Raw genomic sequence first — 57,671 nt, forward strand, 5'->3', positions numbered from 1 at the left:
TACTATCAATTGGACTACTATCGTGAAAAGAGTGATTCATTGGGTTCAATCCAAAGTATGTCCCGCAAGGGAAATTGTTTAGATAATGCCCCTATGGAGAGTTTTTTCCACCTTCTCAAAATCGAATCGCTACCTGAAATCAAGAGCTGTAAGGACATAGCCGAGTTCACATGGCTCTTCAGAAAGTACATCAATTGGTATAATAACGACCAAATTTCGAACAAAACAAAAATATGAGCCCAGTTGATTACCGGATTCATGTCTTAGCTACTTAAAATATATTTTGTTTTTGTCTAACTTTTTTGTTGCACTTCACTATCCCTCCATGGGGTTTAACCCATGGAGGGATAGCCCCGTGGTCATTGAATTTACAAAGCTTAAAAGAACAAAAGGTCCACTGCCAAAAAGAGCGGTGGACCTTATTTAAAATTAAATTTTTTGAGTAGATTTTCTGAGAATTAATTTTGGTTCGTATTTTTTAGAACTAAACTCTCCGTTGTTAATTAAAGCTAGAATACCTTTACCTGCTGCTTGTCCAATATTACGTGTTGGATAAGCAATAGTAGTTAATGGTGGTGTTAAATATTGTGCCATAGCGTAATTGTCAAAGCCAACAATGGAAATATCATCTGGTATATGATAACCATTTTTTTTGAGATAGTCCGTGAGCCAAATTGCTAGTTGATCATTGTAACAAACGATAGCTGTTGGCGGAATGGGACTCTTAAGATAGATTTCGACTTTTTGGGCAATAATATTAAAATCATCGTGAGGACTGTACATTATCACATCACAATTAGAATTATCAATCTTTTTTTCTTGAAAAGCCTTCATAAAACCACGCATACGGTTGACGCCTTGTAAATCATTGGTTTGAAAAACTCCTAATATTTGTTGGTGACCCAACTCTAAAAGGTGTGACGTTAAGTGGTTTTCTCCTTGCAAGTCATTAATTGAAACACAAGGAAAATCAAGGGATTCATAGACAGCATTTAAGAAGACAATGGGTATTTCTTTCTTCTTAATAATGTTAAAAATATCCATATTAGGGCTGGTCAAAGAAGATTGGCTTGGCTCGATAATAATGCCAGCAACTTGTGAATCTAGCATATTAATTAAGCTTTGGCGTTCTCGAGTAGGATCATTATGAGTATTACTAAGTAGTAAAGAGTAGCCGTGTGCCGTCAAAATATTGTCAATCTCGTCAATAATTTGCGGAAATATGTAGGAAGCAATATGGGTGCAAATAATTCCAATGGTCTTATTACTAGTATTTTTAGTCCATTTCTTAGTAAGTGATTGGACAAACATACCGGATCCTTGGACACGATAGATTAAGTGTTCACGCTCAAGTTCTCCTAAAGCACGACGAATTGAATAGCGTGAAATTTTAAATTGTTCAATTAATTCATTTTCAGTGGGAAGCTTTTCTTCTGCCTGGTATTTTCCAAAGAGAATTTTATTTTTAATACTTTCCTTAACTTTTAGATAATCATTTTTCATAAAATATTCCCTCCGTGTAAATATTTCATTAATTAAATTCAACTATATTTTTGGCTGAAAGTCTAGTAGAAAATGATTTTTATTCGAATAACTTAAAGCTACAAATTGTTGATAAAAAAATAAATAAAATTTTCACAAATTATAATCATTGATTTGTAGATGTTTATATACAATTTTTTATTCGAATGAATTTTTTGTTATGTTGAATTATACGAACAAATATTATATGATGTGAATGTAAAAAGAAATCGTTTTCGTAAAGAAGGTGTTTTACTTGGATATTAAGAAAGCTTCTCAAATCATTCAAAATGGCAAAACTGCTTTAGGAATTGAACTAGGTTCAACCCAAGTTAAGGCGGTTTTGATTGGACCAGATTTTGAAGTTTTAGCTTCAGGGTCTAATGTTTGGGAAAATAAATATGAAAATCACATTTGGACATATAGCGAAGAAGATATTTGGAACGGTGTTCAAAAGAGTTACGCACAATTAGCTGCGCAAGTTTTTTCAAGTTACCATGTAAGTTTAGAAAAAGTTGGTTCTATCGGAATTAGTGCTATGATGCACGGCTATCTGGCTTTTGATAAAAATCAAAAACTTTTAACGCCATTTAGAACTTGGCGCAATAATATTACTAGACAGGCAGCTGAAGAATTAACGGAATTATTCAATTTCAACATACCTCAACGCTGGTCAATTGCTCATCTTTACCAAGCTATATTAAATGGTGAAGAACACGTAGCACAGATTGACTATTTAACCACTTTAGCAGGATATGTTCACTGGAAGTTAAGTGGTGAACGTGTCTTAGGTGTGGGGGATGCCTCCGGGATGTTCCCAATTGATAAACATAGAAATTATCGTCAAGATTTGTTAACTAAGTTTTCTAATCAGAAAAATGTAAAGGCTTACTCTTGGAAGATAGAAGATATTCTGCCAGAAGTTAAGGTTGCCGGTCAAATGGCTGGTAGCTTGACATCTGAAGGGGCTAAGTTACTTGATCCAACTGGTAACTTGCTAGCCGGTAGCCTAATGGCGCCACCGGAAGGTGATGCTGGTACTGGGATGATTTCTACTAATAGCGTGCGTAAGAAGACCGGTAACATTTCCGTGGGGACTTCCGCTTTTGCTATGGTGGTTTTAGAAAAAGAACTTCAAAGTGTGCACCGTGATATTGATGTGGTTACAACTCCAGATGGAGAAGCAGTTGCTATGGTTCACGCCAATAATTGTTCTTCTGATATCAATGCCTGGGCGGGTCTATTTAAAGAATTTGCGGGTCGCTTAGGAATCAATGTTTCAGGAGACACACTTTATGAAACGCTCTTCTTAGATGCGCTTAAGTCACAACCGGATGCGGGGGGGTTGGTCAACTACAGCTACCTTTCTGGGGAGAATATTACTGATGTTCAAGCTGGACGACCATTGTTCGTAAGAACACCAAATAGTCACTTTACCTTGGCTAACTTCATGGTTTCTCAATTATATGCAGCATTTGCACCACTACAAATTGGGATGGAAACTTTGATCAAAGAAGAAGGTATCCAAACTGAAGTGATGATTGCTCAAGGTGGCCTGTTCAAAACACCAGTTGTAGGTCAACAAGTCTTAGCGAACGCCTTAAATGTACCAATTACAATCATGAATAATGCCAGTGTTGGTGGACCATGGGGAATGGCGGTCTTAGCGCTTTACCTCACTGATAAGAATGAGTTAAGCTTACCAGATTACTTAGATACCAGGGTCTTTACTCAAAGCGAAAGTATGACCTTGGCCCCTGAAGAAGCTGGGGTGGCAGGTTACCGTATCTTTATTGAAAATTACCAGGCTGGGTTAGAAGTTGAACGTTTGGCCGAAAAAATTAATTACGAAGGGTGAGAAGATGTTAGAAAATTTAAAAAAAGAAGTCTACGAGGCCAATATGATGTTGCCTAAGTTAGACTTAGTTACCTTTACTTGGGGAAACGTTTCCGGGATTGACCGTGAAAAAGGTCTCTTCGTTATTAAGCCATCTGGGGTTGATTACGAAGACTTAAAACCAGAAGATCTCGTAGTGGTAAATCTAAAGGGAGAAGTTGTTGAAGGAGATTATAATCCTTCTTCTGATACACCAACGCATACTTACCTTTACAATCATTTTCCTAGGATTGGGGGGATTGTGCACACCCACTCACCATGGGCGGTTTCCTTTGCTGCAGCCAAAATGGATATTCCAGCGATGAATACTACCCATGCTGATACCTTCTATACCGACATTCCGGCAGCTGATGCCTTAACTAAGGAAGAAATCGAAGAAGATTATGAAGGTAATACAGGTAAAACTATTGTGAGAACCTTTGAAAAGCGGGGCTTGGATTATGAAGCAACGCCAGGGACTTTGGTTTCCCAACATGGTCCCTTTACTTGGGGAGCTACCCCAGCCAAGGCGGTCTACAATGCGAAAGTATTGGAAGTTGTTGCAGAGGAAGATTTTCACACGATGCAAATGACCATGGCAGATTCAACTTTACCACAGTTTTTATTAGACAAGCACTACTTCCGTAAGCACGGAGCTAATGCATACTATGGACAAAATAACGCTAAATCACAAAGTCATGCCAAGCATGAAGAAAATTAGGAGGAATTTAAGATGTTAAAGATTCAAGATTACGAATTTTGGTTTGTTGCAGGAAGTCAATTTTTATACGGGGAAGAACAACTCCGTAATGTAGCTAATGATACTGAAAAAATTGTAGCATCCTTAAATGAAAGCGGTAAATTACCATATAAGGTTGTTTTCAAAGGTGTTATGAAGACTGCTGAAGAAATTACTGCTTTCATGAAAGAAGCTAACTATCGCGATGAAGTTGCTGGGGTAATGACTTGGATGCACACTTTCTCACCCGCTAAAAATTGGATTCGTGGGACTAAATTACTCCAAAAGCCATTACTTCACTTGGCAACCCAATTTTTAAACAACATTCCTTACGATACCATTGATTTTGATTACATGAACTTGAATCAATCAGCTCACGGTGACCGTGAATATGGTTACATCAATGCGCGTTTGAAGAAGAATAATAAGGTTGTTTACGGTCACTGGGCAGATGAAGAAGTACAAGCAGAAATTGCTAGCTGGGAAAATGTTGCCGTAGCCTACAATGAATCATTTAAGGTAAAGGTAGCTCGTTTTGGTGACAACATGCGTAATGTAGCCGTGACTGAAGGCGACAAGGTTGAAGCACAAATCAAGTTAGGTTGGACAGTTGATTACTACGGAATTGGTGACTTAGTTGAAGAAATTAATAAAGTAACTGATGAAGAAGTACAAGCTGAGTACGATGATTTAGCAAGTCGTTACGAATTAGTTCAAGGTAACAACAGTGAAGAACACTACCAACACTCAGTACGGGAACAATTGAAGCAATACATTGCTTTGAAACGTTTCTTAGACCGTGGTAACTACACTGCCTTTACTTCAAACTTCGAAGATCTTTGGGGCATGGATCAATTACCAGGTTTAGCTGCTCAATTGTTAATGCGTGATGGTTATGGATTTGCTGGTGAAGGTGACTGGAAGACAGCTGCCCTTGACCGTGTGCTTAAAATCATGACCCACAACAAACAAACTGTCTTCATGGAAGACTACACATTAGATTTACGTCCAGGTCATGAAGCTATCTTAGGTTCACACATGCTTGAAGTTGATCCAACCATTGCTTCTGATAAACCACGGGTTGAAGTTCACCCATTGGATATTGGTGGTAAGACTGACCCAGCACGTTTGGTCTTCTCTGGCTCAGAAGGCGACGGAATTGACGTTACTCTTTCTGACTTCCGTGATGGCTTCAAGTTCATCTCATACGAAGTTGAAGGTCACAAGCCAGAAAAAGAAACACCATACTTACCAGTTGCTAAACAAATGTGGACACCTAAGGCGGGATTGAAGAAAGGCTCCGTTGCATGGATTCAAAATGGTGGTGGTCACCACACTGTCTTCTCATTAGCTGCAACAAATGAACAAATTGCCGATTTGGCAAAGATGTACGACATTGAATTAGTTGAAATTGACTAAATTATTATAATTGGAGGAATTATTTATGAGTAAAGAATTAAGCTACACTGCCCCCCTAATTATTCAACGTGCCGATCCATTTATTTACAAGCACACTGATGGTTACTACTACTTTACAGCATCAGTACCAGCTTACAATCGAATTGAAATCCGAAAGGCTCGTACCTTAGAAGGTTTAGCACATGCTGCACCAAGGACAGTTTGGAGAAAGCATGAATCAGGTACTGGTGAAATGAGCGAATTAATCTGGGCACCAGAACTTCACTATATTAAAGGTAAGTGGTATGTTTACTTTGCCGCATCACACACCACAGAATTTGACGAAAATGGAATGTTCCAACATCGTATGTTCTGCATTGAATGCGCAAACGAAGACCCTATGGCTGGTGAAGAATACTGGGAAGAAAAAGGTCGTGTTGTGACCCCTATGGATACGTTCTCTCTAGATGCCACCACGTTTGAACACAATGGTGATTTATACTACGTTTGGGCGCAAAAGGATAAAGAAATTAAGGGTAACTCTAATTTATACATCGCTAAGATGGAAAATCCTTGGACGATTTCAACGGAACCAGTCATGTTAACTAAACCAGAATATGACTGGGAAACCAAAATTTTTTGGGTAAATGAAGGTCCCGCAGTTCTCCATCGGAATGGTCGTTTCTTCTTAACTTACTCAGCCAGTGCCACTGATGAAAATTACGCGATGGGAATGTTAACCGTGCGTGATGATGTTGACCTATTAGATGCATCTAACTGGGAAAAATCACCAACTCCAGTTTTCGAAAGTGATCTCGAACACAATCAATTTGGTCCTGGTCACAATTCCTTCACTGTGGCGGAAGATGGTGAAACTGATTTAATGGTTTACCACTGTCGTGATTATACAGAAATTAAAGGTGATCCTTTGTACGATCCTAACCGTCATACCTTAGTTAAACCGTTTACTTGGAATGAAGATGGTACCCCTAATTTTGGGAAGCCAATTCCTTACAGTTATGACTAAATGAGATTAATGGAGGAATTTAATTATGAAAAAGAATAATGAAACGAAACATTTTTGGGGTTTCCCTGTAACACACTTTTCTTACTTCTTTACTTGGGCAATAGTTTTTGGTTATTTAACACTCTGGCTAGAACAAGAAGCAGGTTTTAACGGAGTTCAAGCAGGTTTGGTGTTCTCCATGATGTCAGGAATTTCCCTAATTTTCCAACCTATTTTTGGGGTAATTTCAGATAGGTTAGTCATGAAGAAAACCCTGATTATCACAATCGCTGTAGGGATGATTTTAGTTGGACCATATTTCCAATGGGTATTTAAGCCACTACTAGCTATGGGACCTACAACAGTAGCCATTATAACAGGGATTTACATGAGTTTTATTTTAAACGGTGGGGTTTCTGTAGTTGAACAATATGTACAACGTGCTAGTTTGACAAATAACTTTGAATTCGGTCACTCGCGGATGGGAGGATCATTAGCGGGAGCAACTGCTGCGTTGGTTGGAGGTCGTCTCTTCTTATGGAACCCTAATTCAATTTTTTGGGCATGTACTACAGCGGCGATTTTACTTACATGTACTTTGATTTTTAGTGATAAAATCAATTTAGACAACTTGGCTGCTGCTGGTGGTGAAGATACTTCAAATAAATTGGATCTAAAGCAAATGAGTTCCATTTTTAAATTACGTAATTTTTGGATTTTATCATTGTTCTATATTGGTACTTCTGCAGTCTACGATGTATTTGATCAACAATTTATTATCTTTTTTAAATCATTTTTTGACAACGCTTCCCAAGGGACGATTGCTTATAGTTACATGACATCTAGCCAAACGGCTTTAGAGTTTTTATTAATGATTCCAATGCCATGGTTAATTAATAAAATTGGTTCACGTAACGGTTTGATTATCTACGGTGTTATTTTAGCAATTCGGATTTTAGGTTCTGCCTTAGTTCCGAACTTGACATTAATCGTCATCTTTAGACTTTTGGCAGGGTTAGAAATGCCAATCCTCCTGGTTTCAATTATGAAGTATATTGCCGGAGCTTTTGATTTACGGTTATATGCTACTGTTTATGCATTGTCATCTAACTTTGCTAAACAGTTATCGGTTTTCTTCTTTTCATCCTTTGCCGGTAAGATGTATGACCAAGTTGGTTTCCAACACACATACCTTATCTTAGGGATTATTGTAGCAGTGGTCACACTTATTTGTGCATTCACACTTGAAAAAGAAGATCCGATTAAGGCTGGTCAAGTGAAAGCATAGACAAATTAAGCCATAATATACTCCTAAAAAATGTAAAAATATATTTAACAATAAGACACAGTAACGAAAAGCCTGTCAGCCTAGTTAAGTAGTCAAGCTAGTGTAAGTAGGCTTTTTAAATAAAAATGTAAGCGTAAAGATTAAAGTCGTTCAAAGGAGCGGCTTTTTTCTATGCTCGTGAAATTTTTCTTTTGATTGGTATAATATTTGATGATTTCAACGGAAATCTGCTAATTTTAGGTTCAAGATTTAACATAAGCTTGTTGAGCGTGTTATACTTTTAAATAAAGATTATAAGGATAGAACAGATTTATCAAGAAAGTTTAGAAGAAAAACTTATTATGAATATTTCTCAAGAATTAAATCTAAGTTTACCTCAAGCAATGGATTTATATTACAATAGCCGTTTGGTAAATAAAATCCATTGGGGTAAGTATGGTATCCAGTATTTGGACTATCATGTTTTAACAGATTATTTACTTAAAAAATATGAGCAAGATCTCATTGAAAAGTATCATTCCGAAGAAGTTTAATTTTATCTTGCAAGCTTCAGAAGGGGATATTTTTAACTGTACGATAATATACTACACGAGATGACAGTTCTATCTGCCAATGGAGAGATAATTTCATCTTCGAAATCCAAGTTTGTATCGGCTGAGGTAGAAATTAAGCAAGTGACTTGCGGGTGTTATTTGGTCCTATTTATTATTATTATTTTTGCGTGTCTATATTACTTTTGGCGCCATTAAAAATTATGTTAAACTTAACAAATGGGGGTATCAAAATGCGACCTAGAAAAATTATTGCTAGTGATATGGATATGACTTTTTTGAAAAGCGATGGTTCTTATAATCAGGAACGTTTTACTAAGTTACTTGACCGCTTAGATGAAGCGCAAATCCGCTTTGCAGTGGCGAGTGGACGGTCTTACTGGATGGTGGAAGATATTTTTCAAAATATTTCAGCACGCATCGATTGTATTGCGGAAAATGGGGCTTATGTGCGGGCACAAGGTCAAGAAATTGCCAAACAGTTGCTCACAGTCCAACAAATTCGGGATTTTGAGGAATTTTTCTTATCGCGCAGTAAGAACTACTTTATCTTAATTTCAAGTGCCAAGCAAATGTACTATATTGGTGATCTTCAGGAACAAGCTAATCAAGGTTTGATGCCAGCTGATTGGGTGAAATTGTTCAGTCCGGGCATTAAGGTTGCAAGTTTTGACCAAGTGGCCAATCAAGACGAATTTATTAAGGTAACAGCCATGGTTCCTGAAGCAGAAGTAGATAGCTTGATTGCTGAATATAACCAAAGTCACGGAGATGACTTGCGTGCAGTTCAGGGCGGTCATGGAGCCATTGATTTTGTGCATGGTGACTGCCATAAAGCTTGGGGGCTAGAACAGCTCTTACAACACTATCATTTAAATAAAGAGGACTTGATTGTTTTCGGCGATAATCTTAATGACTTGGAAATGATGCAAGCCGCGGGGACTTCTTATGCAGTGGCGAATGCTAAAGAGCCAATTAAAGCAGTGGCAACCAAGATGGTACCAAGTAATGATGACGAAGGTGTTCTAGCTGCAATCGAAGGAATATTGGCAGAAATATAGGGCTGATTTGAAAATATAGAGTTGCGCAGAGCACAAAACACCAGTGTTAAGGGGTTAATCGGTTGATTAGCTCTTTTTTGCTATAAAAATTTTGTGAAGCTGAGAGGGGACTAGCGTAAAAGTTAGTCCTTTTTACGAAAAAAAATCCCCGCCCGGCTGGACGAGGAGTGCAATATTTTGTGACATTGTACTGTATTATTATGTTACAGAGTTATGGTCTTTGCTTACATATCGCATAGTAAACCTGAGTCCACCGTAGAGAGTTTACTTAAAACCTAAGTTGTACTTTTTCATGAGTTGACTTGTTGATATCAATACATTTTAAACATTGAATATTTGAGTTGACAAGTTAGATAAAAAAGTTCAATAATTGAGAAGGCTAAATTAATAAATGTAAATCTGCCATATATGAATATGGCTTTCTAATTAATTAAACCACCATTTTGAAAAAGAAATGCGCAAATCCTTGTATTAATTTTGCAAGCGCATACACATATAATAAAACCGTAAAGAAAAATAAGAAAACATGAGGTGTTTTATTATGAGTGAAAAATGGTTAGATATTGCTGGTCGCGTGTACATTGTTACTGGTGGTTCATCTGGAATCGGAAAAGCTATCGTGACAGAACTCTTAAACAATGATGCTGTTGTTTACAATGCGGATTTAAATGAAGGCGATCTCAAACATGTAAACCTCCACTTCGTAAAGACCAACGTTGCCAGCCATGAAGAAGTTAACGCCATGGTTGATCAAGTGGTGGCTAATGAAGGAAAGATTGACGGGGTTGTGAACAACGCCGGAATTAATTTGCCACGGTTATTAGTGGATGCTCAAGCTGACCAAAGCAAGTATGAGTTTACCGAAGCGGACTTTGATAAGATGTTTGCCGTCAACGTGAAGAGTGTTTTCTTAGTTTCTCAAGCTGCCGTACGTCAAATGGCCAAGCAAAAGTACGGGGTTGTGGTTAACATGTCTTCTGAAGCCGGTCTTGAAGGTTCTCAAGGACAAAGTGTTTATTCTGCTACTAAGGCTTCTATTAATGGATTTACCCGCTCTTGGGCTAAGGAACTAGGGGAACACAATATTCGTGTTGTTGGTGTGGCTCCTGGGATTATGGAAGCCACAGGTTTACGGACTTTATCATACGAAGAGGCTTTGGCCTACACGCGTCATAAGACGGTTGATGACATTCGTGCCGGTTACAAGAGTACTTCAACTACGCCATTGGGTCGTAGTGGTAAATTATCTGAGGTTGCCGATGCTGTGACATATCTCTTATCAGATAAAGCCAGCTATATTACTGGGGTTACGATTAACGTTGCCGGAGGTAAATCTCGCGGCTAGAAGGAGATGAGCTGATTGGACAGACAAAATTATGAAATCCTGCGGTATTTTCTTATCAATGATACATTAACATACGGCAAGTTACAGACCCAATTTAGCCTGTCTCATGGAACTATCAGTAAAAATATTCAAGCTTTAAATGCTGAGTTGACCGGCATTGCACAAATCATCTTTCGCAACGGGGTTTTCTTTATCGAAATCGAAGATTATGAAAAGCTGACTAGCATTCAAACTTCCTTTTTGAAAGAGGACCTTGATTATAATGATCCGGTCAAGCGCCAAGCTTTAATTCTCAAGGAACTTTACCGAAAACATGATGAATATGTGATTTTAGATGATTTAGCAGAAAAATTCTTAAGCAGTCGTGGGACAATTAACAAGGATATTCAGGCTCTTAGGTCCGAATTGAACTATTTCGGGGCGGAAATTCAAACAAAAACTAACCGGGGCGTAAAACTTTTTGTTCCTCAAGACTACAAATATGCGGTAATTTTTAAGAGTTTGGTCGCCCGTTACTGTGAGCTGCCTCAATTATCTGCTCAAGAAGGACTTGAGTTAGAAGAAATTTTGGCTACATTTGGAGTGACTGAGGAAGTTACCCGTCAGTTCAAAACGAATCTCTTAATTGTTCTTTGGTTGCGTCAGCAAGGCATCATCATGCAAGCACCAGTGCCACATTACTATTTCTTATTGAAAGAAAGTAGTTGTCAAGCATTGCAAACATACTTAGCTAACTTTTTTGAAAGCCCTTTAAATATAACGGAGTGGTTATTTATCACCAGTCCGATGAATATCTCCAAGTTAAGACAAACAGAAGAAAGTAAGCTTGAGGAGGCCGTTGCGGAATTATCTCAGTTGGGTCAAGGATTAATCCCAGCTTTGAAGAAAAAAATTGACGTTAATTTAGATTTCTGCCATTTTTTTATGGAAATCAAGTATCATTTGGTTTTCTTAGTTAATCGTGCAGCCTTTGATATCAAATCTAACGAATTTATTTCAGATGAAATTTTAACGATGTATCCGTTGGCCTTGGAGTTGGCTAAAGAAATGGTAACCTTACTTAGTCAGAAACTAGCCGAAAATATTCGGGATCAAGAGATTGGTTATCTAACAGTTTATTTTCAGATGGAATTAGATGCCACGCCACAAAATAATTTGCACCGCTTTGCAGTGGTCAATATTGCTGGTTCTAGCATTAATAAATTTATTGCTAAACAAATCAAAGCACTTTTTGATGAAGAAGTGATTGTTGATACCTTTAGTTCTGAAGAAGAATTTAAAGCCAGCCAAGCCAAGTACCTATTAACTTTTACCAACGATTATTTTAAAGATGATCAGTTAAATAGGAAAGCACCAGTGGTTAAATTGGATACTGCCTTTAATAAAGGGAGCCTGCAGGAAAAAATGCGTATCTTGTTGGTGAATGAAGCAATTCAAGCGGGACTTTGTCAGTTTAGCGTTACTAAGTTTAAGACTAGTAAATCGTACCTAGATGAAGTGGCTAGTTTGATTGATCGAGAAATTGCGCAAGGTAACTTAACAGAAGAATTCAAAGAAAGTTGGCGCCAAAAGGAAGCTGAAAAGTCTAATATTTTCGGGGACGGTATTGCGATACCTCACTTAATTGACGACAGTGGTCACCATCGTATTTTAGTCAAAGCGGGAATTTTTGACAAAGCTGTGACTTATAAAAGTCGGAAGGTTAAAGTGGTCTTTCTCGTGGCCATTCCTAAAGAACTCGATGATAATTTAACGCGGACCTTATCCAATGTTTATGATGCGATTAATACTATGGCAGCCAATGCTAATATGCTTAGCAATTTGAAAAATTATGATGATAACCGTGGATTTATACAGATTATGGAGGCGATATAAAATGATGATTTATTTTGGCTTAATGCTGGTAGGAGCCTTCTTATTACAGGGGTTATTCGGACTTCGACAAATTAAGGACTTCTCCACGACCTTTCACCGTTTACGCCTGCAAGCTCCGGTAGCAATCGGTAAAAATCCCAAGAAAGTTCGTTCCGGGACTTTGATGTTATTAGCAGTCAACGCTGAAGGTACAATTTTAGAAGCGCAAATGATGAAAGGTGTGACAGTCTTTGCTAAATTCAAAGAAATTAAAAGTTTACGTAACCAAAATATTGCGGAATTGGCAGCTGACCACGAATTTTTGAGAAAATTCGACAAATTAACCCGTGTGTGCTTCCTTGATGCTTACAAGGCCTATATTAATTACCGGACGAAAGAAATGAGCCAAGCAGACTTTGACGACAGCATTAAGATTTGGTCCCTACCAATGGTTGAAAAGGCCAAGTCTGTCTACTATCGGTTTAGAACTAGAAAAATGAAAGAAGGTAACTAAAATGAAATTTGTTACAGAATTCGCCTCAGACTTTATGGGGCTTTTCCAAAGCGGGGGTAAAACCTTCGTAGGTTGGATGACTACTATTATCCCAACAGTTTTACTTTTGTTAGTTTTAATGAATGCTATTATTGCCTTTGTTGGGGATAAAAAAATATCTAAGCTGGCCCGGGCTTCCTCTAAGAACCCTGTGACCCGTTATTTAATCTTACCTTTTGTATCCGCTTTTATGCTAGGAAATCCAATGGCACACTCTATGGGTAAATTCTTACCTGAATACTACAAGCCAAGTTGGTACGCCTCTATCGCTCAATTCTGTCACACTAGTAATGGGGTTTTCCCCCACATTAATCCCTCGGAATACTTTATTTGGTTAGGGATTGCGCAAGGGGTGCAAAAGTTAGGTTTCAACACCATGGATTTGGCTATCCGCTACATGTTAGTCGGTTTGCTAATGAATTTCATTGGTGGTTGGATTACCGACTTCACCACCGCATACGTCTGCAAGCAACAAGGGGTTACCCTTTCTAAAGAAGTAGAAATGTAATAAGATTGAAGAAATGAGGCAACGATTATGACAAAGAAATATCATAGTATTCGTGTTGTAAAAGGTACTGGGGGCTGGGGTGGACCTATCACCATTACTCCAACAGAAGAAAAGCACAAATTTATTTATGTAACAGGTGGCAACAAGCCAGATATTGTTGATAAAATTGCGCAATTAACAGGAATGGAGGCCGTAGATGGTTTCAAAACTTCTATTCCAGATGAGGAAACAGCTCTCGCTATTGTGGATTGTGGGGGGACCTTACGGTGTGGAATTTACCCTAAGAAAGGTATCAAGACTATCAATGTTCTACCAACTGGTAAGAGTGGTCCTTTAGCTCAATTTATCAAAGAAGATATCTATGTTTCTAAAGTTGGTTTGGATCAAATTGAATTGATTTCAGATGATGATGCTGTAACAGAAACTACTACGGTTGAAGCCGTCGCTAAAGAAGCAGCTGATGAAGGGATTGACACTACCAAGACGTTGACCGCTCAACAAGAAAATCCTGGAATTTTAACCCGGATCGGGATTGGAGCTGGGAAGGTTGTGTCAACTTTTAACCAAGCCGCTAAGGATGCCGTACAAACCGTGATTAATACCATTATTCCTTTTATGGCCTTTGTTGCCCTCTTAATTGGGATTATCAATGGTTCCGGGATTGGGAAGGTCTTTGCCACGGCTATGAAACCTTTAGCAGGAAATGTTTGGGGTTTGATGGCTTTAGGATTTATTTGTTCTTTGCCATTCTTATCGCCACTTTTAGGACCCGGGGCCGTTATTGGTCAAATTATTGGGACTTTAATTGGGGTGGAAATCGGGAAAGGTAATATTCCACCACAATATGCTTTGCCAGCGCTCTTTGCCATCAACACCCAAAATGGTTGTGACTTTATTCCTGTAGGGTTAGGGTTAGCTGAAGCTGATTCCAAGACCGTTGAAGTAGGGGTGCCATCCGTACTCTACAGTCGCTTTATCAATGGGGTGCCACGGGTCTTCGTTGCTTGGTTAGCCAGCTTTGGTCTATACGGCAAATAAAATTCGGAGGTTAGTACTATGTCAGAAATTTTTAAAACAGAAGTTGTGGAAATCGGGGCGGATACCCCGGAATTTAAGGAAATTGCCATGGCAATTCTTTTCGGAAACCAAGCCCCAGATGCCCTGCGTTCCTCATGCTTTATTATCAATGTTGAGCCAGTCAGCGCCGAAATTAAGAAGGGGATGAAAGTTCACTTTGATGACAAAGAATACACGATTACGGCGGTTGGTGGTGAAGTGCAAACGAACTTGACTAACCTTGGGCACATTGCCATATCCTTCACAGGTTTGACGGAACCAGAATTACCAGGAACTCTTTACGTCTCTGAAGGTGACTATCCAGAATTCAAGGTCGGCACTACTATTTCAATTACAGATTAACACAAAAAGTGAAGCTTCCTTTGCGGGAGCTTCACTTTTTAGTAACCAAGATAAAAGAGGGAATCAGGGTCTTGGATGGCGTTAATATACTCGGAAAAAAGAGGTAAGGTGTAGTCAACGGTACCGTGACCAGTTGGTCTAATTAAGCGTCGTTCCAACGCACGACGACGATATTGTGAAACAAAAACCTTGTCTTTGTTCATAATCCGACACACTTCTTCAAGTTTCCTTTGTCCCTGAATGGCAATTAAGTATTGGCGATCTAGGTCGGAGAGACCTTCAAAAATTTTTTGGTAGGCATTTTCGAATAGGGTTAGTTGGAAAAGTTCTTTGACGGTTGCAAAGTTGGTTTCCTCGAGTTGTGGGTTGTTTTCAAAGCAGAGGTAACCTAGTAACTGAAATGCGTAAGAATAACCAGCTGTTAGTTGGGCCATTTGAGAGGCCAATTTAACTGAACAAGCAAAAACTTTTTGGTATGTTTGCACCATGGCCAGATTATCTAGGGGGGACATGAAGATTTTTTCTGAGCGTAGTAAAAAAGTTAGCTTCTTATTATTTTGTACGTTAAGCACTAATTCAGGTAGTCCTGTCATTAAGCAAAAGACAGGGAGTTGCTTGCGTTTTAGAGCGGCAAAAAGTTGGGAAAATCTTTGGATTGCCTTTGAGTCATCAACTTCGTCGATGGTAATGAGAACCTTCTTACCCTGGGATTTTAAGACGTTTAGGAGTTCTTCAATTAGGAGTTCTGGATTATCTGATTGATTGTCAGAAAACTTAAAAGAAAGGCCAGCAACGGATAGAGATTCAATTGTAGGAAAAATTTGATCAAACTTTGAATTACTTGCATAATAAAGTTTACTAGAAAAATTTTCGATAATATTTTCGTTATTAAGTAAGTCAATGTGGACAAAGTTTTGTTCTGTGCTAAGTAGAGAAGCGACCTTAGTCATATAAACAGTTTTACCTGAGCCACGGACACCGGTGATGAAAAAGGAGCGGGCAAATTTACTTTGCTCAATTAAAGTAGTGATTTCATGCGGACTAGTTTCTGCTTGAAGAAAAAGTTCGGGAATGTCACCAAAAGTTGGATTGAATGGATTTTCTGTTAACATAATCATCCTCCTTATTTTAAACTCTTTTAAACTTTAATTTTAATTTTAAACTATTTTAAACTTAAGTGCAACCAAATGAAGTTAATTTATGGAAAACGCTTTTAAAATTATATAAAATATCTTAAGATATATGTATAAGAATAATTTAGAAGTTGGTAACCATGGAAAAAGTACAATATGATGTCTTGGTTATTGGGGCTAGTAATGCTGGAGGAATGGCCGCGGCTACAGCTGCTGAAAAAGGAGCTAAAGTTTTAGTGATTGATAAATCACGCAATACAAACTTTCTTTACCGAGAAACAATTGCCTCGATTCACAGTAAAGTTCAGAAGGAGGCGGGAGTTGAAATTGATAAGAATGAGTTGGTAAATTATCTTTCTACTTTTGCACAAGGTAATGTGGATGAACGCCTTTTGAACACCTGGGCGGATCATTCTTCTGAAACAGTCGACTGGATTGATGAGAAGGTCCTACGTCCTCATGGTGCTTATATGCAAGCGACTGCTGATGCATATTATGAAACAGAGCGTAACCGTGCTTTTTCAACCGGAAATGAAGTTACGGCAGAACACGGTCAGTATTGGCATATGGGTTATGGTGCTAACCAAGCTCTTATGCAGAAGTGGAATCCTTGGGGCTTAAAAACTAATGTCTACAATGACAGCCACCGCGACGATGGTTCTGGAATTTTAGCTGCTTTGGAAATTGGTGCAGCTAAAGATGAGGAACCGGCATCAATAGTTTTTAACCGAGGAGCGGTACCGGTTGGAACTAATGCCAAAGACTTTTACGAAACAAGTTTAACGCCACCAGATTATCCTGGTTACTTGTGGCTAGCATTTTATCCAATGTTAAAAGTTAACTTGGAAGGGGAATGTTTCTTTAATGAGAGTGCTCCTTACCAGTTCCAAATGAATGCAGCGGCTAAGCAACCAGGCTACTTGAGTGCCATGATTTGGACAGAAGCCACGATGACAGATGAAAGCTTGGGATAATACCACACTTTAGGTTGTTCGCGCTTAGGTTTCCCTGGGATTTTTAATGGTGACCAAGCGCGTGAAGGTGTGCAGCAACGTTTGGAAGAAGGTTTAGTTCAAAAAGCCGATACAAGTTGAAGAACTTGCTCAAAAACTCGGCCTACCAGTAGCTAATTTACAAGCGAGTGTTGCACGTTATAATGAAATGGTAGCTTCCCAGCAAGATACCGATTTTGGGAAGGAAAGTTACCGTTTAGAACCTGTTGACCAAGCGCCATACTATGGAGCCATTGTTGGTGGTCGTTTGTTAGCGACTTTGGATGGTTTACGAGTTAACACCAAGATGCAAGTACTTAATGAACAAGGCAAAGTTATCGAAGGCCTTTATGCCGCAGGTAACTGTTCGGGTGGTTTCTTTTGGGGAGCTTATTCTGATCATGTGCCAGGTTTGACCGCTAGTCACGCTTTGACTTTCGGTCGCCTGGCTGGTCAATATGCAGTAGAATAAATAAAATAGTGAAGAAGGGTCAATGTAGTATGCATACGCTCTTGTTCACTATTTTTATGTTAAATTTTATAGTTTATTTTGGTAAGTGTCTATTAATTGCTCAATAAGGTCATCAGCGTAATCAATTAATTCTCGGGCTTTGATTTTAATAGCCTTCTTTCCTTTAAATCTATCAATACCCAAAATACTAGTATCAGTTGTTAATACAACAAAATCTGCTTCGTCGATTTCATTTTGAGTAAGTTCGGTTTCTATTCCAGAAAGGCCTTGTGTTTCAACTTTAACTTCAATGTTATGTTCAGAAGCAGCTGTTCTGAGTGCCTCGGCAGACATATAGGTGTGAGCTACACCACTTGGGCAAGATGTAACACCAACAATTTTCATAAAAATCACCTTCCATAATATTATTCTATAATTTCGATTTTAAATTGATGTCTTTTGCTATGCTTATTTTTAATATTTTTATGCTTTTCATAGTCATTATTTGTTAAGCCAATAATGATAATGATAGTTAAAACACCAAACATAATTGAAATTAAGTATTCGAGTTTATTTTCAATAACAGGTAAAACGATTATTCCACCCCATGGAGCATAATTAATGACATTAAGAAGTGAGGCTGTTATCCCAGAAACTGCTGCACCTAATGTAGAAGTGGTAATAATAAGTATGGGATTGCAGGCGATAAAAGGAATTGCTCCTTCGGTAATACCACAAAATCCCATTAAGATTGCAGCTACACCGATCTTCTTTTCAGTAGATGGAAATTTATTTTTGAAAATTATTGAACTAATACCTATACCAATGGGTGGGACAGCTGTAGCAGTTCCCATAATTCCTGTCAAAAATGGGTGGGTGCTAATTTGAGATTGACAAAAGGTGGCAGCAATTTTATTAATAGGGCCACCAAAGTCAAAACCAATCATAGCTCCAACAATTGCTCCTAAAGAGGTTCTAGACATTCCTTGAATTGAGGAAAGGTGATGGTTAATTGACGCAACTGCTATAGCAAGTGGACTAGCTACGAATAAACCTATAAGTACACAAGGAATAATAGTTCCTATAATAGGATAAATTAGCGCTGTAAAGACTGACGCATATGGGTGTTTTATATAGATTTTTTTAAGTAGTAAAATGGTATTACCAACTAATAACCCACTAAGTATGCTACCTAAGAATCCACAGTTAAGTGATGCTGTTAAGTAGGTGGTAATAAAACCAGGGGCTAATCCAGGCTTACCAGCCATGCTATATGCTAAATATGCTCCAAAAACTGGAATGTAAAGCATCATTCCGATTTGTCCAACATTATATAATTGAAAAATTAAACCATCACTAGGATTAGGGATTCGATGACTACCAGTTAACATAATGGGGATGGCGGATAAGACACCACCAATAACGATAAATGGTAACATGTAACCCGTTGCTGTCATTAGACGTTTTAAAATAGATTTATAGATATTTTTTGAGTTAGGAAGCTTATTAGAATTAATATTATATGTGGTGGCTTTTGAAGTAAGTAATTGTTTTACTTCTTTTTCATTTCCATGAATTATAATATTTCTAAAGTTTTTATGCACCATTAAACGTGAAATATACGCAATAATGTTTAGGTGGAGGTTACTCTTTGTTTTTTCGGGGACTAAAATTAAAAAAATGAAATTAACATAATTATGATTATCCCAAAGTATTGGGTTAAGTAACTTTCCAACTAAAATTGTTGCTTGCTTTACGGCAGAAGAACGTGCATGCGGGAGACTAATACTATCACCGATGTAGGTGGGCAATTCTGATTCTCGAGCAAATATAGCTTTTTCAATATTTGCTTTGTCAGAAATAATATTGTGATTTAATAAATAGTCTGTAATGTTGGTAATAGCTTCTTTTTTAGTTTTGGCACCCATACTAAATAATGTTTCAATTCTGACATAATGATTTTGAATTTTTATCATAGTTGAGTCAACACCTTTCAACTATTGCAGCAGTAGCAGTTTTTCCATAAAATCATCAGGATCCTTAGAATTTACAAGCTCAGAAATTTTTTTATCATTCCGAATTAAAGAATAGAAGTACTTATATAATTTATCAATTTCGACTTCTACTTGATCATTTAAAGCCATATAAAATGCAATGTGAACACGATTTTCTCCCCACTTAATAGATTTTTTATTGATGAAGACACTAATTGTGGGGACATTTACAAAAGTTGGGTTACCATGAGGAATAGCAACATTACGTAATCCAGTAGATGATAGTTTTTCCCTATTTAGTGAAGCTTCTAACATTCCTTTGCGAACATAGTTGTTATTTTGCAGATTATCTACAATTTTTGTGATGACGTCACTCGGCGTCAAGTTATCCTCGTTAGCCATGATAATATTGTCTTTTTTTATTAACCTTAGGAAGACATTATTTCCATATTGCTCTCGTTTAATTCGATCAAATTCTTTTTCAAGAAATAGTTCATCACTTTTCGATAGTAATGGAGATACTTTTATAATATTTGTGTTAACGTTTTCTATTTCAATAGTACTAATGATCAAATCAAAGTTCAACTGTTGGTTTTTTACGAATTCATCTTCTGAGATAGTTTTGACTATTTCAATTCTATCACTATATTTTTGCTCAATTTCTTGTTTTAGCAAAACAGAGGAGCCATACCCTGATGAACAAATAATTAGAATACGAATTTTACTACTTGTTAGATTAACTTGTCGATGAATAAATGCTTCGAAGTGCAGTGTAATGAATCCCACCTCACTTTCAGTTATGCTTATGCTAAGTAACTCACCGAGGTTCTTGCTTAAAGCTAATGCATTATCGAAAGCAACAGGATATTTTCTCTTAATTTCATCTTTATAAGGATTATCCATATAAACATTTAGTTTATAGCGAGTAATTAGTTCGTAAAGATGGTTAGTTAAATTTTTGATTAAAATATCGTCATAGCGAGGAATGACTTTTTCAAGTATTTTCTTCAAATTACCTTTATTGATAACAATTTTATTGATTGTAATATCCCGTTTTAAATTTTTATTTTCTATAAAAATTAAGTCGTGATTAGTATATTCCAAAGCATCAGTAGTTATTGAAAGGTTAAACTCAGAAGATATCAAATAAATAAAGATACTAAGATTATCTGAACTATATTCATCGAACATGTTATTTTTAGGATATTGATTATATTGCTTAAAAAGAGCAATTTCAATGGCGGTGTGAATAATTAACAATTCATACATACGTCTTTCAATCAAGAGCCCTGTTAAATGAACAAAATTTTCAATGACATTGCTAATTCTAGTAAAAATCTCTTCAGGAAAAAGAGTAGGCATGTTCTTTGTAAAAGTATATTTATATCGCATTTTATTTTGAATAACATAAGCTTTTGATTTCAGGTGATTTTGTACATATTTAGTCAGTGCATCTTTAGTAATATTACTATTTGGGTCGACAGAAATACCTTTTTTTGAACTATAAATTTCTAAGTTGTAATTATTTTTTAAATATTCTATTTTTCTGATTAAAGTGGATTTACTAATGAATAGTTTATCAGCTAAATCGTCGAGTGAGATGGCATTATTAGTTTGAATTAGCATACTGAGGATTCTAGCAGTGATGTCTGTATTTACGACGTTCTCAGTAAGACTAGTTGTATGTTTTAAACGTTTAAGATCACCTTCGATATATATTCCTTTATTTCTTTTTCTAATTAAACTAAGATTTTTTGAGTTAAGATATACTTCAACATCATTAAGATATTTTGCAACAGTACGTTTTGATAAGCCAGTATACTCTTGGATATCGCTATAGTGTACTAATTTTTTTGTCAAAAGTAGGGCTATTATATCATTAATTACTTGCTTTTCTTTTTTTCTTATATTCATTATTCTACCCCCTCGTAATAAGTATACTTTATGACAATAATTATGTTCAAAGCCAATATATTAAACTAATTAAAAGTATACTTTTAAAGGGATAACCAGTATGTGGCGAGAAAAATTATTGTTGTCCCTATGGGTAATGATAGATTTTTTAGTAAACTTATTGTAATTAGTGCACTTAGATTTACCTTGATAAGTTTAAAGAAGTTTTTTAAAGGTATACCAACAAGAGATTGTAACCGCTTTAATAAAGGATATAATTAAAAGTGTAAATAAGAGAAATAACCAAAGACGTCTAAGTAATTTCTAAATTTACCTAATTATTGGTAAAAGAGGTGTGAAGTAAATGTCAGAAACAAAACCAGTATCTATTGAAACATATTTTGATTTGAATGTGAAAACAAAACAAGAAGCTATTTCAAAAATAGGAGCGTATCTTGCAGATAAAGGATTTGTAATTGATGTGGACGCATTTGTAGCAGATGTTTTTTCAAGGGAAGATGAATTACCTACGTATATTGGTCATAATATCGGTCTTCCACACTCGAAGAGTGACCATGTTAAAAATGCGGTTGTTGTGGTTGGAAGATTAAATAATCCAATCATTTGGAATAATGATAATCAAGTTGATTTAATTTTTTTAATTGCAGTTCCCAAGAAATCCGCAGGGGATTTACATCTTAAAATTTTAGCACAGTTGGCTAGATCATTAATGCATGAAGATTTTAGAAACGGTTTACGTAATTTAGATTCCGAGGAAGTTAAACAACTAATGTACGATAATACTGCGTTAGGTTCCGATACGGGGGGGAAATTATAATGGAAAATAAAAAGAAAACAGCCTGGTGGGCTACAGCACAAAAGCATTTAATGACAGCTACTGGATATATGATTCCTTTTGTGGTCGCTGGTGGTGTGATTTATGCAGTAGCTGTCATGTTAACAGGACAGGCAGCAGCACCAACTCCCAAGGATGGTTGGATTTATCAACTTAGTTTGGTAGGTTCAGCAGGTTTAGCATTGTATATTCCAGCTTTGGGTGGTTACTTTGCTTTTAGTTTAGCTGGACGGCCGGGAATTGCACCTGGTTTTATTACAGCGTACTTAGCTGTTCAAATTCACACAGGTTTTATTGGTGGGATTTTAGGTGGTTTAATTGCAGGTTTAACAGTCCAACAATTATTAAAGATTAAAATCTCTTCACATTACAAGGTTCTAGGATCTATTTTCCTTTATCCACTGGTGGGAACGTTGATTCCAAGTGCAATTATGCTATTTATTATTGGGGCCCCAGTTGCTACATTTATGAATTGGATGACTACATCTTTAGCGTCCATGGGTGGAGCGGCTCGTGTTCCATTGGGTGCATTAATTGGTGGTATGTTAGGGGTTGACATGGGTGGCCCAATTAACAAGGTTGCTGCTACGTTCTGTCAAACTCAAGTTGAAAAACTTCCATTCTTGATGGGGATTATGGGACCTGCAGTTGCTACACCACCAATTGGTATGGGAATTGCTACACTATTATTCCGTAAAAAGTTTAGTGCTGAAGAACGTCAAACAGGCCTTGCTGCTATCTTAATGGGGTGTTGTGGTATTACAGAAGGGGCAATTCCATTTGCCACTTCTGATCCAGTACGTGTTATCCCAGCTAATACAATTGGTTCAATTGTTGCTGGTATGATTTCTGCTTACTTCGGTGTTGTGAGTCACGCTCCTTGGGGTGGTTTAATCACACTTCCAGTTGTCGGTGGCCGAATCTGGTATGTAGTTGCAGTTCTTGTAGGTTCACTTGTAACAGCTGCAATTGTTGGTTTCTGGAAGAAAGATTGGAAGGAAGAAGTTGAAGAATTAAGTGAAGACGATGACTTTGATCTTGATGTAGAAACATTTTAATTAAAGGGTTACGAGGAGGATTTTAATTATGAATATTGTAGGTATTACGTCTTGTCCTAGTGGGGTGGCTCATACTTATATGGCAGCCGAATCCTTGGAACAAGCTGCTAAAGCAAATGGTATTGGGGTAAAGATTGAAACTCAAGGTAGCTCCGGTCCAGAAAATGTGTTAACTGCAGAAGAAATTAAAAATGCAGACTTTGTTATTTTGACAAATGATACTGCTATCTCTGGTACAGAACGCTTTAAGGGTAAAAAAGTTATTCAATTAAGTGCGCAAAAGATTATCGCTAAATCAGATGCTTTAATGAAAAAACTATTAACAATGTAAATTTATAGGCTGAAATGTTTGAAATTTTGGAAGGAAGTAATAAAAATGACTGAATCAAATGCTATTTCATTACGTGCAACTGTGCAAAATATGTTGAAACTTCAAAAAGAAAAAAATCGCTACTCAACACTTGTAGGTATTGGACCAATGTCTCCTAATTTATTACAAGCTAGTTTTGAGTTAGCGCGTGATTATGATTTTCCACTAATGTTCATCGCTAGTCGTAACCAGGTAGACAAAGACGAGCTTGGTGGTGGTTATGTAAATGGCTGGAACCAACAAACATTTGCTAAAGATATAAAAGCAATTGCTGATAAAGTTAACTTTGATGGTTTGTACTATCTGTGTCGTGACCACGGTGGTCCATGGCAACGTGACGAAGAACGTAATGCTCACTTACCAGTGGAAGAAGCAATGAAGCTAGCTAAAGAATCATACTTAGCTGATATTGAAGCAGGCTTTGACCTTCTTATGATTGACCCAACTAAGGATCCATTCCAAATTGGTAAGGTTGTTGATTTAGATAAGGTTATCGATTGGACTGTAGAATTATTGGAATACTGTGAAACTGAACGTAAGAAGAGAAACTTGCCAGAAATTGCTTATGAAGTAGGTACTGAAGAAACAAATGGTGGTTTGACGTCAACTGATAAGTACGAATTTTTCATCCAACGCCTTCAAGAAGAATTAAATAAGCGTGATTTACCAATGCCAACATTTATTGTTGGTCAAACGGGTACACTTACTCGTTTAACTGAACAAGTAGGTCACTGGAATTATGCAAATGCGATTGATTTAGCTAAAATGGCAGCTAAGTATGGTGTTGGTTTGAAAGAACACAATGCAGATTATATGAATGATGAAACATTATTATTGCACAATCCTTCACACATTACAGCTTCTAACGTAGCACCTCAATATGGTACAGAAGAAACGAGAGCATATTTGAAGTTGGTTAAGGTTGAAGAACGGTTGGCTAAAGAAGGTTTAGTTAAAGAACCTTCTAAGTTGTACGATGTTCTTTTGGATAAAGCAATTCGTACAGAACGCTGGCGTAAGTGGATGGAAGGTGACGATGTTAATTTGAAAGTCGACGATATTTTAGCTAATGAAGAACTTTCACAACAAATTTTGGACATTTCTGGTCACTATGCATTTAACGACGATGAAGTGAAGGCAGAAATTAAGAAGTTATTTGCTAATTTAAATGCAAATAGCATTGATGCTCAAAGATTTGTCGTGGAACACATCAAGCGTCCAATCTTACAATATGTAATTGACTTAAACTTAACAGGATTAACTACAGACGTTAAAAATATTTAATAGCATAGGCTAAGTAACGGCGAAAGTAGTTACTTAGTTATGCTTTAAGGAGTGGCTTTCTGTGAAAAAGTATATATTTTGGGATCTTGATGACACACTATACGATCAAGAGTTACCTTTTGTGAATGCTTTTAAAACTAGTTTTCCTGAGATAAAAGTTTCCAATTGGGATAAATTATATAAGTTATTTAGGCAAAAATCAGACGAAGTGTTTCCACTATTTCCTAATACCCAAGAAAATATTGAAAATATGTGGCTTGCTAGGATGCAGTTGACGCTTAAAGATATGGAGTATTTTGCTTCTAATACTCAAATTTTAAGTTTTCAAGAAGTTTATAATGAAAACCTAAAATCTATTCACTTATTTACTGGTGTTGAAGAGTTGCTAAAAATATTAATAAGTAAAAACACTTTTCTGGGTATAATTACCAACGGCAATTTAAAGCACCAAACAAATAAGATGAAAGCATTACAAATTTTAAATTATATTCCTGAGGATAGAATCTTTATTTCGTCAGAATTAGGAATCAGTAAGCCGGACCCAAAGATTTTCCAAGTAGTTGCAGGTAAGTTAGATATATCTACGAGTGATATCATTTACATCGGTGATAACTATCTTAATGATGTGTATGCTGCAAAAAAAGCGGGTTGTGAGTCAATCTGGTTTAACCATCGTAGCCATAATATATCGGATATGTCGATAGAACCTGATTTAGAGATATCTACTTTTGATAAAATTGATAAAATTTTAGAATTTATAAAAACTAAGTGAGGCAAAGTAAAATGAAATTCTTTTTAGATACAGCAAATACAGATGATATTCGTAAATATGCAGAGTTAGGACTAGTTGATGGGGTTACAACAAACCCAACCTTGATTTCTAGAGAAGGTCGTGACTTTGAAACTGTTGTTAAGGAAATCACAACAATTGTAAGTGGTCCAGTTTCAGCAGAAGTTACAGCTACAAAAGCTGATGAAATGATTGAACAAGCTCGGAGTGTCGCTAAGTGGGCTGATAACATTGTTGTGAAAATTCCAATGACTGAAGAAGGTTTAAAGGCTGTACGCGTAGTTAGTCAAGAAGGTATTAAGACTAATGTAACTTTGATTTTTTCCGTAGCTCAGGGTTTGTTGGCTGCTAAGGCAGGTGCAACATACATTTCACCATTCTTAGGTCGTTTAGATGATATTGGATCTAATGGGGTTCAATTAATTAAGAACCTGCGCAAGGTACTTGACAACTACGACTTTGATACTGAAATTATTTCAGCTAGTGTTCGTGGCGTACAGCATGTAGAAGAAGTTGCTTTAGCTGGTTCTGACATTGCAACAATACCAGCAAGTGTCTTTGGTAAAATGTTTAAGCACCCATTGACTGATAATGGTCTAGCTAGCTTTATGAAAGATTGGGCTGAATTTGAAGAAAATCAAAAAAAATAAGAAGGTGAGAACATGTTTGATAAAGTTGATCAATTAGGTGTAAATACAATCCGCACTCTTTCAATTGACGCGATTCAAAAAGCTAATTCAGGTCACCCAGGTTTACCAATGGGTGCAGCACCGATGGCTTATGTTTTATGGACACGCCATATGAATATTAATCCAAGTACACATCTGACTTGGAAAAATCGTGACCGCTTTATTTTATCAGCTGGGCACGGATCGGCCTTATTATACAGTATGTTGCACCTTTCAGGTTATGATGTAACGATTGAAGATTTGAAGCAGTTTAGACAATGGGGTTCCAAGACTCCAGGTCATCCAGAGTATGGTCACACTGATGGTGTGGAAGCAACAACAGGACCATTGGGACAAGGTGTTTCGATGGCTGTCGGGATGGCAATGGCAGAACAACATTTGGCTGCTAAGTATAATAAACCAGGTTATCCAGTAATTGACCACTACACCTACACACTTGTAGGTGATGGTGACCTAATGGAAGGTGTCTCACATGAAGCTGCTTCCTTAGCGGGTCACCTAAAGTTAGGCAAGTTGATTGTTTTATATGATTCTAACGGTATTTCATTAGACGGACCTACCTCAGCTGCATTTACTGAAAATGTAGGCGCTCGTTTCCAGGCTTATGGGTGGGAACACATCTGTGTAGAGGATGGAAATGATTTAGCCGCAATTGATGCAGCCATTAAGTTGGCTAAGAAGAACACCTCTAAACCGTCATTAATTGAAGTTAAGACAACAATTGGATATGGGGCTGAAAAACAAGGAACTAACAGTGTTCACGGGAATCCTTTAGGTGAAGATGGTGTTAAGTTTGCTAAAAAATCTTACGGATGGGACTACCCTGAATTTACTGTACCAGCAGAAGTGGCACAACGCTTTAAAGAAGAAATCCAAGATAAAGGTAAAAAATTAGAAAAACAATGGGATGCAATGTTTGCTGCATACCAAAAAGAATACCCAGAACTTGCACAAAAACTTTCCGACGGTTTCTCAAGCAAAGAATTAGGTACTCTTCAAGATATTTTACCACAATATGATGAAAATGATAGTATTGCCACCAGATCAGCTAGCGAAAAAGCTATTAATGCATTAGCACCAAAATTACCTCAATTATGGGGTGGGGCAGCTGATTTATCGAGTTCCAATAAAACAATGATAGCTGGCGAAGCAAACTTTCAACCAGGTTCATACGAAGGTCGTAATTTGTGGTTTGGTGTTCGTGAATTCGGAATGGCATGCGCTATGAATGGTATTATGCTACATGGTGGTACCAGAGTATACGGAGGAACATTTTTCGTATTTAGCGATTACTTAAAAACAGCAATTCGGTTATCTGCTTTACAAAAGCAACCTGTAATTTATGTGTTAACTCACGATTCCGTTGCAGTTGGTGAAGATGGACCAACCCACGAACCAATTGAACAGTTAGCGGGTTTACGGGCAATTCCAAATGTGCAAGTTTTACGTCCGGCAGATGGAACTGAAACTTCAGCAGCTTGGGAAGTAGCTTTGAATACACTCGACAAGCCAACGTTACTTGTTTTGAGTCGTCAAAACCTTAAGACGCTACCATTACCTCAAAGTGATGTATTTAAAGGTGTTGATAAAGGCGGTTATGTTGTTGCACAATCAAGTAAAAAAATCGCTGATGGTATCTTAATCGCTACTGGATCAGAAGTTAATTTAGCGCTAAGTGCCCGTGAAGAACTCTTAACTAAAGGACAAGACGTTTCGGTTGTATCTCTTCCAAGTTTAGAAAGATTTGAACAACAAGATGACAAATACAAAAATTCAGTCCTTCCTCCAGAAGTAACAAAGAGAGTTACAATCGAAGCAGCATCGACCTTTGGCTGGGCTAAATATGCGGGTAGTGTCGGATTAACTTTAGGTATTGATGACTTTGGAGCATCTGCCCCCGGGAATTTGGTGCTTGATAAGTGTGGTATGAATACTGAAAATGTGGTTAATAGCTTCTTAGGTTTATAATTAGATGCTATTACACTGAGCCTAACGATTAAGAAATTAATCGTTAGGCTTTTTTATATAAAGTGAGGTGGGAATATTATGACCAAAAAACTTGCACTTGTTATACACAAGGATATAGTTGATGAATCAAAGCTAAAATATGATAATTTGGAGTTAATTTCAGTACAGAAGTTTAGAGAATTTCTATATGATTTTGAAGGATTTAAAGATTTAGAAAAGAAAGCGCAATTAGATGATAAGTCACTAATCTTATCTTATCAAAAGCTTGAAGAAGCAATGCTAAAAGGTAAGAAATTATTATTTTCGATTTTTGAAAATAATAAATTTGAGGGCGAATTATTTCAAAATAGTCTTGAAGAATTAGTTGAAAAATACCATTATGATTTATTAAAATTAAAGGTGTCTTCGGTAGCGGTGAGTGATAAATATGCTCATCCAGGCTATTTTAAGGATAGTTACAGTCGACGCGATGCTTCATGTAGTGTCGTTTTAAAGCAAGCTATTAGTAATGAGGATTTAGTAATATTAAGTAATTTTCTAGGAGGACAAACTTATGAGTGAAATTAAGCTAATTGCCATTGATATCGATGGGACTCTGGTTAATTCGAAGAAAGAGTTAACTGAAGGGGTTAAAGTGGCAATTAAAGAAGCGAAAAATCAAGGAATTAAGGTGGTAATTTGTACCGGACGGCCTCTTCCTGGAGTAACTAAACTTTTGAAAGAATTAGAACTAGATAATCAAGATGATCAATATGTGGTTTGTTTTGGCGGGAATGTGGTTGAAACAACGTCAGGTAAGCCATTATATCAAAATGGAATTTCCTATGAAGACTTTGTTGATTTAGAGTCGATTGCTCGTAAGAAAAATCTTCACTTCCAAGTGATTAGTCCAGATAGAATCTATACTAGCAACAAGGATATCGGCTACTATACCTTATATGAAGCTAATCTTGTTTCTATGGGAATTTCTTATCGAACGCCAGAAGAAATGAAAGATATTCCAATGGTAAAAGGGATGTTTATTGATGAACCGGAAATTTTAGACCCAGCGATTGCTGACCGGACATATTTTGCGCCATTAGAAGACCGCTTGGAATTTACTAAAACAGCTGCTTTTTATTATGAGGCATATACCAAGGGGGTTAATAAAGGAACTGCTTTAGATAAGTTGTGTGATATTTTGGGATTAACAGCTGATAATGTAATGGCTATCGGAGATGAAGAAAACGATATTCCAATGTTAGAATTCGCCAAAACAGCTGTTGCGATGGAAAATGCCGTACCTGCTGTGAAAGAAGTCGTGAATGAATTGACGGCTGACAATGATCATGACGGGGTAGCGAAGGCAATCAAACGTCTTGCGCTAAAATAAAGAGAGGGGCGATTTTATGAAGTTAGCACCATCAATTTTAAGTGCAGATTTTGCTAATTTAGCAACAGAGATTGGAAAAGTAGCTGATGCTGAGTATATTCACATTGACATAATGGACGGACATTTTGTGGATAATCTAACCTTTGGGGCTAATGTTGTTAAGGCTCTGCGTCCATACTCTAAACAAGTTTTTGATTGCCATTTAATGGTAACCAATCCAGAAAATATGCTAGACGTTTTAAAACAAGCAGGAGCGGACATTGTCGGAGTTCACTATGAAGCGTGTCCACACTTACATAGGACTTTAGTGAAGATTAAAGAGCTGGGTATGAAGGCGGAAGTTGTTATTAACCCAGCAACTCCAGTAAGTGTAATCGAACCAGTTTTAGCGATAGTTGATCAAGTGTTAGTCATGACAGTTGACCCAGGTTTAGGCGGACAAGTATTCTTGCAAGAAACATTATCAAAAATTAGTCAACTTGCAAAATACAAGCACCAACATGCCCTAAACTTTGAAATTGAAGTTGATGGGGGAATTAACGACCAAACTATTCAACTAGCTAAGAAAGCTGGCGCAACCGTGGCGGTAGCGGGATCCTATGTATTTAGGGTAGAGAACCCAGTTGAACGGCTAAACGCTTTACGCATAGGTGCAGCGGAGAGAAGATAACTAGTTTTTCTGATTAACGACTAGCGAAGATGTTATTTGGACGGATTTAGTGCTTACTAAAGTGAACTTTACGAATAATATAACGACAAATTTTTAACCTTGTCGTTATATTGCACCGTAGTACAAAGTTTACTGGTAAATGTTGAAATCACACGTTTTTCGGGTGTTAATTGGCATACAAATTATGCATCAAAATAGACTTTTTTAAACGATATAACGACAAGTTTTTTACTTTGTCGTTATATTTTAAAATGTCGTCGTTATATTTAAAAAGGTTGCTTCAGGGATCCTGGTGAAGTGCAACAAAAAAGTTAGACAAAAACAAAATATATTTTAAGCAGCTAAGACATGGGTCCGGTAATCAACTGGGCTCATGTTTTTTGTTTTGTTCGAAATTCGGTCGTTATTATACCAATTGATATACTTTCTGAAGAGCCATGTGAACTCAGCTATGTCCTTACAGCTCTTGATTTCAGGTAGCGATTCGATTTTGAAAAGGTGAAAAAACTCTCCATAGGGGCATTATCTAAACAATTTCCCTTGCGGGACATACTTTGGGTTAGACCCAATGAATCAATCTTTTCACGATAGTAGTCCAATTGATAGTGCCAACCTTGGTCAGAGTGAATAATGGGATTAACACCTTCAGGAAGTTTGTCTTCAAGTTGTTTTAACGTGTCCGAAATCAGCAGTTTATTTGGACTTTGGCTGATAGAAGCAGCTAAAACCTTAGCCTGGTCCAAGATGATTGACATATAGGCCCAAGTAGAATTACCTAAACGTATCTGTGAAACGTCAGTATGAAGGACGGTGTAGGGATTAGTGGCATCAAATGTTTGATTCAGTAGGTTTCGAGCCACCTTACCAATTGTACCTTTGTAAGAAGAATATCGGTCATTCTTAGGTCGATTGTACATCGCCAGTTGGACGCCTAATTCGCTCATTAAGCGACATAAGGTCGCTTCAGCCATATGGTAACCCGCCTCTTGGAGGAGTGGCAGTATACGGCGGTAGCCGTATGTGTAATTTCCCATCCACTTGCCTTTTTCCGCTATTCACGCTCTATCTTAACTTGCCGGAGTTCTTGTTTCAACGCCTCCATTTCGTCGTTTTCCTTCTTCAATATTTTACGGGCATTCTTCTTACTTATCTTTGACATCTTACTTGGCCTACCTTTCTTCTTCGGTTTCAAGGCCTCTAGTCCACCATCCCTAAATAAATAACTTGAACCATATAGATACCTGAGAACACAAGAGATTATAGGAAGAGGCAACTTCAGACATTGAAAAATCATTATTTAGGTAGTAGTTTATCACATAGAGCTTGAAATCAACAGAAAATTCACGCCTAGAATGTCGTAAATTCAATCCTTCAGGACCATTCTGATTGTAGGTAGCCCACCATCGTTTAACGGTTCCTTTCGGTAGAGAATACTTGTGCTCTAGAGAGAGTTGTGAATAACCAGTATCCAGATATTCCTGAATAACATCTAATTTAAATTTTTGAGCATATTTAGTCATATAAAAAGCACCTCATAATCGTTAGATTTTGTCTAACAATTATAAGGCACTTCAATGTAGGTTCATATTTAAGGGATTGCACTAGGATAATAGAGGGTTGCCTATAATTGACCCACATATTCTGAAAAATGCTAAGTAGCTAGTTAATAATGCAGATTTTGGTGATATAAAGATACTATATTTGTAATCGACGAGCCCCCTTACGGGTTTCGTTAGGGAGGCAGTGATATTTTTCACGGTATTTTTTAAAGAAAAATGTATGATTATTTATACCAACCGAGTCAATAATTTTATTAATTGAATCGGAAGAATTGATGAAAAGGTATCTTGCTTTTAAGAGACGTTCATTGGTACGCAAATCTCGAAAATTTTCACCAGTATTTGTTTTGATTAATGAACTTATATATGCTTTGTTGTAACCATATTTTTTAGCCAGGTCCTCCAGGGTTATAGTAGCGTAGTTTTCATGAATGTCATTAATGATTGAGGTTATTAATGTATTGGAATCACTATCTGAGAAATTATCAAAAGATTCTTGAGGATAATGACGCACGAATTTTGAAAACAGAATACTCATGTATCGATCTATGATTGGTGCAGATAATTTTTGGGATTGATAATACTCATTAATAATCTCATCAACAGTTGAGTCTATATCATAATTATGTTTAAAGAGTATGGAGGAGTCATCGTGATTTTTTTTACCTAGAGCGGCATTAGACAGAAAACCGTAGGTCAAGCTATTATTTTGTTGAATGTCATTTAGAAGACTAATAGAAATTTCGTGATTTCTAAAAATAATATTAATTAGGATGTCGTTATCCCCTAATGCTTTTATCGAGTGTCGGCTCCCAACATCCATGATTAAAATATCTCCTGAATGAAGTGTAATTTCTTGATTATTAACTTTTTGATGACATTTTCCTTTGAACATATAATTAATTTCTAGAAAATTATGCCCATGACAAGGATAATCTGCAAAGCGATTATGCTTACTAATATAAACATTACTATTTTTGAATAGAGTGTCATCAATTGTAGGAAGTCCATCCGAGAGTGTTCGGTTTAAGTCAAGGGACTCTAAGGGAATGTCATCAACAAAATGATGGGTTTTACGTTGTTTAATTTCAATTTTTGAAAAAGAATCTAATTGCTTTTGAATATCAGCACTAAGCATATGAACTCCTCCTCGTAATATCATATATTTACCACATTTATTATTATAAATGAAAATACATAAAATGGTTGCGTTTCCAAAAAAATAATACTAAATTTATTATTTTTTGTCATTGAAAGCGTTTGCTTAAAAGAAGTAGAATATCGGTGTAATCAGGAAATGATTCACGAAAGGAGTAAGAATTTATGGCAAGTAAGAGTAAAAATTTTTCTACTTGGGCTGTATCCTTAACTAATTTCTTAGATTCAGGATGTATTGTAGCCGGAGCTAGTGGGCTGACACTTTGGACCTCAGCGCTTAAGTTAGGAAGTTTTGAAGTAGGTTTGTTGGGGGCTCTGAGTGCCAATGCATTTGGCTCTGCGATTGGGGCTTTGATTGGTGGTCATTTGTCGGATAAATACGGTCGAAAAGTTATCTATACTTACGATATGCTTGTATATATGTTGGGAACATTAATTGTCGCATTTTCAATGAACTTTCCAATGTTATTAGCCGGTTTCTTAATTACCGGGATTGCCGTGGGTGCTGGGGTACCGGCATCATGGACTTATATTTCTGAAACGTCGGATGATAGTAAGCGAGCATACAATATTGGGGTTTCTCAATTTGCTTGGTCAATGGGTCCAGTACTTATTTTTATTGGTGGGACATTGTTAGCACCATTAGGCTTATTAGGCAATCGTATTTTATTTGGATTTTTAACAGTAGTGGCCTTCACAGCTTGGATGTTGCAACGTAACCTTGATGAATCAGCACAATGGGTTGAACAAAAGAAACGTGAACGTGAAACTGGTGAAAAACCTCACCCATACAAGGAATTATTCTCAAATTCAGTTAGTGTTAAATCGGTATTCTTCTTAATTGGGGTTTACATGTTCTGGAACTTGGTTGCTGGTGCGATGGGATTCTTCATGCCATTTGTTTACGAAACAGCTGGTGGTTTATCAAACTTCCAAGCTAACATGTTACAAGCTGTTTTATGGACGTTCACGGCCTTAGCTGGTTACTTTGGCTTTGCTAAATTTGGTGATAAAGTTAACCACCGGATGTTCTTCTTTGTAGGTGCTTTGATGGCCGTCGTATCTTGGGTAATTTTAACTTACATTGGTTTTGGCTGGACAGCTTTAATTGCTTTCGTAACAATTTGGGGTATCTCAGCAGGGATTGGTGCTCAAGCATGGTATGCTTTATGGGCCACAGAACTTTTTCCTACTAAGTACCGTGCCGGATCTCAAGGGGTAATGTTTTTCGTCGTTCGTGGTAGTGCGGGTATTTGGTCAATCATTTTCCCAACAATCCTTACAACGCTGGGCTTCAAGGTAGCCGGGACATTCATGATTGGTTTATTAGTAGTTTCACTATTAATCGGTACTTTATGGACACCCAAAACACGTGGTAAGTCACTTGAAGAAATTACTCATGAACGTTACGGTGAAGATGATATGTAGTGAATGGAGTTGAATTTTAATGTCAAAGACATATGTTGCGGTTGATATTGGTGCTTCAAGTGGACGTCTAATGTTAGCACAACTCAAAGATGGCAAGCTTGATTTACAAGAAATGCACCGTTTTAAGAATGGTTTTAAGTTTAGTCAAGGTCATGACCGCTGGGATATTGATCACTTAGTTGACGAAATATTCTGTGGCTTAGAAAAAATTAAACAAGCAGGTTATGATGAAGTATCATTAGGGATTGACACATGGGCTGTTGATTATGTTCTTGTTGGTGAAAATGGTGAAAAGTTACAAGATCCTGTAGCTTATCGAGACGAACGTACCAAAGAATCTATGGGAGACTTAACAACTAATGTCTCCAAAGAATACATTTATGAAAAAACAGGAATTCAATTTTTAAACTTCAATACCTTATACCAACTTTTTGCAGAAGATAAGGAACTATTGGCAAAAACGGCTAAGATTATGATGATTCCAGACTACCTAGGTTATGTATTAACAGGAAATGCAGTTACTGAAATAACCAATGCATCAACGACTCAAATGTTAAGTTTACGCGAAGGATTATTTGACGAAAAGTTACTTGAACAGGTCAACGTTTCCGCTAACCAATTTCCTAAGTTAGTCGATGCGGGTACTGTTTTGGGCCCAGTAGACTTAAAGTGGACTGAAAAGTATGACTTGCCTAAGATTGAAGTTGTAACGGTAGCAACTCACGACACGGCTTCTGCTGTTGTTGGTACTGCGGGTGAAGGGCACAATTGGGCTTACTTGAGTTCAGGAACTTGGTCATTAATTGGTACAGAATTAAAGGTACCCGAAAATGGTCCGGAAGCCTTTGCTGAAAACTATACTAATGAGTGGGGGGCTTATGGGACTTACCGTTTCTTGAAGAATATCATGGGACTTTGGATGATTCAATGTGTTAAAAGAGAACTTAATGATGAATATTCATTTGCTCAGTTGGCAGAAATGGCATCCAAGGAAGAACCATTCCAGCAATATATTGATGTTAATGATGATCGCTTTACCAATCCCGAAAATATGATTGCAGAAATCCAAGCTTATTGTGAAGAAAGTGGTCAAAAGATACCACAAACTCCAGGGCAATTAGCAATGGCTATTTACTCAAACTTGTCGCTGTACTATGCAAATGAATTAGATAAGATGGATAAAATTATGGGATACCACATTGATACCCTAAATATCGTTGGTGGTGGTTCAAATGTTGCCCTAATGAATCAACTTACTAGTACTGTTGCTAAACGTGATGTTTATGCGGGACCTAGTGAAGCAACAGCTGTGGGTAACATTGTTGTGCAAATGATTACTAATGGTGATATTTTAAATATCTATTTAGCTAGACGAATTATTTCTGGCTCATTTCCAATCAAACATTTCACACCAGAAGATGGTAAATATGAGGGACAATTAGATAAGTATCAAGAGTTTTTGAAAGTAAACAATTAACGAAAGGAAGTTTTGTCATGGTTAGAATGGGACAATTGATGCACGTAAATGCAGATGCGTACGAAGAATATGAAAAGAGACACAACAATTTATTTCCGGAAATGCGTGAAGCATTAAAGGAAGCGGGAGCACACAATTACTCAATTTTTTTAGATAAACGAACGGGAAATCTATTTGCTTATCTAGAAGTAGATGATGTTGATAAATACAATGCAATTGCGGAAATGGACGCATGTAAAAAATGGTGGGCTTACATGGAACCAATTATGGATACTAATCCAGATAAGAGTCCAATCGCGTTTGACTTAAAAGAAGTATTTCACTTAGATTAAAATTGTAAGCGTTATAATAGGAGGTTTTAACTTATGGTTAAAGAACAATCAATTCAAGAAGCATACGAAGTAGCAAAACAACGTTACGCCGAAATAGGTGTTGACACTGAAGAAGCAATGAAGAAATTGGCTGAGATTAAATTATCAGTTCACTGCTGGCAAGGTGATGATGTTCGTGGCTTCTTAAATCCAACTGAATTAGGTGATGGTTTAAGTGTTACAGGGAATTACCCAGGACGCGCACGTACTCCTGAAGAATTGACATCTGATTTACATGAAGCATTATCACTAATTCCAGGTAAGCACAAGGTGGCTTTACACAGTATTTATGCTGTAACCGATAAGAAGAAAGACTTAGATGAAGTTGGTCCAGAAGATTTTAAATTCTGGGTAGATTGGGCTAAAAAAGAAGGTATTGGTCTTGACATGAATGGGACTTTCTTTTCTCATCCAATGGTTCGTGAAAACTTAACTTTATCTAGTCCAGATAAGGACGTACGTGATTTCTGGATTAAAGTAGGTATTCAATCGCGCCGTATTGCTAACTATTTTGGTCAAGAATTAGGGCAACAATCGGTTAATAACTTTTGGATTCCAGATGGATACAAGGATAATCCAGTTGACAAGTTGGCTCCTCGTCAACGTTTAATTGAATCTCTGGATGAGATTTTAGCTGCAGATGAGTTTGATGAAAAGAATACCATCGAATCATATGAAGGTAAATTATTTGCTACAGGGATTGAATCTTACACAGTTGGTTCTCATGAATTCTACGATAACTACGCTTTGACACGTAATAAACTTTGGACAATTGATGCAGGTCACTTCCACCCAACAGAAGATGTTTCTGATAAGTTTACTTCATTCTTACCATTTGGTAAGGGATTAATGCTTCACGTTTCTCGCTCTGTTCGTTGGGACTCCGACCACGTAGTTATTATGGATGATGCCTTGGCACGGATTACGCGTTCATTAGTTCGCGATAACCTGCTAGACAAGACCAATGTTGGGTTAGACTTCTTTGATGCAACTGTAAACCGTGTGGCAGCATGGGTTGTTGGGGCTCGTGCAACACAAAAGAGTTTCTTACAAGCTCTACTTGCACCAATTCAAGATCTCAAAGATGCTGAAAATAGCTACGATTACACAACGCGTCTTGTTGAAACTGAAGAATTAAAATCCTTCCCATTTGGTGCTGTTTGGGATGAATTCTGCCGTCGCAACAATGTTCCCGTTGGTACGGATTGGCTTACAGAAGTTCGTCAATATGAAAAAAATGTACAATTGAAACGCGACTAACAGAGATAAAGGAAGGATAATCATGACAAAATTTATCGATTCATCATATGTAAAAGACCTATGTGATATCACATTCAGTTCGTACGACCATGGTTGGGATGAACGTAATGGTGGTAATGTAAGTATCCGTTTAACGGAAGAAGAAGTAGCTAGATTTGAAGATATTCATGATGTAACACGTGTTTATGAATTAGGTTTTGATGCTAAAGAACTTGCGGGACAATACTTCTTGGTAACTGCCTCTGGTCGTTACTTCCGGAATGTGATTAAGCGTCCGGATGTTGATGCTGGTTTAGTGAGAATTACTGAGGATGGACAAAAAGCCGAAGTACATTGGGGATTTACAGATGGCGCATGGCCAACTTCAGAATTTCCAACACACTTAATGTCGCACATTGCGCGCTTAAAGGTTGATCCAGGTCAACGAGTGGTTATGCACTGTCACCCAACTAACTTTATCGCCTTGTCATTTACGCAAGATTTAGATGAACGGAAATTATCTCGTCTTTTGTGGAAGATGCAAGCAGAATCTCTTGTTGTTTTCCCTGAAGGTGTAGGGATTATTCCTTACATGACACCAGGAACTAATGAAATTGGTGAAGCGACAGCTGCTAAGATGGCAGAATATAAGGTTGTTATGTGGCCACATCACGGGATTTTCGCTGTTGGTGGTGATCCTGACGAAACATTTGGTTTGATTGAAACCGTTGAAAAAGCAGCGTTGATTTACAGCCAAATTTGTGCTCAAGGTGGTCAAATCAAACAAGATATTACTGATGAACAACTTCACGAATTGGCAGATGCTTTCGGCGTAGTTGGCAATCCTAAATTTTTGGATTAGTCATTGATAAATTATCTTAAAAATGAAGTACTTTATGATTATTAGGAAAAGGTCAATAATCATAAAGTACTTTTTGTGATTAAATATCTGAGTTTGGATTACTCTTAACAGTTGCCAGAACACAAGTATTTGCTACCGAAGAACAATTTCAGAATGGTTAGCTACTTATAAACTAAATGTTCCTGAAGTATGTGAGAAATAATGCTACTACAATGACCAAATTCCAAAAATATGGGCCCGGTTGTGCTTACCGAGCCCATTTTTTAATGTTTATTGAAATAATTCTTGGTATTGGCCGTAACCTTCTTTTTCTAAATCCGCAACGCTAATGAAGCGTAGAGCTGCCGAATTGATGCAGTAACGCATTCCACCGGCTTCAACAGGACCATCAGCAAAGACGTGACCAAGATGACTGTCACCTTCTGGACTACGTACCTCTGTGCGTTCCATGCCAAAAGATTGATCGCGTTTGTAGGCTAATTTTTTAATAGGCTGGGTGAAACTAGGCCAACCACAACCAGCATCGTATTTATCTTTACTGGAGAAAAGCGGTTCACCCGAAACGATATCAACGTAAATCCCATCTTGGTAAAAATCATCGTATTTACCGGTGAAAGGATGCTCGGTAGCTGCGTTTTGAGTTACGTCATATTCTAATTGGGAAAGTTTCTTTAAAGCTTCATTTTTATTAAATGTCGTCATAAACATCTTCCTTTCTAACGAATTAAAGTATAAAATTTTGCACAATGTATTTCAAGATGTTTGCTCAAGCGTGCTATAATAAAGAAAAACTAAAGAAGGTAATTTTTTGAATATTACAGTGTATCTTGGTTCGACACCAGGGAAAGATGCTAAGTTGATGAAAGCGACTCAAGAGCTAGGACAATGGCTTGGTCAAAATGGGCATACGCTGGTTTATGGTGGTTCTAAGTCAGGATTGATGGGAATCTTGGCTGGAGCGACTCTTAAAGCTGGTGGCGAAGTCATTGGGGTTGAAGCACAGATGTTTATGGATGAAGGTGTTGAATTTGAAGGGTTGACTAAATTAATAGTGGAAAAGGATATTCCTGATCGACGCAAGACGATGATTAATTATGGTGAGGCTTTTATCGCTTTTCCTGGAGGGTTAGGGACCTTGGAAGAAATTTCTGAAATCATGTCTAAAAAAGCTCTCAATCAACTAGAAGGGGCGCCTTGTATTTTTTATAATTTCAATGGTTATTACGATGATTTAGAGCGAATGTTACATACTATGATAGATATGGAATTGTCAACTCCAGCCAAACAAAAAGGAATTCATTTCTGTCAGAACTTAGCGGAAATCGAAGGAATTTTAATGTAAGATTATCTCCGTATGTCAATTTAAAAAGGTTGATATATCGCTTTTTTCTCATACAAAAATGAGGGATTTTTTAGCGAATTTTGATAGTATTTGGGTGTTGGAAGTGTTATCTTTACTGTAAATTAAAAAACAGAAAGGATAACGTAATGAGTAAGATATTCAATGCTGATACCAATGTCTTTGTAGCTTTTTTGACAATGTTGGCTACTATTATAGGTCCCGTTTTAATTGTCACAGCCTTAGCTTTATTAGCTCAGTTAGCTTTTTAACATTTTTAATTTGTAAAAATGTTAAGAGGCAGAGAAAAGTCTTTAAAAGTAAAAACTGCGAGAGATCAGGCGGTTAAAAACGCTGATTTCTCGCAGTTTTTATTATGTTATCTTTAAGCTTTAGCTTTTTCTTCATGCTCCCAATCGTTTTGGAAGCGAGTGCAACTTACTTTATTGAAATGGTAGATTGGTCGACTGATATTTAGTTTGAGGGTAATTTTATCAAAATCGTTATTAAATTGTTCCAAACGATAAATGATTAACTTGCGTAAGTTAGTTACAGTTTTATCGTCTTGGCTATTAATCAAGATAATAAAGCGATTATCAGAATAACGGATTAGGATTCCACGACTTCCGATTAACCCCTTAATTGCATCTGTAATCGTAACAAGAATTTCGATACTTTTTGCTCCGCCAAGGTGCTTGTAAATTTGATAATAATTTGTTACGTCAATTACTATCCCTGTGACGGCTTTTTGTTTGGTTCTCCCTTGGATGACACGAGCAAAATAATCGCGGTTAAACAAAGCGGTAACCTCATCTCGGTAAATCATTTGGTTTTGAAGTTGTGAGAAAATTCCAACTACGGTGATGGCGATAATACACCAAAAAAAGGCATCAAACTTGAGAAAGTATTGTGCTAACCCACCCAAAATAATCATTATGCTGAATAGCGGGAAATTAAGAGCCCGTAAATTATTTTTATCGCGCAGATAAAGTAACAAGATAAAAATAAGGTAGATAAACCCGATGGTTAGATAGTAGTGGTAAAAAGAATATTTGGTTAAGGTACCAGCTTTACTAATATTAAAAGCTAATGGGGAGAAAATATTATAAATTAGAGACACTATGCCAACCAATAGTGGCGTAAGGTATGTGGGCCATTTAATTGAATTAATTTCGCCTTTAGAAAAATTTTGACAGAAAATCAAAAGTAAAAAAGGGATGAACATATATTCAAAATATTCAAAGCTTTTAGAGAAAAAGACCACTTTTAGTGCAAGTTCACTATGTAATCCAATTAAATGTGTTCCGATGATATTGAAAGCACAGGTTGAGATTAAATTAATACAGATAAGAAATAACAAAAAATCTTCCGTATTTTTGCGGGCTCTCCGCCAATTAGTCGTAAGAATGGTAATTATCATCAAAATAATTACAAATGAATTATTGATTATTAGGGGACTGAGTGAAGTTATCGTCATTTTTACTCCTTAATGATTGTGGGTAACGTAAGAGAATTTCATCGACTGTATCGGGACTCAAAACCGGTTCCGCTTCTAAAAGTTGGTAAGTAAATTCAAAATTTTGACAAACTTGGAGGATTTTTTGCCGATAGTTTTTAAGAACTTGTGTATCTTGTGAATTAAGAAAAATCCCTAAGGTATGCGTATTGAGGCGGACAAGACAACCTTTATGAAATAAAAGAGGATTGATACGCTGGCAGAGTTGTGCCATATTACTAATTCTTTGCTGGCCATCAGTATCAGAAAGTTCTAAAGTCAAAAATGATAAATTACTTTTTTTGTGTGTTAGGTGGTTACGTAAAAGGTAAAGTGTCCGGCGATTATTAGCGTTGACAAGTTTGTCGTGATAAAGATACTCTCTTTGAAGTATAAGTGAGGACCAAGCCCCGACAATACCATAGGTAATCCAAATTAAGGCTGGTGTGCTGTAAGTTAGTTCGTAAAAAGCGCTAATAAAAACGAGTGTGACGAACTGAAGAGATGGATAACGAATGTAGTAAGAACGCTTGAAACGTGCATAAAGATACATTGTGGCACATCCGATTAGGTAGAGCGCACCTAGAATTAGATTTGTCGTATAGAATCGATGCTGAGTAATAATATTGTCAGCACTGACACTAAAACAAAGTGGTACAAAAAGGTTAGTTACCGCCAAAAAGATGCCACCAATCAAGGGAATTGTTAGCAGGAATTTTATAAGTGGAGTAACTTTTTTGTGAAAGCGATGAGTAGTGGCCCACATACTTCCAAATGGTAGGAAGACCTCAAAGATAAGTTCAACTGTTTCACACAGGTATATTAGGAAATACCCCCAACTATTATGGTGTCCGTAGCACAACTGGCTCAAATAACCAAGTCCACAAATTATGGTAATGCTAGCTGAAATAAAAAAGGTGTAGATGTCAGCTTTACCTCGCAAATGCTTGTGCCAGTTGTTAGATATAATCAAAACGATTCCTAAAAGGAATCCTAATAAGTAATTAGTGGAATACGCAGGGTTAAAAAAATTAGAAATATGTATGCACCATCCTTTCGATTTTATATGTATGTACATTGTACACCTATTTCATTAAAATTGATACAAATAAAGAGATGGATTTAGAGATATTATCACGCTAAAAAACCGCCAGAAATCAACGTATTCTAGCGTGGTTTCTAGCGGTTATTACTTTATAAGGCTTTTTAATCAATAGTTATATGGTGTGTGTTAGAAATGGCTTCGGCCTTCTTGGGGAGCGTGACGGTTAAGACCCCATTTTGGTAAGAAGCAGAAATCTTACTTTCTTCAACATTAGCAAAAGCATATTGACGTGAGAAAGAGCCATAACTTCGTTCGCTTGTAATAAGGTTACCGTCAGCGTCACTTTCATCACTGAAAGAGTCACGTTTAGCAGAAATAGTTAAAACATTGTCTTTGAAGTCTAAAGCAATGTCTTTTTTCTCTACCCCAGGTAAGTCCACAACCACTTGGTAAGAATCGTCATTTTCTTTGATGTCAGACTTCATATCTTTAAAGGAATCCGACAAACCTGAGAAAAATGAACGTCCAAAGTTTCCAAAGAAACGGTCACTATCATCAAAAAGTTGATTGAAACGGTTGCTAAGATCATTAGCCATAATATCAAGTCCTTTCAAAAACATGTATTTCATCTCTACACCTTTATGATAGTTCTAATTATTTGAAAGTTCAAGTTAGAAGCTTGGAAATTTTATTAAAATTTTTCGAAATTCAAAGAGGAAAATTAGGTTATAAATCAAGTTTATAGACATGTATATCCAAGAAAAGTAGTGAATTTGATTTAAAAATAACTAAAATAGTGTATACTATAAGATAGGAATCTGGAAGAATATGCTTTCAGATAAAATTGGTTAGGGACCAAAATATTTTAGGGAGAAAAATAATGGGAAAATTAAATCAATCGATGAAAAATTGGTATCAGGATCAAATTGTTAGGGTTTTTGACGAGTATGATACAAGTGCTCAGAATGGTGTTACTTCACCAGAAATGCGGTCATGGTACCGTAAACAAGTCAGTGATTTGGCAGCTAAATTTGAAGGAATTGTTGATAGCGAATATAGTAGTTTAGTTGCACGTAAAGGGGGCACCGAGGGTATTACACTTGGTTACCAGCCATTTGCAATAACTAATGAAAAGAATAATGTTAAGGAATTTTTAGATAATTATTTAAACTTTCAACATGTGTATGAAGAAACCGAATGGGAAGAAATTTTTCGTCTTAAAAATGCCTTTTCTGGAAAAAGTGTCCAAATTGAGCTGCGCGAATCGAGTCGGGGCGTATCCTTCTCAGTTTTAACGGAAACTAATTCAAGTAAGATTTTTTATGGATCAAATGCCCTTATTGAGCTAATTGTCTATTTAAATAATTTATTTGAAATTTATCAACATCATTATTTAAAGGCGCATCAAGAAGAGTTATTAGCCTTGTTTAAACGGATTTTCGAACAACAATTTAACGAGGAAATTATCGAAGAAAAAACGAATTTAGTGGATATAACTTTAGTACATCAAATTAGAACCGCCCAAGCAACTTATGTCTTTTTAGCAAGTGAGCAGACTTTGAACCGTTATTTAGATATCGGAATTTTAAAATTGACAGGAATTGACTGGGTATTAGAGATTCCTCGTAGTCGTATGAATATTTTTGAAGATTTATATCGTTCTTTAATTACTTATGGTTTTTGTCGGGAATGGTGGTACGGTTCAATTACTTCTGATTACGACAAATACTTAAAAAAGGATTCTAACGAATATTTACGTAAAAAAGCAGGTCGGACTCACGTTCAAACAGCGTTATTAAAGAAAATTGCGATTGAAAAAGATGACTACCGTCTCTAAAAGTGTTCACCTTATAGAAGAAAATAGCTCTGGCAAATGGTCAGGGTTATTTGTTGTTTAAAAAATGGTAAATTGTTAAAATGTAAGAATAAAAACTGAGGAGGATGTTTGTGAAAAAAAGAAATCATCTTTGGAAAGTAATGCTAGTTTTAGCCCTCTTTTTAGCCCTAGGCTTTGCTAAAGAAAGTGGTAATCCTACAGTTACGCGGATAGTTAACGAGGTTGAATCGGTAGCAAAAATAGGGACTAATAAGGTTACTTCGGAAACTTCGAGTCATTTGAAGCAAAGTCAGGTGCAACCAGCTGAATACACTCCGAACCAAGAGTTGGCTCGAAGCGTTATGACTGATAATGTGGTGCGCCAGCTTGGCGGGAGCGGAAATATTGGCTGGAACGGGGTAGGGGCTTTCGTAATTAATAAAAATCAGACAGGGTTAACCGCTAAAAACGGGAATAGTCCTTATGCGCAAAATGAAGTTGACTCCATGGGACGTCCAACGGTCGCGAATGCTCTTTTGAATAAAACGAGTCGCCAATATCGTAACCGTGAAGAAACGGGGAATGGTCGCACTAACTGGCGTCCACGTGGTTTTATGCAGTTAACCAACTTATCGGGAACCTATAATCATGCCTATGATCGCGGACACTTGCTGGCGTATGCTCTGATTGGCAATATTCGAGGATTTGATGCCAGTGAGGCCAATCCTAAGAACATTGTAACGCAAACTGCCTGGGCTAATGAAGCTCAATCACGGGCTTCAACAGGGCAAAATTATTATGAATCGATTGTGCGTAAAGCTCTGGATCAAAATAAAACCGTTCGTTACCGTGTAACGGCCATTTATGATGGTAATAATATTGTGCCTGCTGGAACGCATTTGGAAGCTAAATCAGCAGATGGTAGTATCCAATTTAATGTTTTTGTACCAAATGTTCAAAAAGGCTTACAAATTAATTATTCTACCGGTCAAGCACATGTCGTTAATTAAGCTTTAAACCTTCCGCTGGGAGGTTTTTTTACGCTAAATAACTTGACCAGTTGCTGTAGCTTGCTTAAACTAAGCTTATAATCCAATTACGAGGAGGAATTTTATGACAGAATATCGTGATGTTTGGGACCTTGAGTCTATTTTTGCTGGTGGCAGTAGTTCCGCTGCCTTTCAAGCGCGTTTAGAAAAATTACAAGTTGAAATTAAAGAGTTGGCAGCCAAGATTACTACTTGGCAAGCTGATGTAGCTGGCTTAAAAGAAATTTTGACTATGATGACCAAAGTTGATCAAGGTTTAGAACAGTTGAGTGCCTTTGCGGAAGCTTTAAGTTCAGCTGACGTGACCGACAGTCAAGCGTTACAGCTTGATAGCCAAGTGATGGCATTAATACCAGAATACTCCCAAGTTAACAAGGAATTCCAGCGGAGTCTGGCACAGATTCCAGCTACTGAATGGGGAGACATATTAGCAGATCCTGAATTAAGCAAAGTTGCCTTTGTATTGGGTGAATACCGCCGGGATGGCGCAAATTTCTTATCAGCAACAGAAGAAAATATTATTGCTCAATTAAAGCTTGACGGCCAAACGGCCTGGAGTCGGCACTATGATGTTCTTTCTGGAAATTTAAAGGTAAATTATGGCGGAAAAGAATTGTCTGCCGGTCAAGCATTTAACTTAATGATGTCTTCAAAGGACAAGGAAGTTCGTGACCAACTTTTTGAAAAGTGGGAAGCAGCTTGGGGCCAAGATGAACAATTATATGCTGATACCCTTAACCACATTGATGGTGCGCGCTTAACTGACCAAAAGCTTCATGGCGTGACGGATTATCTCAAGGAACCACGGGAATATAACCGTCTTAAACAAGCAACTTTGGACCAAATGTGGGCAGTAGTTGCTCAAAATAAGCAACCGTTTGTTGAATATTTAAAGCGTAAGGCACAACTATTAGGGCGTCAAAAGCCTGTGTGGCAAGATCAGGAAGCACCAGTAATCTTAGGTGATTTTGAAGCTAAACACTACACTTTTAGTCAAGCAGCTGACTTTATCATGACTAACTTTCAAAAGTTTAGTCCTAAAATGGCCGCTTTGGCTAAGGAGGCCTTTGAAGGTCAATGGATTGAAGCTCAAGACCGTCCGGGAAAGCGGGCAGGTGGTTACTGTTCAAGTTTTCCTGAAAATAAAGAATCACGAATTTTCATGACTTTTGGTGGTTCGGTTAACGAAGTAGCTACGCTGGCCCATGAATTAGGACATGCTTTCCATAGTTCAGTGATGTGGGATTTACCTCACTTGAACCAAGCCTACGCAATGAATGTGGCGGAAACAGCTTCAACTTTTGCAGAACAAGTAGTCAATGATGCTGCGATTGCCAGTGTTACAAGTAAGGAAGAAAAGATTAACCTCTTGGACCAAAAGCTCCAAGGTGCGGTAGCGATGTTCTTTAACATTCATGCCCGTTACATCTTCGAAAGAAGTTTCTACGAAGCACGACAAACAAAGACTTTAAGTCCTGCAGAAATTTCTGAACTGATGGTTAAAGCGCAAAAAGAGGCTTTTGCAGATAGTTTGGCTAACTGGCACCCTCACTTTTGGGCGGCTAAGTTGCACTTCTATATTGATGATGTGCCGTTTTATAACTTCCCATATACCTTTGGTTATCTCTTTAGTCAGGGCATCTATGCTCGGGCTAAGGAAGTAGGGGGGAATTTTGAAGACCAATATATTGCACTTTTACGTGATACGGGGGCGATGACAACTGAAGAATTAGCCCAAAAACACCTCGGGGTTGACCTTACCCAAGCCGATTTTTGGCAAGCAGGAATTGATACTATTTTAGAAGATGTCAAGGAATTTATGTCTTTAACAGAGGAATATGTAAAATAGTGGAAAAGCAATGTCGTTGAGGCATTGCTTTTTTCACCTTTTGTAAACGGTTATGTTAGAATTAATTTGAGGTGATTTGATGAAGGAAAATTATACCGCTTTGCAGTTGGTATCTAAGTATCTACTGATTACAGGACAAACAGGGAGTGGCAAAACGACCGCTGCCTTAAAAATGATTATGGAACTCAAAGATAACGACCAGACGGTGATTGTTTTGGATCCGACGGGTGAATATGGTCAGCAGGAAGGAATAGTAACTTACAAGTTAGGAGAAAACTGCTTTATTGATCCGGGAAGTTTATCTGCTACCCAACTATTGGCGATTATGGAAATTGACAGTTCGATTTTATCTAAAAAGGTGGCTGCAGCCATACAGTCTTTGCGGATTAAGGCCAATTTACAAGGTGATTTACATAACGTTTATTCCAAACGAGGTATGGCGGTCAAAGCACACACAGCTCGTTTGAATCAACTAACTACTTGGATGCGCAATTACAATTATAAGTTATTGGGTCAGCAAGTTTTAGAAGAATTTGTATTACCTTATGCGGATGAACGAGCAAACTATCATCTCTTGGGTCAGGAGTATAATCGGCCCGCGATTAACGCACACTGGGAGGAAATTTTGGATCTCCAAGGTAGGAATAGCGAACCCCTCTTTCAGGAAATCTTTGGCAGCCATAATCGTCCAGGCCAGTCCAAGTTAGAGTTGAGTTATGTTTTGAATCTTTTCTTGAAAATCAAGGTTAAAAAGCGAGCCTTGGTTTTAGATATTTCAGGTTTAAAGCAGTATTCAGAGAGTCAAAAGCAGGTTTTATCCTTGATTTTACAGATTATTTTAGCAAACCGGAGTCAAAGTAAGGAAAAATTTCCTATAACGATTTTTATTGATGAAGCTCACCGTTACTTGCCAACGAAGGAAATTGATCTGAGTCAAAATGGGATGTTTCAACTTTTACGAGAAGGACGCAAATATGGTTTGAATTTGGCGGTTGTAACCCAGTCACCACTTGATTTACCTGCCAGCATGCTAGGGCAGTTCCACAACTATTTAATACATCACTTAGCTAATCCTACAGAATTTACTGCTTTGAATGCGCAAGGCTTAAATTATGCGGAAATTTCACAATTAAAAGTAGGCCAGGCGTTGGTTTGTTTAGACAATATATTTATGGAAAGAGAGTAAATTGCTATTTGTGAGATAAAACGCATACAAAAAAATTATTGAATTAATTCATTTTAATGTAAGCTTTGTGGCCTTGTTAATAAAAATACAAGCGAAATAAAGCGTTGCCAATTGCTTTGATATAGTCTATTCTGAGATAGTAGTATTTAGTAAAGGCAGGTTTTAATGTATGCAGAAAAATAGACGACTTCAGAGAATTGTTTTTGCAGCTTTATTGTTAGTAATTTTAATTATTTGCGCGCAAATATTGTTACCATTACCCGCAATTCCTTTAACGCTTCAACCCTTGGGGGTCGGGGTGATTGGGAGTCTGTTGCCGGTGGCTTTGGCTGGTGAAACAATCATTGCTTATTTAATTTTAGGGGCGGTAGGTTTACCTGTTTTTGCTGGTTTTGCTGGTGGGGTAGCGGCTTTCATGACTCCAAGTGGGGGGTACTTGCCTTCATTCTTTGTTTATGCCGTTTTGGTAGCCTTATTTTTACATAAGCGGGCAAAGTCTTATATTAATGTTTTAGTGGCAAATTGTATAGCTGCGCTAGTTTACTTGGTTTTAGGCTCTATGTGGTTGATGATTCCGGGAATTGCTGGAATGTCTTTTAAAGCGGCAATTTGGGCAGGGACGATTCCTTTTGTGATACCAGTTTTCGTTGAAATTTTGGTTTATACTCCGATTGTGGTACGTGTTAATCAAATCATTGAAAGAAAAGGACTTTTTAAAGATTAGTTGGAAAGTTGACGGTCTAAATGGCGGTCAATTTTTTAATGCCTTATTGTGCATAATATCACGAAATTGACAGCGCTTTCACAAAGTGATAAACTGACCATATCAAAATATGAAAGAAGGATTTGAGATTATGACAGCATATTACAATGGATTTCCTCAAAGTGATAAGGACGAAAAAATTACCATGGTTAATGTGGATGAATTAGAAGAAAAAGTTAAAGAAGTCATGCCGGAACCAGCTTATTACTACATTGCTTCTGGTTCAGAAAACGAATGGACTTGGCGTAATAATACGGCTGCTTTCAACCACTTTCAAATCGTACCTCGTTCATTGACAGATATGGATAATCCTTCTACGGCAACTGAATTTATGGGGATGAAACTTAAGACGCCAATCATGATTGCCCCAATTGCTTGTCATGGAATTGCTCATAAGGATGCAGAGATAGCTACGGCGCAAGGGGCCAAGGCAGCTGGAGCCCTCTTCTCCTCTTCAACTTATGCTAATAAGAGTGTAGAAGAGATTGCAGCGGCGACTGGAGATGCTCCTCGTTTCTTCCAACTCTATTTAAGTAAGGATTGGGAGTTCAACCAAATGGTTTTTGATGCTGTTAAAGCAGCCGGATACAAGGGGATTTTTTTGACCGTGGATGCCTTGGTTTCCGGTTATCGGGAAGCTAATTTACGGACCAACTTTACTTTCCCAGTACCTTTGGATTTCTTTACCCGTTACTTAGGCGGGAAGGGTGAAGGGCAGAGTGTGGCTCAAATGTACGCTTCTTCAGCTCAAAAGATAGGTCCGGCTGATGTAGCTCGCATTAAGGAAATGTCTGGTTTACCCGTTTTCATCAAAGGTGTTATGAATGCTGATGATGCCTACTTGGCTTTGGGAGCTGGTGCTGACGGGATTGTTGTGTCTAACCACGGTGGTCGTGAAATTGATGGGGCTCCCGCAACTATTGATATGTTGCCAGAAATTGCTCGGGCCGTTAATAAGCGTGTGCCAATCGTCTTTGATTCAGGAGTACGTCGTGGTTCGCATGTTTTTAAGGCTTTAGCTTTAGGGGCTGACTTAGTCGGAATTGGTCGTCCTTACCTTTATGGTTTAGCCTTAGGTGGTGCTAGTGGGGTTCAATCAGTGATTGAACAAATCAATTCTGAATTAGAAATTGATATGCAATTAACTGGCTGCAAGACCATTGAGGATGTTAAGCATGCTGATGTGCGTAATTTATCCTATGGACTAGATAACTTGCCATCTTCAACTAGCCCAAAAGTTCGCAAGCCATATCCTGTGACTGCTGAAAACCAAATGAAGGTTGAAGCTGAAACAGATGCAACTTCTGGGGCCTCGAGTCATTGATTTTTTTGGAAGGCTCTGTCACAACAAATGGTTGATTTTTGACGAGAAATAGCGTATAACAATAGTAAGAAACAGTACCACCGAAGGAGGTAATTGGATATGCCTACTATCAAAGACGCATTAGATATTATCGGTAAGTTGACTGTCGCAGAGCAGGAAAGCCTTAAAACAATGCTTTTAAGTCCTGCCTTTGTAAAGTCTTTGAATATTGAAGATTTCGTAGCAAAGGAACGCTTTGCAAATGGTCGTGTATGCCCTCTTTGTGGCTGTATCCATGTGGTTCGCAATGGTCATCGTAAAGATGGCACACAGCGATATGTATGTAAGGATTGTGGCAAGTCCTTCGTGATTGCTACGAACTCCATTGTGTCTGGTACAAGAAAAGACTTGTCCGTGTGGGAGCAGTACATTGATTGTATGATGAATGGCTTATCCATTCGTAAGACTGCTGTTGCTTGTGGGATTCACAGAAACACCGCATTCCTTTGGAGACACAAGATTTTGGATGCACTTCAGAATATGGCAGACGATGTTACCCTTGACGGCATTATTGAGGCTGACGAAACTTTTTTCGCCATCTCGTACAAGGGCAATCATAGCAAGAGTAAGACATTTGCTATGCCACGCAAGGCTCATAAGCGTGGTCATTCTACACATATCAGAGGCTTGTCCCAAGAAAAGGTATGTGTTCCTTGTGCGGTTAATAGGAATGGCTTGTCTATCTCCAAGATTACGAATACTGGTAGAGTTTCTACAAGAGATTTACATCATATTTATGATGGTAGGATTAAGACCAATTCCACTCTTGTTACGGACAAGATGAACTCCTATGTGAGATTTACAAATGCCAATGGCACTGACCTTGTGCAGTTAAAGACTGGCAAAGCCAAGAAAGGCATTTATAATATCCAACATATCAATAGCTACCATAGCCAGCTAAAGAGGTTTATGCGTGGCTTTAACGGTGTTTCTACCAAGTATCTGAACAACTATCTTGTGTGGAATAACCTTGTAAATTACGCCAAAGAAAGCGACATGGAGAAAAGGAACATCTTCTTAACTTTTGTTTTGGCAACATTGAAAACTGCTAAATGCAGAGATTTATCAAACAGACCAGCAGTTCCTCTGGTCGCCTAATTAGAATTTGTGGAGATGATAAGATGGTCAATATAACAGATGTAAAACAGATTCTTCAATTTGCAATAGATGCGGAGATTAAAGTCTTTCTTGATGGTGGCTGGGGTGTAGATGCTCTTCTTGGATATCAGTCAAGAGCCCATAATGATATTGACATTTTTGTAGAAAAGAACGATTATCAGAACTTTATAGAAATAATGAAAGCTAATGGCTTTTATGAGATTAAGATGGAATATACAACATTGAACCATACTGTATGGGAAGATTTGAAAAACAGAATTATTGATTTGCATTGTTTTGAATATACGGACGAAGGTGAAATTCTTTATGATGGGGATTGTTTTCCGGTAGAAACTTTTTCGGGTAAAGGAAGAATTGAGGAAATAGAGGTTTCCTGTATTGAACCATATAGTCAAGTAATGTTCCATCTGGGATACGAGTTTGATGAAAATGATGCACATGATGTGAAGTTATTGTGTGAGACATTTCATATCGAAATTCCAAATGAGTATAGATAACTGCAAATAACAGTTTGTAGGGGAGTTCTGATACTCCCCTATAAAAATGGCTATTTATCAACTGTTTGTTGTGACATAGCCTTTTGGAAAAGTCTTTCTTGAAGCGAAGGGCTTTTTTGATTTGTTAAATTCCGGCATAGTCGGTTATACTAAAATCATGATTAAAATTGATTGAGGTGTTGTTAATGAAACTAAGATTAGCCCAAAACCATGACTTAGACCAAATTGAAGTGATGCTAGAAGATGCTCGTGCTTTTTTAAAGGCCTCTGGTAGCAGCCAATGGCAAAGTGGAAGCCCTAACCGTGAAGTTTTTGCCCAAGATATTGCTAATGGTACATGTTACGTATTAGAAGACCAAAAACAAGTGATTGCTGTGGCAACTTTATTAGTTGGACCTGATCCTAGCTATGCTGAAATTCGTGATGGCTCTTGGTTGCAAGCTAGTGATAACTATATAGCCATTCACCGAGTCGTCACATCTGGCAAAATTCGAGGTAAGGGGCTAGGAAAGATTTTCTTGCAAATGTTATTAGCACACATTCAAAGCCAAGGCTTTAAAGCAGCGCGGATTGATACTTTTCGGATTAACTATCCTATGCAAAAAGTGGCTACCAAGGTAGGTTTTAACTACTGTGGCTTAGTTACAGTAGATGACCCAATTGACGGTGAACGTTTGGCATATGAAGTGGTATTTTAGGTAGGAAGTATGGCTGGGGGAACTTACGAAGTCCTAAATTAGTGATAATAACGGAGATGATAACATGCAACAAGCATACTGTCCGCAATGCGGGACAAAATTAAGAAAGAAATTTTTAGAAAACGAGGGCCAGGTGCCTTATTGTGATCAGTGTAAAGACTATCGTTTTCCTTTTTTTAATACGGCCATTTCTATGATTGTGGTTAATCAACAAACGGATGAAATTTTACTAATTCAACAATACGGTCGGAAGAAAAATATTTTAGTGGCGGGTTATCTCTACCAAGGTGAAAACCTCGAAACAGCAGTAAAGCGGGAACTAGCTGAGGAAACGGGACTTACACCTACAGTAATTCATTTCAACCGCTCTAAATTTTATCAGCCATCTAACACGCTAATGTGTAATTTTACCGTGGTAGTTGATGACTTAGAGGATTTTAAGGTTAATAACGAGGTTGACCGTTATGCATGGTTTAGTCGCTCAAAGGCTCAAGAAGCTATTTGGCCAGGAAGCCTAGCGGAAGAATTTCTATTGGCTTATTTAAATGAGAAAAATTAATTAAATACAAGACGTTACTACATTCTAGTGAGTTGGTAACGTCTTTTTTAGTCTAAAGTAAGCCAAATTTGACACTTTTAGATAACAGTGTTATCATCAAGGAATTTGATAACACCGTTATCTAGAAAGGAGTCAGTTTTAAATGTCTAATACAGAAGATTTATTAATTTCTGTAACAACAAAGTGGGTTTCTGTTAATGATTTTCATGATTTATCACTTAGAAAAATTTCTAGCTCAGTCGGGCTGACTACGGGTGCAGTGTATAAAAATTTTAAGAGTAAACAAGAATTATTTTACAAGGTGTCTTTATCATTATCGGAACAATTAGTTTCGGATTTAAAGTTGAGTTCATTGAATACACCGTTCGATAATTTGCTAGCTATTGCTGATTTTTTGTGTAATTTAGCGGTTGAAAAGCCTAGATTAATCGAATTCTTACTGTTCAATGGAAGTATTAAAGAGATGTATCAAGCTAAAGATTATAATTTTGTATTTTGGAATTTAGTAAAAAAATATGCAGGGCAGTTAAAAGATTCTGAATATTTCCTATTGCAGATAGTAACAACCTTGACAGGTTATATTCAGTTACTTATTAATGATTTAGTCAAGTACGATCCTAAATTTATTACTATTACTTTAAAACAACTACTGGAGGATTAATATGAATTTGCACGAAATTATGGAACGTCGCCATACGGTTCGAAAATATAAAAAGCAATCACTCTCTCAAGCAGATATTGATGCGATAATACAAGAAGTTGCCAATCTGAATCAACAATTTGCCCTAAGTATGAAGTTAATTACAAATGAGGATGATTTATTATCGAAGTTTGCCAAGCTTTTTATGGCTCAAAATGCTAGTAATGCTATCCTTTTAGAAGGTCAAGATGATGAAAAATTAGGGTATTCAGCGGCCAAATTGATGCTATTTGTTCAAGAAAGGGGACTAAATAGTTGGTTTATTGGTGGAACTTATAACCAAAAGAAATTTTCTAATGCAAAAGCAATTATTGTAATTGGTTATGGTAAAAATATTGGCAAGCCACATAAATCAAAGGCAATTTCACAAGTTAGTGATTACATAACAGAAATGCCTGAGTGGTATCTAGCTGGTATTCAAGCATTACTATTAGCACCGACAGTATTGAATAAACAAAATTTTCAGATAAAATATAATGAAGGGGACCCTATACTTGATGTAAAAGTAAGTGATTATTCTGGATTAGAAAAAGGGATTTTAAAATATTATTTTGAAAGTATTTCTAAGCATAAATTAAGTAGTAACTAGAAGAAAGGAGTAAAATTTATTATCACAAATCTCGGAAAAACCATACGTGCTAAGCGTCTGGAGCAACACTTGACGCAAAAACAATTGGCGAATGGTATTTGTTCGCAGTCAATGCTTTCAGCCATTGAAAATGGGACGTATACACCTAATGCAACCTTGTTGATTAGACTTTGCCAACGTTTGGATATAAGTCTACAAGAAATAAGTTTAGCTGTGGATTATGATATTTCTGATGATAGTAATTATAATCAAACCCTTGTTGCTTTGTGCAATCAGCATCGATATGCAGAGTTAAGAGAATTTTTACAACAACCCGCAACTCTAGATTTAATTCAGAATGATGAGCAAACTCAAGCGTATTACTATTACTTGGCGATTGCCTTGTTTAACACCCAAGCGCAGCTCTCTGAAGTTCAAAAAAACCTCAAGTTAGCGATTGCAAGTGATGGTATTACGTCGCTAAAAAGGTTATCTTTAGTATCGTTAGCTTTAGTTAAGGTAGTTCATGGGGAGGTAAAAGAAATTCCGCAATTAATCAGTCAAGCTACTGAGAAGTGGCAAACATTACCTTATGAAGAAAATTTGAATATCATTTATTACTTAGTAGCGATGATTCATTACAAGTTAGGAGATTATCCGACCGCTTCAAGATGGATAAATGAGGGGATAGCCTTTGTAACAAGCCATAATTCACACTATATGTTAGCTAATTATTATTACTTGTTAGCTAAAGTAGCTCACCAAAGTCAAGTGCGTGACAAAGAAGATGTGGCACAACAACGAAGTCAGATTTTTACAGAATTATTTGCTGAAAAAGTTTATGATGATTTCTAAATATCAGTATTCTGATTTTCGGAAAAAAAGTAATCTTGCTATGATAAAACCATCTTAAGAAAAGAGGTTTTATTATATGGAGAAAAAATTATTTACCAATCAAATTAAAATTGCTACTACCCCAGATAAGACTAAGCAAGTCTTGGCCAATCCGACTAATCTTTTAAATTGGGTTCCAGAAATTACATTGGTGGACTTTGACGGTCAAAGCTATATGCTTACAAGAAAAACACCGGCGTTAAATGGGGTTGAAAAGCTGCAAGTTGTTCAACACAAAGATACTGTGATTTACCAAATCGTCGGTACTAAGGCCAAGTATCAGATTGAATTTGAAGTAGTTAATCTGGGGGATGAAACACTGTTAAATGAGACGGTAATTATTGACTCTTTTGACTCACATCTCCCCTTGGAGCTATTTGTTCCGATTGCTAAACATGCCCTTAATGGAAATTTGAAGCATTTACGAGATTATATTGAATTAACGTAAGTGACCATACTAAAAGTACTAAAAATCAAGGTTATCGCGATAATAGCGGACATGATTTTTAGTGCTTTTTAATTAACTTATTTAAGTGGTTGGTTATTGCTGTAGAGAAATGACATTTGTCATGCGATGTCATGATATTTATAGCTATCCACTTTCAATTAGTCTTTTTATAATAATTATAAATTAAAGTTGAAGAGGTAAAGTTATGGAAGAAGTAATAAAAGTTAACCACTTAAATAAGCAAATTGGTACTAAGAAGGTTTTACACGACATATCTTTTACAGTTAGTAAGGGTGAATGTATAGCTCTTATTGGTCCTAATGGGGCGGGAAAAACAACATTATTTTCTTGCCTACTAGGCGATTATAGTACAGAAAAAACAATGATTACGGTTTTAAAAGATAGTCCGAGAAGTAAGAAGTTAAAAGATAAAGTTTCCGTTCTTTATCAGGAAAATATTATTCAAAAAAGAATGAAAGTTAAAGAACTAATTAGCTTTTATCGGTTGATTTATAATAATCCACTATCTTTACAAGAAGTAGATAATATTTTACGGTTTAGTGAGTTGCAAAAAAATCAATTTACTGAAAAATTATCGGGAGGACAAAAGCGTTTACTGTCATTTTTATTAGCTGTTATTGGTAATCCACAAATTATTTTCTTAGATGAACCTACGGCAGGTATGGATACAAACATTCGTCAGCATTTTTGGAAAGTAATCTCATTATTAAAAAAGCAAGGCAAGACGATTATTTATTCTTCTCATTACATTGAAGAGGTTGAACATACGGCAGATAGGGTACTTCTCCTTAATAAAGGTCAACTTATCAGGGATACGACGCCATATGCTTTACGTTCAGAAAAAGAAGAAAAAGTTTTTTCAATTCCTATAAAATATGTAAATTTAGTACGTGATTTAACCTATATCTATGATGTCGAACTAAAAAAGGACAATATTTGCTTTACTACGCAAAATCCTCAAAAGGTGTGGGACATTATCTATCCCCAAGTTGATCTTGCTGATATCGAAATGAACAATATAACCCTACTAAAGAAAATTTTCACTGTAACGGAGGATAAATAAATGGAAACTTTGTATCCACTATTGAAAAATGAACTTATTTTAACTAAACGGGGATTTCAGTCGTTAATTTTTGGAATTATCTTGCCCATAGGTTTTTTATTGATTTTTTCACAAGTTTATTCCACAGGTCCTAGAGCAATCGTTAATCATTATATACAACAAACAACTATATCAATGGTAACTTATTCAGGACTATGCTTTTGCTTATTTACTTTTCCTTATTCTTTGAAAGATGACGAAACAAATAATCGTAAACGAACTTTATTGCATACACCAGTCCCACAATGGCAATACTATTTTGTCAAGATTATACGAATTTTAGTAAGTTACCTATTAGCTATTATATTGACTTTTGGTGTATCGCATTACTATCTTGGGATAAACTTGCCACTTGGAAAGTGGGTAGTTTCAGGGTTACTATTATTACTTGGAGTCAGTTGTTTTTTTGTACTAGGATATCTATTAT

62 protein-coding genes (1 of these 62 cut by a window edge) are annotated in these 57,671 nt (G+C 37.0%); 49 read left to right on the forward strand and 13 right to left on the reverse strand.

Features of this window, described 5'->3' with window-relative positions; translation table 11 throughout:
• A partial coding sequence (locus FC36_RS12035) for an IS3 family transposase (protein ID WP_202813103.1) occupies nucleotides 1–237 on the forward strand: 237 nt, incomplete at its 5' end.
• A gap of 192 nt (nucleotides 238–429) precedes the next feature.
• On the opposite strand, the gene FC36_RS10835 is transcribed toward FC36_RS12035, so the two are convergent.
• Entirely contained in the window at nucleotides 430–1,503 is a 1,074-nt protein-coding gene (locus tag FC36_RS10835; RefSeq protein WP_025021131.1) for a GntR family transcriptional regulator, read from the reverse strand.
• A 274-nt stretch (nucleotides 1,504–1,777) separates the two neighbouring features.
• On the opposite strand from FC36_RS10835, the gene FC36_RS10840 reads away from it, so the two are divergent.
• The 13 genes from FC36_RS10840 (at nucleotide 1,778) to FC36_RS10900 (ending at nucleotide 15,119) form a co-directional block, all read left to right on the forward strand.
• The gene (locus FC36_RS10840; protein WP_025021132.1) at nucleotides 1,778–3,379 is read left to right on the forward strand and encodes a xylulokinase; all 1,602 of its coding nucleotides are present in this window, start codon (nucleotides 1,778–1,780) and stop codon (nucleotides 3,377–3,379) included.
• A 4-nt stretch (nucleotides 3,380–3,383) separates the two neighbouring features.
• Nucleotides 3,384–4,118, forward strand: a complete 735-nt coding sequence (locus FC36_RS10845; protein WP_025021133.1) for an L-ribulose-5-phosphate 4-epimerase — start codon at nucleotides 3,384–3,386, stop codon at nucleotides 4,116–4,118.
• Between the two features lie 12 nt (nucleotides 4,119–4,130).
• Entirely contained in the window at nucleotides 4,131–5,555 is a 1,425-nt protein-coding gene (gene araA, locus FC36_RS10850; protein ID WP_025021134.1) for an L-arabinose isomerase, read from the forward strand.
• Nucleotides 5,556–5,580: 25 nt separating this feature from the next.
• Nucleotides 5,581–6,561, forward strand: a complete 981-nt coding sequence (locus FC36_RS10855) for a glycoside hydrolase family 43 protein (RefSeq protein WP_025021135.1) — start codon at nucleotides 5,581–5,583, stop codon at nucleotides 6,559–6,561.
• 25 nt (nucleotides 6,562–6,586) lie between these two features.
• Nucleotides 6,587–7,828: an oligosaccharide MFS transporter gene (locus FC36_RS10860; RefSeq protein ID WP_025021136.1), complete on the forward strand. Its 1,242-nt coding sequence runs from the start codon at nucleotides 6,587–6,589 to the stop codon at nucleotides 7,826–7,828.
• A 341-nt stretch (nucleotides 7,829–8,169) separates the two neighbouring features.
• Complete coding sequence (locus FC36_RS10865) at nucleotides 8,170–8,361, forward strand: hypothetical protein (protein ID WP_025021137.1); 192 nt, start codon at nucleotides 8,170–8,172, stop codon at nucleotides 8,359–8,361.
• Nucleotides 8,362–8,612: 251 nt separating this feature from the next.
• Entirely contained in the window at nucleotides 8,613–9,440 is an 828-nt protein-coding gene (locus tag FC36_RS10870) for a Cof-type HAD-IIB family hydrolase (protein WP_025021138.1), read from the forward strand.
• 541 nt (nucleotides 9,441–9,981) lie between these two features.
• Nucleotides 9,982–10,785 carry an SDR family oxidoreductase gene (locus tag FC36_RS10875; protein ID WP_025021139.1) on the forward strand — a complete coding sequence of 268 codons (804 nt, stop codon included), beginning with the start codon at nucleotides 9,982–9,984 and terminating at the stop codon, nucleotides 10,783–10,785.
• Nucleotides 10,786–10,800: 15 nt separating this feature from the next.
• Nucleotides 10,801–12,660 (forward strand): BglG family transcription antiterminator, encoded by a 1,860-nt coding sequence (locus tag FC36_RS10880; RefSeq protein WP_025021140.1) that lies wholly within the window; start codon nucleotides 10,801–10,803, stop codon nucleotides 12,658–12,660.
• Nucleotide 12,661: 1 nt separating this feature from the next.
• The gene (locus FC36_RS10885; protein ID WP_056986957.1) at nucleotides 12,662–13,153 is read left to right on the forward strand and encodes a transcriptional regulator GutM; all 492 of its coding nucleotides are present in this window, start codon (nucleotides 12,662–12,664) and stop codon (nucleotides 13,151–13,153) included.
• A gap of 1 nt (nucleotide 13,154) precedes the next feature.
• On the forward strand, nucleotides 13,155–13,700 hold the full coding sequence (gene srlA / locus FC36_RS10890) for a PTS glucitol/sorbitol transporter subunit IIC (protein ID WP_023860514.1): 546 nt from the start codon (nucleotides 13,155–13,157) through the stop codon (nucleotides 13,698–13,700).
• Nucleotides 13,701–13,727: 27 nt separating this feature from the next.
• On the forward strand, nucleotides 13,728–14,738 hold the full coding sequence (srlE, locus tag FC36_RS10895; protein WP_025021141.1) for a PTS glucitol/sorbitol transporter subunit IIB: 1,011 nt from the start codon (nucleotides 13,728–13,730) through the stop codon (nucleotides 14,736–14,738).
• An 18-nt stretch (nucleotides 14,739–14,756) separates the two neighbouring features.
• The gene (locus tag FC36_RS10900; protein WP_025021142.1) at nucleotides 14,757–15,119 is read left to right on the forward strand and encodes a PTS glucitol/sorbitol transporter subunit IIA; all 363 of its coding nucleotides are present in this window, start codon (nucleotides 14,757–14,759) and stop codon (nucleotides 15,117–15,119) included.
• Between the two features lie 38 nt (nucleotides 15,120–15,157).
• Here the strand turns inward: FC36_RS10900 and FC36_RS10905 are convergent, their stop codons facing one another.
• Entirely contained in the window at nucleotides 15,158–16,231 is a 1,074-nt protein-coding gene (locus tag FC36_RS10905; protein WP_025021143.1) for a DUF8462 domain-containing protein, read from the reverse strand.
• A gap of 161 nt (nucleotides 16,232–16,392) precedes the next feature.
• On the opposite strand from FC36_RS10905, the gene FC36_RS12555 reads away from it, so the two are divergent.
• A complete protein-coding gene (locus FC36_RS12555; protein WP_056986959.1) occupies nucleotides 16,393–17,226 on the forward strand; it encodes an FAD-binding protein in 834 nt (277 codons plus the stop codon).
• Nucleotides 17,227–17,413: 187 nt separating this feature from the next.
• Nucleotides 17,414–17,716, forward strand: a complete 303-nt coding sequence (locus FC36_RS12560) for an FAD-binding protein (RefSeq protein ID WP_051527993.1) — start codon at nucleotides 17,414–17,416, stop codon at nucleotides 17,714–17,716.
• A gap of 66 nt (nucleotides 17,717–17,782) precedes the next feature.
• Here FC36_RS12560 and FC36_RS10920 read toward each other — a convergent pair whose 3' ends face one another.
• From FC36_RS10920 to FC36_RS10930, 3 genes are read right to left on the reverse strand one after another with little or no spacing between them, the layout of a single operon-like run.
• Nucleotides 17,783–18,100: a PTS fructose transporter subunit IIB gene (locus FC36_RS10920; RefSeq protein ID WP_025021144.1), complete on the reverse strand. Its 318-nt coding sequence runs from the start codon at nucleotides 18,098–18,100 to the stop codon at nucleotides 17,783–17,785.
• Between the two features lie 20 nt (nucleotides 18,101–18,120).
• The gene (locus tag FC36_RS10925; protein WP_056986961.1) at nucleotides 18,121–19,671 is read right to left on the reverse strand and encodes a PTS fructose transporter subunit IIABC; all 1,551 of its coding nucleotides are present in this window, start codon (nucleotides 19,669–19,671) and stop codon (nucleotides 18,121–18,123) included.
• A 21-nt stretch (nucleotides 19,672–19,692) separates the two neighbouring features.
• Nucleotides 19,693–21,603 carry a BglG family transcription antiterminator gene (locus tag FC36_RS10930; RefSeq protein ID WP_025021361.1) on the reverse strand — a complete coding sequence of 637 codons (1,911 nt, stop codon included), beginning with the start codon at nucleotides 21,601–21,603 and terminating at the stop codon, nucleotides 19,693–19,695.
• A 343-nt stretch (nucleotides 21,604–21,946) separates the two neighbouring features.
• On the opposite strand from FC36_RS10930, the gene FC36_RS10935 reads away from it, so the two are divergent.
• The 10 genes from FC36_RS10935 (at nucleotide 21,947) to rpe (ending at nucleotide 30,639) form a co-directional block, all read left to right on the forward strand.
• Nucleotides 21,947–22,420, forward strand: coding sequence for a PTS sugar transporter subunit IIA (locus FC36_RS10935; RefSeq protein ID WP_025021362.1), 474 nt, complete (start codon nucleotides 21,947–21,949; stop codon nucleotides 22,418–22,420).
• Complete coding sequence (locus tag FC36_RS10940; protein WP_056986963.1) at nucleotides 22,420–23,496, forward strand: fructose-specific PTS transporter subunit EIIC; 1,077 nt, start codon at nucleotides 22,420–22,422, stop codon at nucleotides 23,494–23,496. The genes FC36_RS10935 and FC36_RS10940 overlap by 1 nt, the downstream gene beginning before the upstream one ends.
• A gap of 28 nt (nucleotides 23,497–23,524) precedes the next feature.
• Nucleotides 23,525–23,827, forward strand: a complete 303-nt coding sequence (locus FC36_RS10945; protein WP_025021364.1) for a PTS fructose-like transporter subunit IIB — start codon at nucleotides 23,525–23,527, stop codon at nucleotides 23,825–23,827.
• A gap of 45 nt (nucleotides 23,828–23,872) precedes the next feature.
• Entirely contained in the window at nucleotides 23,873–25,150 is a 1,278-nt protein-coding gene (locus FC36_RS10950; protein ID WP_025021365.1) for a class II D-tagatose-bisphosphate aldolase non-catalytic subunit, read from the forward strand.
• 61 nt (nucleotides 25,151–25,211) lie between these two features.
• On the forward strand, nucleotides 25,212–25,922 hold the full coding sequence (locus FC36_RS10955) for an HAD family hydrolase (RefSeq protein ID WP_025021366.1): 711 nt from the start codon (nucleotides 25,212–25,214) through the stop codon (nucleotides 25,920–25,922).
• Nucleotides 25,923–25,933: 11 nt separating this feature from the next.
• Complete coding sequence (gene fsa / locus FC36_RS10960; RefSeq protein WP_025021367.1) at nucleotides 25,934–26,590, forward strand: fructose-6-phosphate aldolase; 657 nt, start codon at nucleotides 25,934–25,936, stop codon at nucleotides 26,588–26,590.
• 12 nt (nucleotides 26,591–26,602) lie between these two features.
• Nucleotides 26,603–28,597 carry a transketolase gene (tkt, locus tag FC36_RS10965; protein ID WP_025021368.1) on the forward strand — a complete coding sequence of 665 codons (1,995 nt, stop codon included), beginning with the start codon at nucleotides 26,603–26,605 and terminating at the stop codon, nucleotides 28,595–28,597.
• A gap of 78 nt (nucleotides 28,598–28,675) precedes the next feature.
• Nucleotides 28,676–29,158 carry a hypothetical protein gene (locus FC36_RS10970; protein WP_025021369.1) on the forward strand — a complete coding sequence of 161 codons (483 nt, stop codon included), beginning with the start codon at nucleotides 28,676–28,678 and terminating at the stop codon, nucleotides 29,156–29,158.
• Entirely contained in the window at nucleotides 29,151–29,969 is an 819-nt protein-coding gene (gene yidA / locus FC36_RS10975) for a sugar-phosphatase (protein WP_025021370.1), read from the forward strand. The genes FC36_RS10970 and yidA overlap by 8 nt, the downstream gene beginning before the upstream one ends.
• 16 nt (nucleotides 29,970–29,985) lie before the next feature.
• Nucleotides 29,986–30,639 carry a ribulose-phosphate 3-epimerase gene (gene rpe / locus FC36_RS10980; protein ID WP_025021371.1) on the forward strand — a complete coding sequence of 218 codons (654 nt, stop codon included), beginning with the start codon at nucleotides 29,986–29,988 and terminating at the stop codon, nucleotides 30,637–30,639.
• Between the two features lie 333 nt (nucleotides 30,640–30,972).
• Here rpe and FC36_RS12755 read toward each other — a convergent pair whose 3' ends face one another.
• The 4 genes from FC36_RS12755 to FC36_RS10995 all read right to left on the reverse strand — a co-directional run bounded on the left by FC36_RS12755 (nucleotide 30,973) and on the right by FC36_RS10995 (nucleotide 33,336).
• A complete protein-coding gene (locus FC36_RS12755; protein ID WP_155889643.1) occupies nucleotides 30,973–31,128 on the reverse strand; it encodes an IS3 family transposase in 156 nt (51 codons plus the stop codon).
• Nucleotides 31,089–31,673 carry a DDE-type integrase/transposase/recombinase gene (locus tag FC36_RS10985; RefSeq protein ID WP_156409593.1) on the reverse strand — a complete coding sequence of 195 codons (585 nt, stop codon included), beginning with the start codon at nucleotides 31,671–31,673 and terminating at the stop codon, nucleotides 31,089–31,091. Before FC36_RS10985 ends, FC36_RS12755 begins: the two co-directional genes overlap by 40 nt.
• A gap of 177 nt (nucleotides 31,674–31,850) precedes the next feature.
• Nucleotides 31,851–32,159, reverse strand: coding sequence for a helix-turn-helix domain-containing protein (locus FC36_RS10990; RefSeq protein ID WP_235805825.1), 309 nt, complete (start codon nucleotides 32,157–32,159; stop codon nucleotides 31,851–31,853).
• Nucleotides 32,160–32,334: 175 nt separating this feature from the next.
• Nucleotides 32,335–33,336: an AraC family transcriptional regulator gene (locus FC36_RS10995; RefSeq protein ID WP_025021213.1), complete on the reverse strand. Its 1,002-nt coding sequence runs from the start codon at nucleotides 33,334–33,336 to the stop codon at nucleotides 32,335–32,337.
• A gap of 185 nt (nucleotides 33,337–33,521) precedes the next feature.
• On the opposite strand from FC36_RS10995, the gene FC36_RS11000 reads away from it, so the two are divergent.
• Genes FC36_RS11000 through rhaD form a run of 5 tightly spaced genes read left to right on the forward strand, consistent with a single transcriptional unit; the run spans nucleotide 33,522 to nucleotide 38,733 of the window.
• Nucleotides 33,522–34,784, forward strand: coding sequence for an MFS transporter (locus FC36_RS11000; protein WP_025021214.1), 1,263 nt, complete (start codon nucleotides 33,522–33,524; stop codon nucleotides 34,782–34,784).
• A 19-nt stretch (nucleotides 34,785–34,803) separates the two neighbouring features.
• Entirely contained in the window at nucleotides 34,804–36,261 is a 1,458-nt protein-coding gene (gene rhaB, locus FC36_RS11005; protein WP_025021215.1) for a rhamnulokinase, read from the forward strand.
• A gap of 17 nt (nucleotides 36,262–36,278) precedes the next feature.
• Nucleotides 36,279–36,593: an L-rhamnose mutarotase gene (gene rhaM, locus FC36_RS11010; RefSeq protein ID WP_025021216.1), complete on the forward strand. Its 315-nt coding sequence runs from the start codon at nucleotides 36,279–36,281 to the stop codon at nucleotides 36,591–36,593.
• Between the two features lie 33 nt (nucleotides 36,594–36,626).
• The gene (locus tag FC36_RS11015; protein WP_025021217.1) at nucleotides 36,627–37,892 is read left to right on the forward strand and encodes an L-rhamnose isomerase; all 1,266 of its coding nucleotides are present in this window, start codon (nucleotides 36,627–36,629) and stop codon (nucleotides 37,890–37,892) included.
• A 22-nt stretch (nucleotides 37,893–37,914) separates the two neighbouring features.
• Complete coding sequence (gene rhaD / locus FC36_RS11020; protein WP_025021218.1) at nucleotides 37,915–38,733, forward strand: rhamnulose-1-phosphate aldolase; 819 nt, start codon at nucleotides 37,915–37,917, stop codon at nucleotides 38,731–38,733.
• Nucleotides 38,734–39,003: 270 nt separating this feature from the next.
• Here the strand turns inward: rhaD and msrB are convergent, their stop codons facing one another.
• Nucleotides 39,004–39,435, reverse strand: coding sequence for a peptide-methionine (R)-S-oxide reductase MsrB (gene msrB, locus FC36_RS11025; protein WP_155889620.1), 432 nt, complete (start codon nucleotides 39,433–39,435; stop codon nucleotides 39,004–39,006).
• Between the two features lie 106 nt (nucleotides 39,436–39,541).
• Between msrB and FC36_RS11030 the strand changes: the two genes are divergently transcribed.
• Together FC36_RS11030 and FC36_RS12635 are read left to right on the forward strand one after the other, a co-directional pair.
• The gene (locus tag FC36_RS11030; RefSeq protein WP_025021220.1) at nucleotides 39,542–40,075 is read left to right on the forward strand and encodes an LOG family protein; all 534 of its coding nucleotides are present in this window, start codon (nucleotides 39,542–39,544) and stop codon (nucleotides 40,073–40,075) included.
• 146 nt (nucleotides 40,076–40,221) lie between these two features.
• Nucleotides 40,222–40,344, forward strand: a complete 123-nt coding sequence (locus FC36_RS12635; RefSeq protein ID WP_263640305.1) for a hypothetical protein — start codon at nucleotides 40,222–40,224, stop codon at nucleotides 40,342–40,344.
• Nucleotides 40,345–40,457: 113 nt separating this feature from the next.
• Here FC36_RS12635 and FC36_RS11035 read toward each other — a convergent pair whose 3' ends face one another.
• From FC36_RS11035 to FC36_RS11045, 3 genes are all read right to left on the reverse strand, one after another.
• Nucleotides 40,458–41,192, reverse strand: a complete 735-nt coding sequence (locus tag FC36_RS11035) for a diguanylate cyclase domain-containing protein (RefSeq protein ID WP_162257672.1) — start codon at nucleotides 41,190–41,192, stop codon at nucleotides 40,458–40,460.
• A gap of 319 nt (nucleotides 41,193–41,511) precedes the next feature.
• The gene (locus FC36_RS11040) at nucleotides 41,512–42,246 is read right to left on the reverse strand and encodes a hypothetical protein (RefSeq protein ID WP_155889621.1); all 735 of its coding nucleotides are present in this window, start codon (nucleotides 42,244–42,246) and stop codon (nucleotides 41,512–41,514) included.
• Nucleotides 42,247–42,773: 527 nt separating this feature from the next.
• Nucleotides 42,774–43,208, reverse strand: a complete 435-nt coding sequence (locus FC36_RS11045; protein ID WP_025021223.1) for an Hsp20/alpha crystallin family protein — start codon at nucleotides 43,206–43,208, stop codon at nucleotides 42,774–42,776.
• Between the two features lie 284 nt (nucleotides 43,209–43,492).
• Here FC36_RS11045 and FC36_RS11050 point away from each other — a divergent pair, with 284 nt between their 5' ends.
• The 16 genes from FC36_RS11050 to FC36_RS11125 form a co-directional block, all read left to right on the forward strand.
• A complete protein-coding gene (locus FC36_RS11050) occupies nucleotides 43,493–44,449 on the forward strand; it encodes a hypothetical protein (protein ID WP_023860493.1) in 957 nt (318 codons plus the stop codon).
• A gap of 104 nt (nucleotides 44,450–44,553) precedes the next feature.
• Nucleotides 44,554–45,438, forward strand: a complete 885-nt coding sequence (locus tag FC36_RS11055; protein WP_023860492.1) for a DNA/RNA non-specific endonuclease — start codon at nucleotides 44,554–44,556, stop codon at nucleotides 45,436–45,438.
• Between the two features lie 103 nt (nucleotides 45,439–45,541).
• Nucleotides 45,542–47,326 carry a M3 family oligoendopeptidase gene (locus FC36_RS11060; RefSeq protein WP_056986964.1) on the forward strand — a complete coding sequence of 595 codons (1,785 nt, stop codon included), beginning with the start codon at nucleotides 45,542–45,544 and terminating at the stop codon, nucleotides 47,324–47,326.
• A 79-nt stretch (nucleotides 47,327–47,405) separates the two neighbouring features.
• Nucleotides 47,406–48,512: an ATP-binding protein gene (locus FC36_RS11065; RefSeq protein WP_056986967.1), complete on the forward strand. Its 1,107-nt coding sequence runs from the start codon at nucleotides 47,406–47,408 to the stop codon at nucleotides 48,510–48,512.
• 169 nt (nucleotides 48,513–48,681) lie between these two features.
• Nucleotides 48,682–49,236 carry a biotin transporter BioY gene (locus tag FC36_RS11070; RefSeq protein WP_056986969.1) on the forward strand — a complete coding sequence of 185 codons (555 nt, stop codon included), beginning with the start codon at nucleotides 48,682–48,684 and terminating at the stop codon, nucleotides 49,234–49,236.
• Between the two features lie 130 nt (nucleotides 49,237–49,366).
• On the forward strand, nucleotides 49,367–50,599 hold the full coding sequence (locus FC36_RS11075; RefSeq protein WP_025021424.1) for a lactate oxidase: 1,233 nt from the start codon (nucleotides 49,367–49,369) through the stop codon (nucleotides 50,597–50,599).
• Between the two features lie 99 nt (nucleotides 50,600–50,698).
• Nucleotides 50,699–51,736: an IS1595-like element ISSag10 family transposase gene (locus FC36_RS11080; RefSeq protein ID WP_025021423.1), complete on the forward strand. Its 1,038-nt coding sequence runs from the start codon at nucleotides 50,699–50,701 to the stop codon at nucleotides 51,734–51,736.
• A gap of 23 nt (nucleotides 51,737–51,759) precedes the next feature.
• Nucleotides 51,760–52,254: a lincosamide nucleotidyltransferase Lnu(C) gene (gene lnu(C), locus FC36_RS11085; protein ID WP_002837187.1), complete on the forward strand. Its 495-nt coding sequence runs from the start codon at nucleotides 51,760–51,762 to the stop codon at nucleotides 52,252–52,254.
• A 185-nt stretch (nucleotides 52,255–52,439) separates the two neighbouring features.
• The gene (locus FC36_RS11090; RefSeq protein WP_035188810.1) at nucleotides 52,440–52,952 is read left to right on the forward strand and encodes a GNAT family N-acetyltransferase; all 513 of its coding nucleotides are present in this window, start codon (nucleotides 52,440–52,442) and stop codon (nucleotides 52,950–52,952) included.
• Between the two features lie 64 nt (nucleotides 52,953–53,016).
• Nucleotides 53,017–53,511 (forward strand): NAD(+) diphosphatase, encoded by a 495-nt coding sequence (locus FC36_RS11095; RefSeq protein WP_025021421.1) that lies wholly within the window; start codon nucleotides 53,017–53,019, stop codon nucleotides 53,509–53,511.
• Nucleotides 53,512–53,653: 142 nt separating this feature from the next.
• Nucleotides 53,654–54,172: a TetR/AcrR family transcriptional regulator gene (locus FC36_RS11100; protein ID WP_025021420.1), complete on the forward strand. Its 519-nt coding sequence runs from the start codon at nucleotides 53,654–53,656 to the stop codon at nucleotides 54,170–54,172.
• 1 nt (nucleotide 54,173) lies between these two features.
• Nucleotides 54,174–54,800, forward strand: coding sequence for a nitroreductase family protein (locus FC36_RS11105; protein WP_025021419.1), 627 nt, complete (start codon nucleotides 54,174–54,176; stop codon nucleotides 54,798–54,800).
• A 42-nt stretch (nucleotides 54,801–54,842) separates the two neighbouring features.
• The gene (locus FC36_RS11110; protein ID WP_225349965.1) at nucleotides 54,843–55,634 is read left to right on the forward strand and encodes a helix-turn-helix transcriptional regulator; all 792 of its coding nucleotides are present in this window, start codon (nucleotides 54,843–54,845) and stop codon (nucleotides 55,632–55,634) included.
• A gap of 76 nt (nucleotides 55,635–55,710) precedes the next feature.
• Nucleotides 55,711–56,121, forward strand: a complete 411-nt coding sequence (locus FC36_RS11115; RefSeq protein WP_035188807.1) for an SRPBCC family protein — start codon at nucleotides 55,711–55,713, stop codon at nucleotides 56,119–56,121.
• Nucleotides 56,122–56,326: 205 nt separating this feature from the next.
• Entirely contained in the window at nucleotides 56,327–57,205 is an 879-nt protein-coding gene (locus FC36_RS11120; protein WP_025021417.1) for an ABC transporter ATP-binding protein, read from the forward strand.
• Nucleotides 57,206–57,671 carry the 5' portion of an ABC transporter permease gene (locus tag FC36_RS11125; protein WP_025021416.1) on the forward strand. The gene runs 278 nt beyond the window's last position, so the window shows 466 of its 744 coding nt (coding positions 1–466); its start codon is at nucleotides 57,206–57,208; its stop codon lies beyond the right edge, outside the window.

Origin of the sequence: Ligilactobacillus equi DSM 15833 = JCM 10991, from assembly GCF_001435735.1 — a bacterium.
In the GTDB taxonomy this organism is placed as follows: domain Bacteria; phylum Bacillota; class Bacilli; order Lactobacillales; family Lactobacillaceae; genus Ligilactobacillus; species Ligilactobacillus equi.

Coding starts and splice junctions, on each gene's coding strand:
- fsa (WP_025021367.1), top strand. CDS start 25,934: ATGAAATTCTTTTTAGATACAGCAAATACAGATGATATTCGTAAATAT.
- msrB (WP_155889620.1), bottom strand. CDS start 39,435: ATGACGACATTTAATAAAAATGAAGCTTTAAAGAAACTTTCCCAATTA.
- FC36_RS11095 (WP_025021421.1), top strand. CDS start 53,017: ATGCAACAAGCATACTGTCCGCAATGCGGGACAAAATTAAGAAAGAAA.
- FC36_RS12555 (WP_056986959.1), top strand. CDS start 16,393: ATGGAAAAAGTACAATATGATGTCTTGGTTATTGGGGCTAGTAATGCT.
- FC36_RS10925 (WP_056986961.1), bottom strand. CDS start 19,671: ATGATAAAAATTCAAAATCATTATGTCAGAATTGAAACATTATTTAGT.
- FC36_RS11080 (WP_025021423.1), top strand. CDS start 50,699: ATGCCTACTATCAAAGACGCATTAGATATTATCGGTAAGTTGACTGTC.
- FC36_RS10855 (WP_025021135.1), top strand. CDS start 5,581: ATGAGTAAAGAATTAAGCTACACTGCCCCCCTAATTATTCAACGTGCC.
- FC36_RS11115 (WP_035188807.1), top strand. CDS start 55,711: ATGGAGAAAAAATTATTTACCAATCAAATTAAAATTGCTACTACCCCA.
- FC36_RS11065 (WP_056986967.1), top strand. CDS start 47,406: ATGAAGGAAAATTATACCGCTTTGCAGTTGGTATCTAAGTATCTACTG.
- rhaD (WP_025021218.1), top strand. CDS start 37,915: ATGACAAAATTTATCGATTCATCATATGTAAAAGACCTATGTGATATC.
- FC36_RS10995 (WP_025021213.1), bottom strand. CDS start 33,336: ATGCTTAGTGCTGATATTCAAAAGCAATTAGATTCTTTTTCAAAAATT.
- FC36_RS10865 (WP_025021137.1), top strand. CDS start 8,170: ATGAATATTTCTCAAGAATTAAATCTAAGTTTACCTCAAGCAATGGAT.
- FC36_RS10950 (WP_025021365.1), top strand. CDS start 23,873: ATGACTGAATCAAATGCTATTTCATTACGTGCAACTGTGCAAAATATG.
- srlE (WP_025021141.1), top strand. CDS start 13,728: ATGACAAAGAAATATCATAGTATTCGTGTTGTAAAAGGTACTGGGGGC.
- FC36_RS11055 (WP_023860492.1), top strand. CDS start 44,554: ATGTTTGTGAAAAAAAGAAATCATCTTTGGAAAGTAATGCTAGTTTTA.
- FC36_RS11015 (WP_025021217.1), top strand. CDS start 36,627: ATGGTTAAAGAACAATCAATTCAAGAAGCATACGAAGTAGCAAAACAA.
- FC36_RS11045 (WP_025021223.1), bottom strand. CDS start 43,208: ATGGCTAATGATCTTAGCAACCGTTTCAATCAACTTTTTGATGATAGT.
- FC36_RS10920 (WP_025021144.1), bottom strand. CDS start 18,100: ATGAAAATTGTTGGTGTTACATCTTGCCCAAGTGGTGTAGCTCACACC.
- FC36_RS10935 (WP_025021362.1), top strand. CDS start 21,947: ATGTCAGAAACAAAACCAGTATCTATTGAAACATATTTTGATTTGAAT.
- FC36_RS10885 (WP_056986957.1), top strand. CDS start 12,662: ATGATGATTTATTTTGGCTTAATGCTGGTAGGAGCCTTCTTATTACAG.
- FC36_RS12560 (WP_051527993.1), top strand. CDS start 17,414: ATGGTAGCTTCCCAGCAAGATACCGATTTTGGGAAGGAAAGTTACCGT.
- FC36_RS10990 (WP_235805825.1), bottom strand. CDS start 32,159: ATGACTAAATATGCTCAAAAATTTAAATTAGATGTTATTCAGGAATAT.
- FC36_RS10845 (WP_025021133.1), top strand. CDS start 3,384: ATGTTAGAAAATTTAAAAAAAGAAGTCTACGAGGCCAATATGATGTTG.
- FC36_RS11070 (WP_056986969.1), top strand. CDS start 48,682: ATGCAGAAAAATAGACGACTTCAGAGAATTGTTTTTGCAGCTTTATTG.
- FC36_RS10870 (WP_025021138.1), top strand. CDS start 8,613: ATGCGACCTAGAAAAATTATTGCTAGTGATATGGATATGACTTTTTTG.
- FC36_RS10860 (WP_025021136.1), top strand. CDS start 6,587: ATGAAAAAGAATAATGAAACGAAACATTTTTGGGGTTTCCCTGTAACA.
- FC36_RS11000 (WP_025021214.1), top strand. CDS start 33,522: ATGGCAAGTAAGAGTAAAAATTTTTCTACTTGGGCTGTATCCTTAACT.
- rpe (WP_025021371.1), top strand. CDS start 29,986: ATGAAGTTAGCACCATCAATTTTAAGTGCAGATTTTGCTAATTTAGCA.
- araA (WP_025021134.1), top strand. CDS start 4,131: ATGTTAAAGATTCAAGATTACGAATTTTGGTTTGTTGCAGGAAGTCAA.
- FC36_RS12635 (WP_263640305.1), top strand. CDS start 40,222: ATGAGTAAGATATTCAATGCTGATACCAATGTCTTTGTAGCTTTTTTG.
- FC36_RS11075 (WP_025021424.1), top strand. CDS start 49,367: ATGACAGCATATTACAATGGATTTCCTCAAAGTGATAAGGACGAAAAA.
- FC36_RS11060 (WP_056986964.1), top strand. CDS start 45,542: ATGACAGAATATCGTGATGTTTGGGACCTTGAGTCTATTTTTGCTGGT.
- tkt (WP_025021368.1), top strand. CDS start 26,603: ATGTTTGATAAAGTTGATCAATTAGGTGTAAATACAATCCGCACTCTT.
- FC36_RS10970 (WP_025021369.1), top strand. CDS start 28,676: ATGACCAAAAAACTTGCACTTGTTATACACAAGGATATAGTTGATGAA.
- FC36_RS10940 (WP_056986963.1), top strand. CDS start 22,420: ATGGAAAATAAAAAGAAAACAGCCTGGTGGGCTACAGCACAAAAGCAT.
- FC36_RS10930 (WP_025021361.1), bottom strand. CDS start 21,603: ATGAATATAAGAAAAAAAGAAAAGCAAGTAATTAATGATATAATAGCC.
- FC36_RS10905 (WP_025021143.1), bottom strand. CDS start 16,231: ATGTTAACAGAAAATCCATTCAATCCAACTTTTGGTGACATTCCCGAA.
- FC36_RS11100 (WP_025021420.1), top strand. CDS start 53,654: ATGTCTAATACAGAAGATTTATTAATTTCTGTAACAACAAAGTGGGTT.
- FC36_RS11090 (WP_035188810.1), top strand. CDS start 52,440: ATGAAACTAAGATTAGCCCAAAACCATGACTTAGACCAAATTGAAGTG.
- srlA (WP_023860514.1), top strand. CDS start 13,155: ATGAAATTTGTTACAGAATTCGCCTCAGACTTTATGGGGCTTTTCCAA.
- FC36_RS10985 (WP_156409593.1), bottom strand. CDS start 31,673: ATGGGAAATTACACATACGGCTACCGCCGTATACTGCCACTCCTCCAA.
- FC36_RS11120 (WP_025021417.1), top strand. CDS start 56,327: ATGGAAGAAGTAATAAAAGTTAACCACTTAAATAAGCAAATTGGTACT.
- FC36_RS10835 (WP_025021131.1), bottom strand. CDS start 1,503: ATGAAAAATGATTATCTAAAAGTTAAGGAAAGTATTAAAAATAAAATT.
- rhaB (WP_025021215.1), top strand. CDS start 34,804: ATGTCAAAGACATATGTTGCGGTTGATATTGGTGCTTCAAGTGGACGT.
- FC36_RS10900 (WP_025021142.1), top strand. CDS start 14,757: ATGTCAGAAATTTTTAAAACAGAAGTTGTGGAAATCGGGGCGGATACC.
- FC36_RS10945 (WP_025021364.1), top strand. CDS start 23,525: ATGAATATTGTAGGTATTACGTCTTGTCCTAGTGGGGTGGCTCATACT.
- FC36_RS11050 (WP_023860493.1), top strand. CDS start 43,493: ATGGGAAAATTAAATCAATCGATGAAAAATTGGTATCAGGATCAAATT.
- FC36_RS10875 (WP_025021139.1), top strand. CDS start 9,982: ATGAGTGAAAAATGGTTAGATATTGCTGGTCGCGTGTACATTGTTACT.
- FC36_RS11105 (WP_025021419.1), top strand. CDS start 54,174: ATGAATTTGCACGAAATTATGGAACGTCGCCATACGGTTCGAAAATAT.
- rhaM (WP_025021216.1), top strand. CDS start 36,279: ATGGTTAGAATGGGACAATTGATGCACGTAAATGCAGATGCGTACGAA.
- yidA (WP_025021370.1), top strand. CDS start 29,151: ATGAGTGAAATTAAGCTAATTGCCATTGATATCGATGGGACTCTGGTT.